General features: G+C 72.5%; 52 protein-coding genes, 4 tRNA genes and 1 pseudogene (1 of these 57 cut by a window edge). 42 read left to right on the top strand and 15 right to left on the bottom strand.

The genetic code is table 11. The annotated features are described in order from the left end of the window. The 13 genes from ACFO4E_RS25665 to ACFO4E_RS25605 form a co-directional block, all read left to right on the top strand. Positions 1–946, top strand: partial view of an NADH-quinone oxidoreductase subunit D gene (locus ACFO4E_RS25665; protein ID WP_378579026.1) — the 3' portion only. It extends 362 nt beyond the left edge of the window; only the last 946 of its 1,308 coding nucleotides appear in the window; its start codon lies beyond the left edge, outside the window; its stop codon occupies positions 944–946. After that, positions 943–1,653 (top strand): NADH-quinone oxidoreductase subunit NuoE, encoded by a 711-nt coding sequence (gene nuoE / locus ACFO4E_RS25660; RefSeq protein ID WP_378579024.1) that lies wholly within the window; start codon positions 943–945, stop codon positions 1,651–1,653. The genes ACFO4E_RS25665 and nuoE overlap by 4 nt, the downstream gene beginning before the upstream one ends. Further along, on the top strand, positions 1,650–2,948 hold the full coding sequence (nuoF, locus tag ACFO4E_RS25655; protein ID WP_378579022.1) for an NADH-quinone oxidoreductase subunit NuoF: 1,299 nt from the start codon (positions 1,650–1,652) through the stop codon (positions 2,946–2,948). Before nuoE ends, nuoF begins: the two co-directional genes overlap by 4 nt. Positions 2,949–2,982: 34 nt before the next feature. Then, positions 2,983–5,448: an NADH-quinone oxidoreductase subunit G gene (locus ACFO4E_RS25650; RefSeq protein ID WP_378579020.1), complete on the top strand. Its 2,466-nt coding sequence runs from the start codon at positions 2,983–2,985 to the stop codon at positions 5,446–5,448. Further along, positions 5,445–6,806, top strand: coding sequence for an NADH-quinone oxidoreductase subunit NuoH (nuoH, locus tag ACFO4E_RS25645; protein WP_378579018.1), 1,362 nt, complete (start codon positions 5,445–5,447; stop codon positions 6,804–6,806). The genes ACFO4E_RS25650 and nuoH overlap by 4 nt, the downstream gene beginning before the upstream one ends. Further along, positions 6,799–7,341: an NADH-quinone oxidoreductase subunit NuoI gene (nuoI, locus tag ACFO4E_RS25640; protein WP_378579015.1), complete on the top strand. Its 543-nt coding sequence runs from the start codon at positions 6,799–6,801 to the stop codon at positions 7,339–7,341. The genes nuoH and nuoI overlap by 8 nt, the downstream gene beginning before the upstream one ends. Beyond that, on the top strand, positions 7,338–8,177 hold the full coding sequence (locus tag ACFO4E_RS25635; protein WP_378579012.1) for an NADH-quinone oxidoreductase subunit J: 840 nt from the start codon (positions 7,338–7,340) through the stop codon (positions 8,175–8,177). Before nuoI ends, ACFO4E_RS25635 begins: the two co-directional genes overlap by 4 nt. Then, entirely contained in the window at positions 8,165–8,464 is a 300-nt protein-coding gene (nuoK, locus tag ACFO4E_RS25630) for an NADH-quinone oxidoreductase subunit NuoK (protein WP_378529456.1), read from the top strand. The genes ACFO4E_RS25635 and nuoK overlap by 13 nt, the downstream gene beginning before the upstream one ends. A 14-nt stretch (positions 8,465–8,478) precedes the next feature. Continuing rightward, positions 8,479–10,428, top strand: coding sequence for an NADH-quinone oxidoreductase subunit L (nuoL, locus tag ACFO4E_RS25625; protein ID WP_378579009.1), 1,950 nt, complete (start codon positions 8,479–8,481; stop codon positions 10,426–10,428). After that, positions 10,428–11,987 carry an NADH-quinone oxidoreductase subunit M gene (locus ACFO4E_RS25620; RefSeq protein ID WP_378579006.1) on the top strand — a complete coding sequence of 520 codons (1,560 nt, stop codon included), beginning with the start codon at positions 10,428–10,430 and terminating at the stop codon, positions 11,985–11,987. Before nuoL ends, ACFO4E_RS25620 begins: the two co-directional genes overlap by 1 nt. 8 nt (positions 11,988–11,995) lie before the next feature. After that, the gene (nuoN, locus tag ACFO4E_RS25615; RefSeq protein WP_378579053.1) at positions 11,996–13,642 is read left to right on the top strand and encodes an NADH-quinone oxidoreductase subunit NuoN; all 1,647 of its coding nucleotides are present in this window, start codon (positions 11,996–11,998) and stop codon (positions 13,640–13,642) included. A 135-nt stretch (positions 13,643–13,777) separates the two neighbouring features. Then, on the top strand, positions 13,778–14,782 hold the full coding sequence (locus tag ACFO4E_RS25610; protein WP_378579003.1) for a polyprenyl synthetase family protein: 1,005 nt from the start codon (positions 13,778–13,780) through the stop codon (positions 14,780–14,782). 161 nt (positions 14,783–14,943) lie between these two features. After that, positions 14,944–15,396: a PRC-barrel domain-containing protein gene (locus tag ACFO4E_RS25605; protein WP_378579001.1), complete on the top strand. Its 453-nt coding sequence runs from the start codon at positions 14,944–14,946 to the stop codon at positions 15,394–15,396. A gap of 6 nt (positions 15,397–15,402) precedes the next feature. On the opposite strand, the gene rarD is transcribed toward ACFO4E_RS25605, so the two are convergent. Beyond that, positions 15,403–16,362: an EamA family transporter RarD gene (rarD, locus tag ACFO4E_RS25600; RefSeq protein WP_378579051.1), complete on the bottom strand. Its 960-nt coding sequence runs from the start codon at positions 16,360–16,362 to the stop codon at positions 15,403–15,405. 421 nt (positions 16,363–16,783) lie between these two features. Between rarD and msrA the strand changes: the two genes are divergently transcribed. The 4 genes from msrA (at position 16,784) to ACFO4E_RS25580 (ending at position 18,830) form a co-directional block, all read left to right on the top strand. Further along, complete coding sequence (gene msrA / locus ACFO4E_RS25595) at positions 16,784–17,449, top strand: peptide-methionine (S)-S-oxide reductase MsrA (protein WP_378578999.1); 666 nt, start codon at positions 16,784–16,786, stop codon at positions 17,447–17,449. Between the two features lie 110 nt (positions 17,450–17,559). Further along, positions 17,560–18,009, top strand: a complete 450-nt coding sequence (locus ACFO4E_RS25590) for a helix-turn-helix domain-containing protein (RefSeq protein WP_378578997.1) — start codon at positions 17,560–17,562, stop codon at positions 18,007–18,009. 1 nt (position 18,010) lies between these two features. After that, positions 18,011–18,562 carry a PIN domain-containing protein gene (locus ACFO4E_RS25585; RefSeq protein ID WP_378578995.1) on the top strand — a complete coding sequence of 184 codons (552 nt, stop codon included), beginning with the start codon at positions 18,011–18,013 and terminating at the stop codon, positions 18,560–18,562. Between the two features lie 79 nt (positions 18,563–18,641). After that, a complete protein-coding gene (locus ACFO4E_RS25580) occupies positions 18,642–18,830 on the top strand; it encodes a hypothetical protein (protein WP_378578993.1) in 189 nt (62 codons plus the stop codon). An 87-nt stretch (positions 18,831–18,917) separates the two neighbouring features. Here ACFO4E_RS25580 and ACFO4E_RS25575 read toward each other — a convergent pair whose 3' ends face one another. Beyond that, on the bottom strand, positions 18,918–19,661 hold the full coding sequence (locus ACFO4E_RS25575) for a MerR family transcriptional regulator (protein ID WP_378578990.1): 744 nt from the start codon (positions 19,659–19,661) through the stop codon (positions 18,918–18,920). A gap of 161 nt (positions 19,662–19,822) precedes the next feature. On the opposite strand from ACFO4E_RS25575, the gene ACFO4E_RS25570 reads away from it, so the two are divergent. Continuing rightward, positions 19,823–20,587, top strand: a complete 765-nt coding sequence (locus ACFO4E_RS25570; protein WP_378578989.1) for a GNAT family N-acetyltransferase — start codon at positions 19,823–19,825, stop codon at positions 20,585–20,587. Between the two features lie 124 nt (positions 20,588–20,711). Here ACFO4E_RS25570 and ACFO4E_RS25565 read toward each other — a convergent pair whose 3' ends face one another. The 7 genes from ACFO4E_RS25565 to ACFO4E_RS25535 form a co-directional block, all read right to left on the bottom strand. Continuing rightward, positions 20,712–20,921 carry a hypothetical protein gene (locus tag ACFO4E_RS25565; RefSeq protein WP_378578988.1) on the bottom strand — a complete coding sequence of 70 codons (210 nt, stop codon included), beginning with the start codon at positions 20,919–20,921 and terminating at the stop codon, positions 20,712–20,714. A gap of 214 nt (positions 20,922–21,135) precedes the next feature. Continuing rightward, complete coding sequence (locus ACFO4E_RS25560) at positions 21,136–21,669, bottom strand: hypothetical protein (protein WP_378578987.1); 534 nt, start codon at positions 21,667–21,669, stop codon at positions 21,136–21,138. A 148-nt stretch (positions 21,670–21,817) separates the two neighbouring features. After that, complete coding sequence (locus tag ACFO4E_RS25555) at positions 21,818–22,486, bottom strand: NAD(P)H-binding protein (protein ID WP_378578986.1); 669 nt, start codon at positions 22,484–22,486, stop codon at positions 21,818–21,820. 78 nt (positions 22,487–22,564) lie between these two features. Continuing rightward, entirely contained in the window at positions 22,565–24,106 is a 1,542-nt protein-coding gene (locus ACFO4E_RS25550; RefSeq protein ID WP_378578985.1) for a fatty acyl-CoA synthetase, read from the bottom strand. 230 nt (positions 24,107–24,336) lie between these two features. Continuing rightward, entirely contained in the window at positions 24,337–25,419 is a 1,083-nt protein-coding gene (locus ACFO4E_RS25545; protein ID WP_378578984.1) for a 2-oxoacid:ferredoxin oxidoreductase subunit beta, read from the bottom strand. After that, entirely contained in the window at positions 25,409–27,262 is a 1,854-nt protein-coding gene (locus tag ACFO4E_RS25540; RefSeq protein ID WP_378578983.1) for a 2-oxoacid:acceptor oxidoreductase subunit alpha, read from the bottom strand. The genes ACFO4E_RS25545 and ACFO4E_RS25540 overlap by 11 nt, the downstream gene beginning before the upstream one ends. A gap of 262 nt (positions 27,263–27,524) precedes the next feature. Then, entirely contained in the window at positions 27,525–27,629 is a 105-nt protein-coding gene (locus ACFO4E_RS25535; protein ID WP_378578982.1) for a putative leader peptide, read from the bottom strand. Between the two features lie 212 nt (positions 27,630–27,841). On the opposite strand from ACFO4E_RS25535, the gene ACFO4E_RS25530 reads away from it, so the two are divergent. Continuing rightward, on the top strand, positions 27,842–28,705 hold the full coding sequence (locus ACFO4E_RS25530; RefSeq protein WP_378578981.1) for a M48 family metalloprotease: 864 nt from the start codon (positions 27,842–27,844) through the stop codon (positions 28,703–28,705). 200 nt (positions 28,706–28,905) lie between these two features. On the opposite strand, the gene ACFO4E_RS25525 is transcribed toward ACFO4E_RS25530, so the two are convergent. Next, the gene (locus tag ACFO4E_RS25525; RefSeq protein WP_378578980.1) at positions 28,906–29,403 is read right to left on the bottom strand and encodes a YajQ family cyclic di-GMP-binding protein; all 498 of its coding nucleotides are present in this window, start codon (positions 29,401–29,403) and stop codon (positions 28,906–28,908) included. 209 nt (positions 29,404–29,612) lie between these two features. Here ACFO4E_RS25525 and ACFO4E_RS25520 point away from each other — a divergent pair. After that, positions 29,613–29,694: transfer RNA gene (locus ACFO4E_RS25520), tRNA-Tyr, on the top strand. Positions 29,695–29,869: 175 nt separating this feature from the next. Here the strand turns inward: ACFO4E_RS25520 and ACFO4E_RS25515 are convergent. Then, entirely contained in the window at positions 29,870–30,106 is a 237-nt protein-coding gene (locus ACFO4E_RS25515) for a hypothetical protein (RefSeq protein WP_378578979.1), read from the bottom strand. Between the two features lie 1,153 nt (positions 30,107–31,259). On the opposite strand from ACFO4E_RS25515, the gene ACFO4E_RS25510 reads away from it, so the two are divergent. From ACFO4E_RS25510 to ACFO4E_RS25500, 3 genes are read left to right on the top strand one after another with little or no spacing between them, the layout of a single operon-like run. Beyond that, the gene (locus tag ACFO4E_RS25510; RefSeq protein ID WP_378578978.1) at positions 31,260–31,502 is read left to right on the top strand and encodes a hypothetical protein; all 243 of its coding nucleotides are present in this window, start codon (positions 31,260–31,262) and stop codon (positions 31,500–31,502) included. Between the two features lie 55 nt (positions 31,503–31,557). Then, positions 31,558–31,809 (top strand): hypothetical protein, encoded by a 252-nt coding sequence (locus ACFO4E_RS25505; protein ID WP_378578977.1) that lies wholly within the window; start codon positions 31,558–31,560, stop codon positions 31,807–31,809. Between the two features lie 11 nt (positions 31,810–31,820). Then, complete coding sequence (locus tag ACFO4E_RS25500; RefSeq protein WP_378578976.1) at positions 31,821–32,072, top strand: hypothetical protein; 252 nt, start codon at positions 31,821–31,823, stop codon at positions 32,070–32,072. Positions 32,073–32,286: 214 nt separating this feature from the next. Here the strand turns inward: ACFO4E_RS25500 and ACFO4E_RS25495 are convergent, their stop codons facing one another. Next, the gene (locus ACFO4E_RS25495) at positions 32,287–33,477 is read right to left on the bottom strand and encodes a lipid-transfer protein (protein ID WP_378578974.1); all 1,191 of its coding nucleotides are present in this window, start codon (positions 33,475–33,477) and stop codon (positions 32,287–32,289) included. Then, a complete protein-coding gene (locus ACFO4E_RS25490) occupies positions 33,474–33,959 on the bottom strand; it encodes a Zn-ribbon domain-containing OB-fold protein (RefSeq protein WP_378578973.1) in 486 nt (161 codons plus the stop codon). Before ACFO4E_RS25490 ends, ACFO4E_RS25495 begins: the two co-directional genes overlap by 4 nt. A gap of 342 nt (positions 33,960–34,301) precedes the next feature. Here ACFO4E_RS25490 and ACFO4E_RS25485 point away from each other — a divergent pair, with 342 nt between their 5' ends. The 11 genes from ACFO4E_RS25485 (at position 34,302) to ACFO4E_RS25435 (ending at position 48,722) form a co-directional block, all read left to right on the top strand. Then, entirely contained in the window at positions 34,302–34,823 is a 522-nt protein-coding gene (locus ACFO4E_RS25485) for a hypothetical protein (RefSeq protein ID WP_378578972.1), read from the top strand. Between the two features lie 808 nt (positions 34,824–35,631). Next, positions 35,632–36,402, top strand: a complete 771-nt coding sequence (locus ACFO4E_RS25480) for a DUF2397 family protein (RefSeq protein WP_378578971.1) — start codon at positions 35,632–35,634, stop codon at positions 36,400–36,402. A 78-nt stretch (positions 36,403–36,480) separates the two neighbouring features. Continuing rightward, complete coding sequence (locus ACFO4E_RS25475; protein ID WP_378578970.1) at positions 36,481–37,761, top strand: TIGR02678 family protein; 1,281 nt, start codon at positions 36,481–36,483, stop codon at positions 37,759–37,761. Positions 37,762–38,530: 769 nt separating this feature from the next. After that, the gene (locus tag ACFO4E_RS25470) at positions 38,531–43,396 is read left to right on the top strand and encodes an SbcC/MukB-like Walker B domain-containing protein (RefSeq protein WP_378578969.1); all 4,866 of its coding nucleotides are present in this window, start codon (positions 38,531–38,533) and stop codon (positions 43,394–43,396) included. A gap of 115 nt (positions 43,397–43,511) precedes the next feature. After that, positions 43,512–45,617 (top strand): AAA family ATPase, encoded by a 2,106-nt coding sequence (locus tag ACFO4E_RS25465; protein WP_378578968.1) that lies wholly within the window; start codon positions 43,512–43,514, stop codon positions 45,615–45,617. A 351-nt stretch (positions 45,618–45,968) separates the two neighbouring features. Next, a tRNA-Thr gene (locus ACFO4E_RS25460) sits at positions 45,969–46,044 on the top strand. 113 nt (positions 46,045–46,157) lie between these two features. Beyond that, positions 46,158–46,230 (top strand) — tRNA-Met (locus ACFO4E_RS25455). Positions 46,231–46,319: 89 nt separating this feature from the next. Continuing rightward, the gene (rpmG, locus tag ACFO4E_RS25450; protein WP_067964523.1) at positions 46,320–46,484 is read left to right on the top strand and encodes a 50S ribosomal protein L33; all 165 of its coding nucleotides are present in this window, start codon (positions 46,320–46,322) and stop codon (positions 46,482–46,484) included. Positions 46,485–46,621: 137 nt separating this feature from the next. Then, on the top strand, positions 46,622–47,128 hold the full coding sequence (locus ACFO4E_RS25445; RefSeq protein ID WP_378578966.1) for a MaoC family dehydratase N-terminal domain-containing protein: 507 nt from the start codon (positions 46,622–46,624) through the stop codon (positions 47,126–47,128). Then, positions 47,125–47,553: a MaoC family dehydratase gene (locus ACFO4E_RS25440; RefSeq protein ID WP_378578965.1), complete on the top strand. Its 429-nt coding sequence runs from the start codon at positions 47,125–47,127 to the stop codon at positions 47,551–47,553. Before ACFO4E_RS25445 ends, ACFO4E_RS25440 begins: the two co-directional genes overlap by 4 nt. A gap of 71 nt (positions 47,554–47,624) precedes the next feature. Continuing rightward, positions 47,625–48,722, top strand: a complete 1,098-nt coding sequence (locus tag ACFO4E_RS25435; RefSeq protein WP_378578964.1) for a UDP-N-acetylmuramate dehydrogenase — start codon at positions 47,625–47,627, stop codon at positions 48,720–48,722. 70 nt (positions 48,723–48,792) lie between these two features. On the opposite strand, the gene ACFO4E_RS25430 is transcribed toward ACFO4E_RS25435, so the two are convergent. After that, positions 48,793–49,830, bottom strand: coding sequence for an adenosine deaminase (locus tag ACFO4E_RS25430; protein WP_378578963.1), 1,038 nt, complete (start codon positions 49,828–49,830; stop codon positions 48,793–48,795). Positions 49,831–49,973: 143 nt separating this feature from the next. Next, entirely contained in the window at positions 49,974–51,182 is a 1,209-nt protein-coding gene (locus tag ACFO4E_RS25425) for a pyridoxal phosphate-dependent aminotransferase (RefSeq protein ID WP_378578962.1), read from the bottom strand. A gap of 268 nt (positions 51,183–51,450) precedes the next feature. Between ACFO4E_RS25425 and ACFO4E_RS25420 the strand changes: the two genes are divergently transcribed. The 8 genes and pseudogenes from ACFO4E_RS25420 to ACFO4E_RS25385 all read left to right on the top strand — a co-directional run. Then, positions 51,451–51,523: transfer RNA gene (locus tag ACFO4E_RS25420), tRNA-Trp, on the top strand. A 116-nt stretch (positions 51,524–51,639) separates the two neighbouring features. After that, positions 51,640–51,906 (top strand): preprotein translocase subunit SecE, encoded by a 267-nt coding sequence (gene secE / locus ACFO4E_RS25415; RefSeq protein ID WP_378578961.1) that lies wholly within the window; start codon positions 51,640–51,642, stop codon positions 51,904–51,906. Between the two features lie 147 nt (positions 51,907–52,053). Continuing rightward, positions 52,054–52,878 (top strand): transcription termination/antitermination protein NusG, encoded by an 825-nt coding sequence (gene nusG, locus ACFO4E_RS25410; RefSeq protein WP_378578960.1) that lies wholly within the window; start codon positions 52,054–52,056, stop codon positions 52,876–52,878. Positions 52,879–53,113: 235 nt separating this feature from the next. Then, complete coding sequence (rplK, locus tag ACFO4E_RS25405) at positions 53,114–53,542, top strand: 50S ribosomal protein L11 (protein ID WP_378578958.1); 429 nt, start codon at positions 53,114–53,116, stop codon at positions 53,540–53,542. Between the two features lie 75 nt (positions 53,543–53,617). After that, positions 53,618–54,313 (top strand): 50S ribosomal protein L1, encoded by a 696-nt coding sequence (gene rplA, locus ACFO4E_RS25400; protein ID WP_378578957.1) that lies wholly within the window; start codon positions 53,618–53,620, stop codon positions 54,311–54,313. Between the two features lie 380 nt (positions 54,314–54,693). Further along, positions 54,694–55,218: a 50S ribosomal protein L10 gene (gene rplJ / locus ACFO4E_RS25395; RefSeq protein ID WP_378578956.1), complete on the top strand. Its 525-nt coding sequence runs from the start codon at positions 54,694–54,696 to the stop codon at positions 55,216–55,218. Positions 55,219–55,314: 96 nt separating this feature from the next. After that, entirely contained in the window at positions 55,315–55,695 is a 381-nt protein-coding gene (gene rplL, locus ACFO4E_RS25390) for a 50S ribosomal protein L7/L12 (protein ID WP_378578955.1), read from the top strand. Between the two features lie 710 nt (positions 55,696–56,405). Then, positions 56,406–56,878, top strand: a pseudogene (locus ACFO4E_RS25385) (DNA-directed RNA polymerase subunit beta); the annotation flags it as partial.

Raw genomic sequence — 56,878 nt, 5'->3', positions numbered from 1 at the left:
GCGGGCCACGGTCATCCGGGTGCTGATGATGGAGCTCAACCGGATCTCCTCGCACTTCGTCGCGATGGCGACGTTCGGCATGGAGCTGGGCGCAACCACCATCATGACCAACGGCTTCCGCGAGCGCGAGATGGTCCTGGACATCTTCGAGCTCATCACCGGCCTGCGGATGAACCACGCCTACATCCGCCCCGGCGGGGTCTCCCAGGACCTCCCCGACGGCGCCGTGGGCAAGATCCGCGAACTCCTCACCGACATGCCCAAGCGCATCGCGGACATGCGCAAGCTCCTCGACGCCAACCCCCTCTTCCTCGCCCGCACCCGCGACGTCGCCTACCTCGACCTCGCCGGGTGCATGGCGCTGGGGGTCACCGGCCCGATGCTGCGCGCCTCGGGCCTGGCCTGGGACCTGCGCAAGGCCAAGCCCTACTGCGGCTACGAGACCTACGACTTCGACATCCCGGTCTCCGACGGCTGCGACGTCTACGCCCGCTACCGGGTGCGCATGGCCGAGCTGGAACAGAGCATGCGGATCATCGAGCAGTGCCTGGACCGGCTGGAGCCGGGCCCGGTCATGATCGACGACGCCAAGATCGGCTGGCCCGCCAAGCTCGCCCTCGGCCCCGACGGCCTCGGCAACTCCCCGGACCACATCGCCCACATCATGGGCGGGTCCATGGAGGCGCTGATCCACCACTTCAAGCTCGTCACCGAGGGCTTCCGGGTCCCCGCCGGGCAGGCGTACGCGGCGGTGGAGAGCGCAAAGGGCGAGCTGGGCTGCTTCTCCGTCAGCGAGGGCGGCACGCGCCCGCACCGGGTGCACTTCCGCGACCCGTCCTTCACCCACCTCCAAGCGGTGGCGGCCCTGTGCGAAGGCGGCACGGTGGCCGACGTCATCGCGGCGGTGGCCAGCATCGACCCTGTGATGGGAGGGGTGGACCGGTGAGTACCCCCGTGTTCTCCGACGAGATCCGCGCGCGGCTGGAGGTCGACGCCAAGGAGATCATCGCGCGCTACCCGCGCGAGCGCTCGGCGCTCCTGCCGCTGCTGCACCTGGTGCAGGCCGAGGAGGGGTTCGTCAGCACCAAGGGCATCCGCTTCTGCGCCGACCAGCTCGGCCTGACCACCGCCGAGGTCACCGCCGTGGTGACCTTCTACACGATGTACAAGCGCCGGCCCACCGGCGAGTACCACGTGGGCGTGTGCACCAACACGCTGTGCGCGGTCATGGGCGGCGACGAGATCTTCTCCGCCCTCAAGGACCACCTCGGCGTGGGCAACGACCAGGCCACCGACGACGGCAAGGTCTCGGTGGAGCACATCGAGTGCAACGCGGCCTGCGACTTCGCGCCGGTCGTGATGGTCAACTGGGAGTTCTTCGACAACCAGACGCCCGAATCCGCCAAGCGCCTGGTCGACGACCTGCGCCTGGGCAAGGACGTCACCCCCACCCGGGGCCCCGACCGCCTCTGCACGTGGAAGGAGGCGTCCCGCGTCCTCGCCGGGTTCCCCGACGGCCGCGCGACCGAAGGCCCCCAGGCGGGCGAGCCCTCGCTCACCGGGCTGCGCCTGGCGCGCGAGCGCGGGTGGACCGCGCCGGACCCGGCGAACCTGCCCGCCAAGGACGCGCAGGAAGGCGGCGCCACCTCATGAGCACGCTGACTCCCATCCTCTCCGCCAACTGGGACCGGAGCGACTCCTTCACCCTGGAGAGCTACCGGTCCACCGGTGGCTACCAGGCGCTGCGCAAGGCGGTGGCGATGGAGCCCGGGGCCCTGGTCGACCTCGTCAAGGCATCGGGCCTGCGCGGGCGCGGCGGGGCCGGGTTCCCGACCGGGATGAAGTGGGGCTTCCTGCCGAAGGACAACCCCAACCCGCGCTACCTGGTGGTCAACGCCGACGAGTCCGAGCCGGGCACCTGCAAGGACATCCCGCTCATGCTCGCCAACCCGCACGCGCTGATCGAGGGCGTGGCGATCTCCGCCTACGCGATCAACTGCTCCCAGGCGTTCATCTACGTGCGCGGCGAGGTGCTGCACGTCATCCGCCGGCTGCGGCACGCGGTCGCCGAAGCCTACGAGGCCGGCCTGCTGGGCAAGGGCATCCTCGGCACCGCGTTCGACCTGGAGGTCGTGGTCCACTCCGGCGCCGGCGCCTACATCTGCGGCGAGGAGACCGCACTGCTGGACTCCCTGGAGGGCTATCGCGGGCAGCCGCGGCTCAAGCCCCCGTTCCCCGCGGTGGCCGGGCTCTACGCGTCGCCCACGGTGGTCAACAACGTGGAGTCCATCGCCAGCGTCCCCAGCATCGTGGACAACGGCGCCGACTGGTTCACCTCCATGGGCACCGAGAAGTCCGCCGGGTTCGGCTTCTTCTCCCTGTCCGGGCACGTCACCCGCCCCGGCCAGTACGAGGCGCCGCTCGGCATCACGCTGCGCGAACTCCTCGACATGGCGGGCGGGATCCGCACCGGCCACGCGCTGAAGTTCTGGACCCCGGGCGGCTCGTCCACCCCGATCTTCACCGACGAGCACCTCGACACGCCGCTGGACTTCGAGTCGGTCGGCGCCGCGGGGTCGATGCTCGGCACCCGCGCGCTCCAGATCTTCGACGAGACCACCTGCGTCGTCCGGGCCGTGGGCCGGTGGATCGCGTTCTACGCCCACGAGTCCTGCGGCAAGTGCACGCCCTGCCGCGAGGGCAACTTCTGGATGGTCCAGGTACTGGACCGGCTGGAGAACGGCGAGGGCACCGAGGCCGACCTCGACAAGCTGCTGGACATCTGCGACAACCTGCTCGGCCGCTCCTTCTGCGCGCTGGGCGACGGCGCCGCGAGCCCCGTCATGTCGTCGATCAAGTACTTCCGGCAGGAGTACATCGACCATGTCGAGCAGGGCGGCTGCCCGTTCGACCACGCGAAATCGACCGTGTGGGGCGGGGGCGCATGAGCACCGTGCTGCGGACAGGAGAGGAGGGCGAGCGATGACCGTCGCGACCAATACGACATCGGGCGGAGTGCCCGCCGTACCGCCGGAGGACCTCGTCACCGTCACCATCGACGGGTTCCAGATCCAGGTCCCCAAGGGGACGCTGGTCATCCGGGCCGCGGAGCTGCTGGGCATCCAGATCCCCCGCTTCTGCGACCACCCGCTGCTCGACCCGGTGGGCGCCTGCCGCCAGTGCCTGGTCGAGATCCCCGACATGGGCAACGGCCGGGGCATGCCCAAGCCGCAGGCGTCCTGCACCATCACGGTCATGGACGGCATGGTCGTGCAGACCCACCTGACCTCGCCCGTGGCCGAGAAGGCCCAGCGCGGGATCATGGAGTTCCTGCTGATCAACCACCCGCTGGACTGCCCGGTCTGCGACAAGGGCGGCGAGTGCCCGCTCCAGAACCAGGCGATGTCCCACGGGGCGGGCGAGACCCGATTCACCGACGTCAAGCGGACCTTCCCCAAGCCGATCCCGCTGTCGACCGAGGTGCTGCTCGACCGCGAGCGCTGCATCCAGTGCGCCCGCTGCACCCGGTTCTCCGCGCAGATCGCCGGCGACCCGTTCATCGAGCTGCTGGAGCGGGGCGCCGATGAACAGGTCGGCATCGCCGAAGGCGAGCCCTTCCAGTCCTACTTCTCCGGCAACACGGTGCAGATCTGCCCGGTGGGCGCGCTCACCGGCGCCGCGTACCGGTTCCGGTCGCGCCCCTTCGACCTGGTGAGCACGCCCAGCGTGTGCGAGCACTGCGCCTCGGGGTGCGCCCAGCGCACCGACCACCGGCGCGGCAAGGTCACCCGCCGGCTCGCCGGCGACGACCCCCGCGTGAACGAGGAGTGGAACTGCGACAAGGGGCGGTGGGCGTTCACCTACGCCAGCCGCCCCGACCGGCTCACCCACCCCCTCGTCCGCGACGAGGACAGCCGCGCCCTGGAGGTCGCCTCCTGGACCGAGGCCGTGACCATGGCCGCCCGCGGCCTGGAGCGCGCCCGCGGCCGGGTCGGCGTCCTCACCGGGGGCCGCCTCACCGTCGAGGACGCCTACGCCTACGCCAAGTTCACCCGGATCGCGCTGCGCGGCAACGACATCGACATGCGGGCCCGCGCCAACAGCGACGAGGAGGCCGACTTCCTGGCGGCGCGCGTCGCCGGGACCGGCATCACGGTCGACTACGACCGCCTGGAGAACGCCCCAGCGGTGCTGCTCGCCGGGTTCGAGCCCGAGGACGAGTCGCCCCTCGTCTTCCTGCGGCTGCGCAAGGCGGTCCGCAAGAACGGCACCCGCGTCCACTCCATCGCCGCCTTCGCCAGCCGCGGCCTCACCAAGACCGGCGGCACGCTGATCCCGGCCGCGCCCGGCGCCGAGGCGCGCACGCTCGACCGGATCGACGAGATCTCGCCCGAGACCCTGGAGGACCTGCGCGCCGACGGCGCCGTCATCCTCGCCGGGGAGCGCCTCGCCGAGACCCCCGGGGCGCTGTCGTCGGTCACCCGGCTGGCCGACCGCACCGGCGCCGCGCTGGCGTGGGTGCCGCGCCGGGCCGGGGAGCGCGGTGCGGTCGAGGCCGGCGCGCTGCCCAACCTGCTGCCCGGCGGGCGGCCCGTCGCCGACGCCACCGCCCGCGCCGAGGTCGCCCGGGCATGGGGCGTGGCCTCGCTGTCCGGACGGGAGGGACGCGGCACCGACGAGATCATCGCCGCGGCGGCCGACGGCCGCATCGACGCCCTGGTCATCGCGGGCGTCGACCTCGACGACCTGCCCGACCCGGCCGCCGCGCGCGCGGCGCTCGCCCGCGTGCCGTTCATCGTCAGCCTGGAGCTGCGCGCGAGCAACGCCACCGACCGGGCCGACGTCGTCCTACCGGTCGCGGCGGTCGCCGAGAAGTCCGGCACCTTCCTGGACTGGGAGGGGCGCGAACGGCCCTTCGGCGACGCGCTGAAGGTCCCCGGCGCACTCTCCGACCTGCGGGTCCTGTCGGCCATCGCCGACGAGATGGACGTGCACCTGGGGCTGCCCGACTCCGCCGCCGCCCGCGCCGAGCTGGCGGCGCTGGGCGCCTGGACCGGGGAGCGGGTCCCCGACCCGCTGACCCGGCCCGCCGAACCGCCCGCCCCCGGCACCGGCCGGGCGGTGCTGGCCACCTGGCGCCAGCTCCTGGGCAACGGCCGGATGGAGGACGGCGAGCCCTACCTCGCCGGGACCGCCCGGGCGCCCATGGCCCGCGTCTCGGCCGCCACCGCGGCCGCGATCGGCCTGCCCGACGGCGGCCTGCTCCGCGTGACCGGAGCGGCCGGCTCGGTCGGCGTTCCCGCCGTGGTCGCCGAGATGCCCGACGGCGTGGTCTGGCTGCCCGCCAACTCCCGCGACTGCGACGTCCGCCGCGACCTCGGTGCGGCCGCGGGGACGATCGTCGGCATCAGTGCCGGCACCGCCGACGCAGAAGGGAGCGGAGCGTGACGACGCACGTCGCCGCGGCCGGCGCCGTGCTGGCCGCCGAACCCGGGCTCGACGCCTTCGGCAACGACCCGTGGTGGATCACGCTGATCAAGGCGCTCGTCGCCTTCGTCTTCCTCATGGTCTGCGTGCTGATGATGATCATGGCCGACCGCAAGGTCATGGGCCGGATGCAGCAGCGGCACGGGCCCAACCGCTTCGGCCCTTGGGGGCTCCTCCAGTCGCTGGCCGACGGCGTGAAGCTGTCCCTCAAGGAGGACCTGATCCCGCGCGGCGTCGACCGCGCGGTCTACATCGCGGCGCCGATGATCGCCGCGGTCCCGGCGTTCATCGCGTTCTCGGTGATCCCGGTCGGCCCCGAGGTGAGCATCTTCGGGGTCGTCACCCCGTTGCAGCTCACCGACCTGCCGATCGCCGCGCTGCTGGTGCTGGCCACGGCCGCCGTCGGCGTCTACGGGATCGTCCTCGGCGGCTGGGCATCGCAGTCGCCGTACGCCCTGCTGGGCGGCCTGCGCGCGTCCGCACAGGTCATCAGCTACGAGATCGCGATGGGCCTGTCATTCGTCGCGGTGTTCATCTACTCGGGCACGCTGACCACATCGGGCATCGTCGAGGCCCAGAACCCGGTCTGGTTCGGCCTCATCCTCTTCCCGTCGTTCCTGATCTACCTGGTCACGATGGTGGGGGAGACCAACCGGCTGCCGTTCGACCTCGCCGAGGGCGAGGGCGAGATCGTCGGCGGGTTCATGACCGAGTACGGGTCGATGAAGTTCACCATGTTCTTCCTCGCCGAGTACGTGAACATGGTGACCGTCGCCGCCATCTCGGTCACCTTCTTCCTCGGCGGGTACCTGGCGCCGCCGCCCATCACCGCGTTCTGGCCCGGCGCCAACGAGGGCTGGTGGCCGGTGCTGTGGTGGCTCGGCAAGTTCCTGGTCGTGATGTTCCTGTTCATCTGGGTGCGCGGCAGCCTGCCCCGGGTCCGCTACGACCAGCTCATGCAGCTCGGCTGGAAGGTCCTCATCCCCGTGCAGCTGGTGTGGATCACCGCCGTGGCCGTGATGCGCATCCTCCAGAACGAGGGCGCCCCGACGGTCGCGGTCGGCGCCGTGGCCGTGGGATTCGTGGCGGTGGTCGGCGCTGCGCTCTACGCCGGCGCCCGGTCGGCGGCGCGCCGCCGCCAGGCCGAGGCCGAGGAGGCCGCCGAGGAGCTGCGGCTCATGCGCGAGGACCCGACGTACGGCGGGTTCCCCGTACCGCCTCCGACCGCGCCGCACTACGGCAGCAGTGTCCCGGCCGAGGCACCCCGACTGAACCGACCGGCCCCGACCGGAAAGCGTGAGGAGGTTACCGGTGCTTGACTGGCTCAACCCCGTGAAGGGGTTCGGCGTCACCTTCCACACGATGTTCAAGAAGGTGCCGACCGTCGAGTACCCCGAGGTGCAGCGCCCCACCGCGCCGCGCTTCCACGGGCGCCACCAGCTCAACCGCTGGTCCGACGGCCTGGAGAAGTGCATCGGCTGCGAGCTGTGCGCCTGGGCCTGTCCGGCCGACGCCATCTATGTGGAGGGCGGCGACAACACCGAGGATCAGCGGTTCTCCCCGGGGGAGCGCTACGGCCGGGTGTACCAGATCAACTATCTGCGGTGCATCCTGTGCGGCCTGTGCGTCGAGGCGTGCCCCACGCGGGCGCTGACCATGACCAACGAGTACGAGTTGGCCGACAGCGAGCGCGAGAGCCTGATCTGGACCAAGGAGCAGCTCCTCGCCCCCCTGCTGGAGGGCATGGAGCAGCCGCCGCACCCCATGCGCCTCGGCGACACCGAGGAGGACTACTACCGGTCCGGGCGCACCGCGCCGGCGCCGAACGGCGCTGAGAGCGGGGGGACCCCATGACCGAGAGCGCAGTGTTCTGGGTGCTCGGCGCCGTCATCGTCCTCTGCGCCATCGGGGTGGTGTTCAGCCGCAAGGCCGTGCACTCCGCCGTGATGATGGCCGGCGTGATGCTCGGGCTGGCGATCTTCTACGGCATGAACGAAGCCCCGTTCCTGATGGTCGTGCAGATCGTCGTCTACACCGGCGCGGTGCTGATGCTCTTCCTGTTCGTGCTGATGCTCGTGGGCGTCAGCTCGGCGGACTCCCTGGTCGAGACCATCCGCGGGCAGCGCATGCTCACCGCCGTCGTCGCCATCTGCTTCCTGGGCGCCCTGGCCCTGGGCCTGACGCGCATCAGCGCGGGCGCGCCCGAGGGGCTGGGCGCCGGGGTGGCCGCGGCGGGCGGCAACGTCCCGTGGATCGCCGGCGAGGTCATCTACCGCTACGTCATCGCGTTCGAGGCCACCGGGGCGCTGCTCATCACCGCGGTGCTGGGCGCGCTGGTGCTGGCCCACTCCACGCGCATCAAGAAGCGCCGCACGCAGCGGGAGATCTCCCGCGAGCGCATCCGCGGCGACCACCCCACCCCGCTGCCGGGGCCGGGCACCTACGCGCGGCACAACGCCATCGACATGCCGGCGCTGCTGCCCGACGGCTCGGTGTCGTCGCTCTCCCTCAACCCGGTGCTCGCCGCGCGCGACCCGGAGCTGCAATCGGACGTCCCCCGCGACGTCCAGCAGGGGCGGATCCCGCTGGCCGGCAGCGCGTCGGACTCCACGCGGTCCAAGGAGGGCGACCCCGAGGGCGTGCAGCCCGAGGCCGAAGAACGGGAGGCGGAGCGCTCGTGGACCCGATGAACTACATCGTGCTGGCCGCGATCGTGTTCACCATCGGCGCCGTCGGCGTGCTGGTGCGGCGCAACGCGATCATCGTCTTCATGTGCGTGGAACTGATGCTCAACGCCTGCAACCTGGCGCTGGTCGCGTTCGCGCGGATGCACGGCGACATCGAAGGCCAGGTCATCGCGTTCTTCGTGATGGTCGTGGCCGCCGCAGAGGTCGTCGTGGGGCTGGCGATCATCATGCAGATCTTCCGGACCCGCAGGTCGGCGTCTGTCGATGACGCCAACCTGCTCAAGCACTAGAAGGCGACGTGGCTGTGTCTGACGTATACCTCGCCGCCGAGCAGCACGCGATCACCACGGAAGCGAGCGGGGCGATCCTGGGCAACGCCTGGCTGCTGATCGCCTTCCCGCTCCTGGGCGCCGCGATCCTGCTGCTGGGCGGCCGACGCACCGACCGCTGGGGCCACCTGCTGGCCACCGCCCTCCCCCTGGCGAGCTTCGCCTGGGCGGTGGTGGCACTGGTCCAGCTCATCGGCATGCCGGCCGAAGAGCGGAGCCTGTCCGTCCCGGTCTACACCTGGTTCTCCGTCGGCGACTTCACCATCGACGTGAGCCTGCTCCTGGACCCGCTGTCGATCAGCTTCGTCCTGCTGATCACCGGCGTCGGCTCGCTCATCCACATCTACTCCATCGGCTACATGGCCCACGACGAGGGGCGGCGGCGGTTCTTCGCCTACCTCAACCTGTTCGTGGCCGCCATGCTGGTGCTGGTGCTGGCCGACAACTTCGCGCTGCTGTTCCTCGGCTGGGAGGGCGTCGGCCTCGCCTCCTACCTGCTCATCGGGTTCTGGCAGTACAAGGACTCCGCGGCGGCCGCCGCCAAGAAGGCGTTCCTGATCAACCGGGTCGGCGACATGGGCCTGCTGATCGCGATCATGCTGATGTTCACCACCTTCGGCACGGTCGCCTACAGCGAGGTGCTGGGCGCCTCGACCGAGGCCACCCAGGGCGTCATGACCGCCATCGGGCTGCTGCTCCTGCTCGGCGCGTGCGGCAAGTCGGCGCAGCTGCCGCTGCAGGCCTGGCTGCTGGACGCCATGGAGGGCCCCACCCCGGTGTCCGCGCTGATCCACGCGGCCACCATGGTCACCGCCGGCGTCTACCTCATCGTCCGCTCCGGCCCGGTGTTCGAGGCGGCCCCGGCCGCGCAGCTCACCGTGGCCATCGTCGGCGCCGCCACCCTGCTCGCCGGTGCGATCATCGGGTGCGCCAAGGACGACATCAAGAAGGGCCTGGCCGGCTCCACGATGAGCCAGATCGGCTACATGACGCTGGCCGCCGGGCTCGGGCCCGCCGGCTACGCGGTGGCGATCGCCCACCTGGTCACGCACGGCTTCTTCAAGGCCGGGCTGTTCCTCGGGGCCGGGTCGGTCATGCACGGCATGAACGACGAGGTCGACATGCGCAAGTACGGCGGGCTGCGCAAGGCCATGCCGATCACCTTCGTGACCTTCGGCCTGGGCTACCTCGCCATCATCGGCTTCCCGTTCATGTCGGGCTGGTGGACCAAGGAGGGCATCATCGAGGCCGCCTTCGCCAGCGGTGGCACCAGCGGGCTGATCCTGGGCGGCGCGGCGCTCCTGGGCGCCGGGCTCACCGCGTTCTACATGACCCGCATGATGATCATGACGTTCTTCGGGGAGAAGCGCTGGGCCGAGGGCACCCACCCGCACGAGTCCCCGGCGTCGATGACGGTGCCGATGATCGTGCTGGCGGCGGGGTCGGTCCTGCTCGGCGCGATCCTGGTGTTCGGCTACCGGTTCGCGGCCTTCCTCGAACCCGCCGTCGGCGCGCCCGACGACCACCACGAGTTCAGCCTCGCCACCATGCTCACGAGCGTCCCCAGCCTCGCGGCCCTGGGCCTGATGGTGGCCGGCGTCGCGGTGGCGTGGTTCATGTACGGGCGCCGCCCGGTTCCGCGGACCGCCCCGGCCGGCAACTTCGTCACGGTGGCGGCGAGCAACGAGCTGTACGGCAACGAGATCAACGAGGGGCTGTTCACGCGCCCCGGCCAGGTGCTGACCAAGGCCCTGGTCGCCTTCGACACCAAGGTGGTCGACGGCCTGGTCAACGGGATCGGGTCGAGCGTGCGCGAGAGCTCCGAGGGGCTGCGCGGCGCCCAGACCGGGTTCGCCCGGACCTACGCACTGACGATGCTGTTCGGGGCCGTCATCGTCGTCGCAACGCTGGCTGTGAGGATCTGATGACCGACATCCCCTGGCTCACCCTCGCCATCGCGCTGCCCGCCCTGGGCGGCCTGGGCGTGGCGCTGCTGCCGCGCGAAAAGGCGGAGCTGGCCAAGCGCGTGACCCTGGGCGTCACGCTGGCCACGCTGGTCCTGGTCGCCGCCATGGCGTCGGCGTTCGTCCCGACGTCGGCCGAGCGCCTCCAGTTCACCGAGGTCTACCCGTGGATCCCGCGGTTCGGCGTGAGCTACGCGGTCGGCGTGGACGGCATCGCCCTGCTGCTGATCCTGATGTCGGCGGTGCTGGTGCCCCTGGTGGTGCTGGCCGCGTGGCGGGAGAACGACGACGCCGACGACCGCGGCAAGGGCTACTTCGCGCTGATCCTGGTGCTCGAAGCGATGATGATCGGGGTCTTCGCGGCCACCGACGTCTTCCTGTTCTACGTGTTCTTCGAGGCCATGCTGATCCCGGTCTACTTCATGATCGGGCGCTACGGCCGCGGCGACGGCCGCCGCCGCGCGGCGGTGAAGTTCCTGCTCTACAGCCTGTTCGGCGGGCTGCTCATGCTGGTCGCCGTCATCGGGGTCTACGTCTACGGCGGCACGTTCCTGTGGAGCGACCTGGTCGGGCCCGAGGGCGGCCTGGCCGGCCTCGACACGTCGGTGGCCCGCTGGCTGTTCCTCGGCTTCTTCATCGCCTTCGCGATCAAGGCGCCGATGTGGCCGCTGCACACCTGGCTGCCCTCGGCGGCCGGCTCGTCGCGGCCCGGCACCGCCGTGCTGCTGGTCGGCGTGCTCGACAAGGTCGGCACCTACGGCATGCTGCGCTACTGCCTGGAGCTGTTCCCCGAGGCGTCGGCGTGGTTCGTCTGGCCGGTCCTGGTGCTGAGCGTGATCAGCATCGTCTACGGGGCGATCCTGGCGATCGGGCAGAGCGACATGCTCCGCCTCATCGCCTACACCTCGGTCTCCCACTTCGGGTTCATCACCCTGGGCATCTTCGCGATGACCTCCCAGGGCCAGTCCGGGGCCTCGCTCTACATGGTCAACCACGGCTTCGCGACCGGGGCGCTGTTCCTGGTCGTGGGCTTCCTCATCGCGCGGCGCGGCTCGGCGCAGATCGCCGACTACCGGGGCGTGCAGAAGGTGGCGCCGGTGCTGGCCGGGTCGTTCCTGGTGGCCGGCCTGGCGGGGCTCGCCCTGCCGGGGCTGTCGCCGTTCGTCAGCGAGTTCCTGGTGTTCATCGGGACGTTCGCCGCCTACCCCGTCCCGGCGGTCATCGCCGCCATCGGCGTGGTGCTGGCCGCGCTCTACATCCTGTGGATGTACCAGCGCACCATGACCGGGCCCACGCCCGAATCGCTGGCGAAGCTGCGCGACCTGTCCAAGCGGGAGGTGTGGGCGGTCGCCCCGCTGCTCGCGCTGATCGTGGTCTTCGGCGTCTACCCGCAGCCGCTGCTGAACGTCATCAACCCCGCGGTCGCGGAGACCATGCGGCAGGTCGGCACCACCGACCCCGCGCCGGAGATCGACGCCGCCGGCCTGAGCGCCGAAGGCCAGGAAGGAGAGACCGAGTGATCCCCGCGATCCACCCGGCGCCCGCCGCGGCCCTCGCCGCGCCGACGATCACCGAGGCGCCCCCGCACATCGACTACTGGCTGCTGTCCCCGATGCTGGTGGTCTTCGCCGCCGCCGTGGCCGGGGTGCTCATCGAGGCGTTCGTGCCCCAGGCCCGCCGACGCACCGTCCAGTTCGTGCTGGCGCTGGCCGCCCTGGCCGCGGCGTTCGTGCTCACGGTGCTCCAGGTCGGCTCGCTGCCGCCCGGCGAGGCCGGCGTCACGCTGGCCATGGGCAGCGTCGCGGTCGACCGGGTCGCGCTGTTCCTCCAGGGGACCGTCCTGGTCCTGGCGGTGATCAGCCTGCTGCTCATCGCCGAGAACCGGCGCGGTGAGAGCGCGTTCGCCGCGCAGGCGGCCACGGTGCCCGGGAGCGAGGAGGAGCGCGGCCACGTCCTCGCGGGGTCGCAGCACACCGAGGTCTACCCGCTGGTGATGTTCGCGGTGCTGGGCATGCAGCTGTTCCCGGCGGCCAACGACTTCCTGACGATGTTCATCGCGCTGGAGGTGCTGAGCCTCCCGCTGTACCTGCTCTGCGGGCTGGCCCGGCGCCGGCGGCTGTTCTCCCAGGAAGCGGCGGTCAAGTACTTCCTGCTGGGGGCGTTCTCCTCGGCGTTCTTCCTGTTCGGCATCGCGCTGGTGTACGGCTACGTCGGCTCGGTCAACTTCGCCGACGTCAACGACGTCGTCACGTCGGGGACCTCCCCGCTGTTCGGCGAGGGCGGCGAGGCGGTGCTGCTCATCGGGATCGGCCTGGTGGGCGTGGGCCTGCTGTTCAAGGTCGGCGCGGTCCCCTTCCACAACTGGAAGCCGGACGTGTACCAGGGCGCCCCGACCCCCATCACGGCGCTGATGGCCTCCTGCACGCTGGTCGCGGCGTTCGGCGCGCTGCTGCGCGTGTTCTACTCGGCGTTCGGCGGCTCGGTGGAGCAGTGGCGGCCCATGCTGTGGGTGGTGGCCATCCTCACCATGGTGCTCGCCGCCGTCGTCGCGGTCACCCAGCGCGACATCAAGCGGCTGCTGGCCTACTCCTCGGTCGTGCACGCCGGGTTCGTGCTGACCGCGGTCGTCGCCGCCAGCCCCGAGGGCGTCGCGGGCGCCATGTTCTACCTGGCCGCCTACGGGTTCACCACGATCGGCGCGTTCGCCGTGGTCACCCTCGTGCGCACGCACGAGACCGGGCCGGAGGCAGGGGAGCTGACCCAGTGGGCCGGTCTGGGGCGCACCTCGCCGATGCTCGCGGGCGCGCTGGCGCTGTTCCTGCTGGCCTTCGCGGGTATTCCGCTCACGAGCGGGTTCATCGGCAAGTTCGCCGTGTTCCAGGCGGCGATGGCCGCGGGGGCCACCCCGCTGGTCGTCGTCGGCGTGCTCAGCAGCGCGGTCACGGCGTTCTTCTACGTGCGCATCATCGTGCTGATGTTCTTCGCCGAACCGGCGGAGGCCGGTCCGAAGGTGGTCAGGGCCGGAGCCCTCACCGGATCGGCCATTGTCGTGGGCGTCGCCGCGACGTTCCTGCTCGGCGTGTTCCCCACGCCGGTCCTGGACAACCTCGTTCCCCAGCCCGGGCAGGAGGGAGCCGAGCCGGCTGCGGCCACGGCGGACGGGTTCACCCGGTAACGTCGGGGGCCCGGGGCGCGGCTTTGGCTGTTGAATCCGGGTCCGCTAACTTGGCAGTCGGATTATGTTCATCCCGAGAGCGCGCGATATGTCCGGTTGGATATATCGCGCGCCGTTGACATGTGGAGCTTTCAGGTGAGCGGTGCTGTCCCGAGCGGTTTCCTCGCTCTGCCGAGTGTCGACGCCGACCTCGCCCGGGAGGTCCAGGACTCCCTCGACCAGGTCGAGAAGGTCCTGCGCGAGGCGGTCGCGGCGAGCGACCCCATCCTGACCGATGCAGCCGGCCACCTGGTCTCCGCCGGCGGCAAGCGGTTCCGCGCCACGCTCGTCCTGCTGGCGTCGTATTTCGGCGACCCCGCGGCGCCCGACCTCGTCCGCGCCGCCGCCGTGGTGGAGCTGACCCACGTCGCCACCCTCTACCACGACGACGTCATGGACGAGGCCGAGCTGCGCCGCGGCGAGCCCAGCGCCAACCAGATCTGGGGCAACACCGTGGCGATCCTCGCGGGCGACTACGTCTTCGCCCGCGCCTCGGAGATGCTCGCCGACCTCGGCACCGAGGCGGTGCGCATGCAGGCGCGCACCTTCGGCCGCCTGGTGCAGGGGCAGATCCTGGAGACCTCCGGCCCGCGCGAGGGCACCGACCCGCTGACCCACTACACCAACGTCATCGCCGACAAGACCGCGTCGCTCATCGCGGCCTCCGCGGAGTTCGGCGCCACCTTCGGCAAGGCCGAGCCCGAGACCATCGAGACCATCACCCGGGCCTGCGACGCGCTGGGCATGGCGTTCCAGCTGTCCGACGACATCCTCGACGTCAGCAGCGACACCGCGGAGTCGGGCAAGGTCCCCGGAACCGACCTGCGCGAGGGCGTCCTCACCCTGCCGATGTTCTACGCGCTGCGCAGCACCGACCCCGCCGACGAACGGCTGCGCGGGCTGCTCGGCCGGCCGCTGGACGACGACGAGACCGCCGAGGCGCTGCGGCTGCTGCGCGCCCACCCGGCCATGGAGCAGGCGCGCGCCTCGATGCGCGGATGGGCCGACAGGGCCCGGACCGAACTCGCCTCCCTGCCCGTGGGCCGGGCGCGCACCGCGTTCGAAGCGCTCTGCGACTACGTGGTCGAACGCACCGGCTGACCGCCACCACGCCCTTCCCGAGGCCCCGGTAACGCCGGGGTCTGATCTTGGTCATGCGCCGACAACCGCCGCATGCCCGCCCCTCCCATGGGCATGCGCGCCCGTTGGCGGCGGAGCCGCCGCCGACAGACGGCAGGGCGGGCAAAGGGGAGCGTGGGGCAGTGGCGGTTGACAACGGGGCGGAGTGGCTCATCGGGCACCGGCTCCTTGACCGGGACGGCAGCAGCGTCGGCAGGATCGGCCAGGTCTTCTACGACGACCAGACCGACGCGCCGAAGTGGATCACGGTCCGCACGGGGCTGTTCGGCAGCCGCGAGTTCCTGGTCCCGCTGATGGGCGCGCGCTCGGTCGACGAAGGGCTCCAGGTGCCCTTCGAACGCGATCTGATCAAGGCCGCCCCCGGATTCCCCATCGGCGAGCACATCTCGGTGGACGAGGAGGACCGGGTCTACCGCCACTACGGGCTGCGCGCCGAGGTCCCCGAGCAGCGGCGGCCCGAGGCCGAAGGCCGCCCGCGGGGCAGGCACGCCCGTCCGGAGCCGGTGGCCGAGGTCGCCAACGCAACGGGGGACGCCGATCCCCACGAGCGGCCCGAGGAGGAGAGCCGCCCGTAGGGCCCCTCAGGCGGAGGGCGTCGGCGAAGCCGCCGGGCTCGGGGCGGCCGGAGAAGTCGGGGTCGGAGGGGCCGGCGGAGCCGTGCCGGCACCGTCGCGCGCGTCCGTGCCCGTGCCCGCGCTCCGCGACGCCGCCCGGTTCAGCCGGGCGGTGCGCAGCATGTCCACGGCGAACACCACCAGGGCCACCCACACGATCGCGAAGCCGATCCACCGGCTGAGGGACAGCGGCTCGTCGAAGATGAGCCACGCGAACAGGAACTGCAGCACCGGGACCATGAACTGGAGCAGCCCCAGCATGCTCAGCGGCACCCGCCGGGCCGCCGCGCCGAAGCAGAGCAGCGGGACGCTGGTGACCAGGCCGGTGGCGACCAGCAGCGCCGTGTGCGTCCCCGACACGCTGAACAGCGTGCCCGCGCCGGTGGCCTCCAGGTAGACGACGTAGGCCGCGGCGGGGGCGAACATCAGCAGCGTCTCGATCGTCAGGCTCTCCAGGCCGTCGAGCCGGGTGAACTTCTTGATCACGCCATAGGTGGCGAAAGACGACGCCATTCCGAGGGCCAGCCACGGGGGCGCCCCGTAGGCGAAGCCCAGCACGATGACGGCGACCCCGCCCAGCCCCACGGCGACCCACTGTGCCGGGCGCAGCCGTTCGGCGAACACCAGCACCCCGAGGACCACGCTGACGAGCGGGTTGATGAAGTAGCCGAGAGATGCCTGCGTCGCCTGGCCGGAGTTCACGGCGACGATGAACAGCCCCCAGTTCACCGAGATCAGCGCGGCGGCGCCGGCCAGCATGAGCAGCTGGCGGGGGCTGCGCAGGACGTCGGTCAGCCAGCGCCAGTGCCGCCGCACGGCGAGGATCAGCAGGACGGCCGCCAGGGACCACACCATGCGCTGCGCGAGGATCTCCAGCGGCGCGGCGGCGGCGACAAGGGGCCAGTACAGGGTCGAGAACGCCCACATCAGATAGGCACTGGCGCCGAGGAGGACACCTCGGTTGGAACGGTTGGGATCGGGCACATTGCGAGATTAAAGGACGAATCATCCTATGAATACTTAGATTTCCTAACCCCTGACCTGAAGCACGCGGAAACCCCGCGCCGCACCGGCGCGTTCACCCCGCGCCGAGGCGCCCGCCGTGAGCAACACCACGGCCGGCGGGGCGGCGAAACGGCCGAACAGGCAGGCCGCGCGGTGGTGCGGCCGTTCCGGGAGCGCACGGACGCGGCCGACCCGACGGGCCACGCAGGACGCGGCCGACCACGGTGGGCCGCCCGCGGGATGCGGCCGGGTGAGCGGCGCTCGGGGCGGGGGGTTCCGGCTGATACCCAGGGGGTGTGGACAGGACATGGGTCGTGCCCGCCCGCGCGGGTAGTCTGAAGACATGTTCGGGCAGAAGGCAACAATGGTCGATCCGGCGCGGGCGCTGCCCGGCCGTGATACTCCGATTCCTGTTCCCGCCGCGCACGAGGTGCTCGGCACCCCGCTGACCCCGCCCTATCCCGAGGGCAGCGAGGTCGCCGACATCGCCATGGGCTGCTTCTGGGGCGCCGAGCGCGCCTTCTGGCGGCTCGGTGCCGAGCGGGGGATCATCACCACCGCCGTGGGCTACGCGGGGGGCTACACCCCCAACCCCACCTACGAGGAGGTCTGCACCGGACGCACCGGCCACACCGAGGCCGTGCGCGTGGTGTTCGACCCCCGGGTGATCACCTACGTCGACCTGCTCCGGGTCTTCTGGGAGGGCCACGACCCCACACAGGGCATGCGCCAGGGCAACGACGTCGGCACGCAGTACCGCTCCGCGATCCTCTACCACGGCGACACCCAGAAGGCCGCCGCCGAGGCCACCCGCGACGCCTTCCAGCCGGTCCTCACCTACGCGGGCTACGGCCCGATCACCACCGAGATCATCCCCGCAGGCCCGTTCTACTTCGCCGAGGGCTACCACCAGCAGTACCTGAGCGACACCAAGAACCCCAACGGCTACTGCGGCATCGGTGGCACAGGAGCCACCTGCCCGGTGGGAGTCGCCGGAACCGGATCCTGAGACGGCTCCGCCCATCGAAGCCGTCGCCTGCGGCGCCGCGCCCGCCGAGCTGTTGCGCTTATTTCGTTTGTTGCGGATAATCGGGTAAGTGCATCGACGGAGGGAGAGTCGTGACCGCACCGTCCGCATACCCCGATGCCGATGAGGCGCGGGCCGCCCAGGCCGCTCTGCCCCGCCTCCGCCGCTACCTGGAGGACCACCCGGAGAACCCGACCAGCGTGCCCGTCGTGACGGAGGACGACCGCGAGGAACTCGTCCTTCCCCGTGCGGCTCTGGAGCTGCTCCTCGGCGTGCTCGCGCACATGGCGGCGGGCCGGGGGGTCTCCATTGTTCCGGCGCACGCGGAGCTGACCACCCAGGAAGCGGCCGACATGCTGAACGTGTCGCGCCCGTACCTCATCGGTCTGCTCAACGCAGGAGAGATCGAGTTCCGCATGGTGGGCACCCACCGCCGTGTGCGAGCAGACTCCCTACTCGATTACCTGCGCCGCGATGACCAGCGGCGACGCGAGGCGGCCGACGAACTGTCCGCCATGAACCGGGAGCTGGGCCTCGACTGACATGGCCTTCGTCGTTCTCTACGATGCGAATGTCCTCTACCCGAGTACTCTGCGTGACCTGCTGATTCGCATCGCGCAATCCGGCCTGGTGCAGGCCAAGTGGACACACCGGATACTCGATGAGGTCTTCGGCAACCTTCAGCGGAACCGTCCCGACCTCTCCGGTACGTCGCTCGCCCGCACCCGGGAGCTCATGGTCTCCGCGGTACGGGACTGCCTCGTCACCGGATATGAACCGCTGATCGACGCGGTCCGGCTCCCCGATCCCGATGACGGGCATGTCCTGGCAGCGGCGATCAGGGCGAACGCTCAGGTCATCGTCACATCGAATCTCCGGGACTTTCCGGCCTCGGCGCTGGCGGGCTGGGACATCGAGGTCAAGAGTCCCGACGATTTCATCGTCGACCAGATCCATCTGGACCGGAAGATCGTCTGGTCGTGCGCGCAGCGGATCGCGGACTCATGGCGCAACCCGCCGGGGACCGTCGGCGATGTCCTGGCCCGGCTCGAACGGAGCGGGATCGTACGCGCGGCAGCGGAGTTGCGGATCTGAGGCCACGCCAGGAGCGCACGATCGCTGGCCGAAGGCGAAGTGAAAGCGGATTGTCACTGGCGTGCGGAAGAGTGGCGTCATGGAGAACCACGAACTTCGACACGAGGCGGGCCTGGGGCGGGTTCGGCGGCGGCGGGTGCGGATCGATGCCGTGCTGGCCGACCTGCGGCGCAATGAGCAGCGGCGGTGCGACACGCACGACGACGCGGCCGGCCGGGGGTCCGAACGCCGGGGCGATTCCGCCCGGGGGCACCACCACGCTCAGTGAACCGGTGCACGGGCCGCCCGGCGAACCAGGTTCGCCGGGCGGCCCGTGCCGCATGACAGGGTGCCCGTCCGCCCCGGGCGGATCGCGTCACCCTGCGGCGGTGGCCCTGCCGATGTAGGCGATCATCTCCTCGCTCGGGCCGCCGCTGGTGCGGACCTCCTCGCTGTTCTCCGCGCGCATCCGGTACAGGGAGTCGCGCAGGGCGGGGTCGCCCCCGTGGAACGCCTCCAGGAGGGCCGTCCACCGCCGGGCCAGATCCCGCACCCGCGGGTCGGCGGGGTCGGTTCCGGCGTCCATCTCCGCCTGGACCAGGCCGATCAGCCGCGGCCATTCCGCGATCTCCGCCGCGACCGCGTCCTCTCCCCGCTGCTCCCGGCGCTCCCGCAGCGCACCGAGCTGCTCTTCGGAGAAGTATCTGCCCATCGTGTCGTTCACGTCGCTCACTCCTTCGATGAGGGAGAGGAGGTCGTCGGGCGCGAAGTCGCCGGTCTCCTCCGCCGTGCGCAGCACCATGCCCAGCCGGGTGCGCAGCACCCGCAGCGCTTCGAGCCGCGCGTCGACGTGGGCGGCGTGGTCGCGCAGGAGCCCGATGAGGTCCAGCCGCCCGTCCAGCAGCAGCCTGATCGTCTCCAGCGGCAGGCCGAAGGCGCGCAGCGCCACCACACGGTAGAGGCGGCGCACGTCGTCCGCGTCGTAGACGCGGTGGCCGGCGGCGGTCCGCGCGGACGGCGGCACCACCCCGATGTGCTCGTAGTGGTGCAGCGTACGCACGGTCAGTCCGGTCGCCCGCGCCAGCTCACCCACCTTCCAGGTGCGTCCGTCGCGGTCCATCGCGCCCCTCCTCCCTCTGTTCCCGCCGCACGGTGCGGCGTTGGAGGCGACGCTAGGTCCTGACGTCGCGTCAGGTGCAAGCAGCCGCTATCGGCGGGACCCGTCCAGGAGACCACAGGGCCGGTGCGGCGGCGCGCGGCGTGTGCGCGAGGGTTGGGGGTATGCGCGATGTCGACGGAGTGCGGCTGTATGTGGAGAACGCGGCGCGGATGTGGCCGTGCCGGGGGCCGGAGTTCCATCGCCCGCTGCCCGTGCCGGTGGGGGCGCTGCTGCACCGGGTGCCGCGGATGGAGACCTGGCGCGGGCTGCTGACCCGGCGCCTGTGCGCCGCACCGCCCGAGCTGGTGGAGCCCGCTGTGGCCCGGCGCGGCCCCTACACCCTGGAGGACCCGTTCGGCGCCCTCGACTGGGAGGGGCCCGTGCCCGACCGGGTGGCGGAGTACCCGGTCATGGTCCTGCGGCCCGGGACCGGCGGGAACGCCGGCGACGGCGTGCCAGCCCCGGGAGGTGGTGGCCGGTCCGGCATCCGCGTGGCTCCCATCGCCGGACCGGCGGACCTGGCCGCAGCGGAGCGGGTCATCGCCGAAGGGTTTCCCGTCCCGGCTGCGCTCCCGCTGCTGCCCGGCGGGTTCCTGCCGCCGCGGATCCTGGACGATCCGGCGGCCGGAGTACTGCTGGCACGCTCGGCGGGCTGCCCGGCCGCCGCGTGCGTCACCTATGACAGCGGTGGCGCGGTCGGCGTTTACTGGCTGGCCACCCTGCCGGAGTACCGTTCTCGGGGCCTGGGCCGCGCGGTCATGGACTCCGTGCGCGCCGCCCACCCCGGGCGTGTCCTGACGCTGGTGGCGACCCCCGACGGTGCCCCGCTGTACGCGTCGATGGGCTTCGCCGAAGTGTCGCGGTCGTGCTGGCGGTTCTGGAGTTGACCGCCGATGCGCTGGAGCATGCCCCGGCATGCCCCAGCGCGCGTCCCGGATCGGCACTGTCCGAATCGGGCCGGTCCGCCACTATGACGTGGGTCGAATGCGTCCACCCGAACCCCCGTGCGGTTTAGCTGTGGCCGGTGTTGCCGATGTCGTGGATGTCGACCACGTTGCACTGGGCCTTGGCGACACCGGTGAACGTCAGAGCGTCGACGCAGATCGGGATGGTGATGTTCTGGATGTCGGCGTTGTTGTCCGCTGCCGCGGGGCCGGCCATGGCGCCGAAGGCGAGCGCGGTCGCCGCGAGCAGACCGGAAACGGTGGCAATACGCTTCATTGTCTTCCCTTCACGAGTTCGGGTGGAGCGAGCGGTTCCGCCCGCCCGTTGTAACTTAGCGTAGTGCCACCAGTGCGTCATGTGATTCAGGGCAGAATTCGGGGATTGTCTTCCCGGCCCGCCGGGGCGGCGCCCGCCCTGCCCCGGAAACGGCGGCGGCCCGTGTGCGCGAACGCGCACACGGGCCGCCGTCATGATGCGGGACGGCCGGGGGTCACCAGCCCTGCTGCTGGCCGTACCCCGGGTACTGCTGCCCGTAGCCCTGCTGCTGGCCGTACCCCTGCTGGTAGCCCTGCTGCTGCCCGTAGCCCGGCTGGCCGTAGCCGGGCTGCTGCTGGTAGCCCTGGCCGTACTGCTGGCCGGTCTGGTACTGGTAGCCCGCGTAGGGGTCCTGCTGCTGGCCGCCCGTGGGGTGCTGCTGGTAGGGCTGCTGCTGCCCGGATTCGTCCTTGGCCCGCTCGGGCTTGGCCTCGTCGGCGGGCGCGGGGTCGCTCTTCGGCTCGGGCCGGAAGATGAACAGCCGCGTGGTGGCCCCTTCGGCACCGGTGCTCGGGGCGGTCTGGTCCAGCCGCCACCCGGCCTCCTCGATGCCTTCGAGGATGCGGGTGAGCCCGGGGCGGACCTTGCTGGACTCCTCGTCATAGCTGTTGACGTCCAGCTGGATGATGAACATCCGGCGGTTCTGCTGCGCAGCGACCTTGGCGTGCTCGACGACGGTGCTGTCCCTCACGACCTGCGTGACGCTCATTGATCAACCGTACCCATCTGCTCTCTGCGGCGCTCGCGAGCCCGTCGAGCGTAATTGCGCATCTTCCACGTCCGTCGAGGAGTCGGCCGATCGGCCGCTTCGCCACCCATGATGCCCGCTATGCGGGCTTCTGGCCACAGGCTTCCGCTCACGGCCGGTTCCGGACCGACGCCATCGCCTCGTCGATCGGTGTCGGTCCGCCCACCAGTTCGAGGACCTGCCCGATGGTCGCCGGCTCGTCGATCACGGCGGCGACCACGGCGGCCACGTCCTGCCGGGTGACCTCACCCCTCTCGACCTTCGGCGCGAGCCGGACCCGTCCGGTTCCCGGATCGTCGGTCAGGCGCCCCGGGCGCAGGATCGTCCAGTCGGTCTCCAGGCTGCGGCCGCGGAGGTCGTCGTCGGCGGCGCGCTTGGCCTCGATGTAGGCGGCGAACACCGGGTCGGAACCGGGCGGCGGGCCCTCGTCGGCGGCGATGGCCGACACCATCACATAGCGGCGCACCCCCGCCAGCGACGCGGCGTCGGCCAGCAGGGCCGCCGCGTCGCGGTCGACCGTGGTCTTGCGCGCCGCCCCGCTGCCGGGCCCGGCGCCCGCCGCGAACACGACGGCGTCGGCGCCCATGACCTTCTCGGTCAGCCGGGTGGCCGTGGTGTCCTCCAGGTCGATGACCACGGGCTCGGCACCGGCCGCGCGCACGTCGTCGGCGTGGTCGGGGTTGCGGATGAGTCCCACGGGGGAGTCCCCGCGCTCGGCCAGCAGCCGTTCCAGCCTCAGGGCGATCTTGCCGTGTCCTCCGGCGATGACAATACGCATACCCCGCAGGCTATGCCCTGGGAGCGGGCCGGGCGCGCACGCCCGGCGGGCGCGCCCGGCCCGCCCGCCGCCCGCGGGTCAGGGCCGCGTGAACCGCTCGCGCAGCAGCCGCTTGAGCAGCTTCCCGCTGCCGTTGCGCGGCAGCTCGTCGACGAGCAGCACCCGCTTGGGCACCTTGAAGCCCGCCAGCCGGCCGCGGGCGAACGCGATCAGCTCCTCCTCGGTGGCCTCGCCCTTGAGCACGGCGACGGCGGTCACCGCCTCGCCCCACTTGTCGTCGGGCACCGAGATGACCGCGACCTCGGCCACCGCCGGGTGCAGGTAGAGGGCGTCCTCGACCTCGCGGGACGCCACGAGTACCCCGCCGGTGTTGATGACGTCCTTCACCCGGTCGACGATGGTCAGGTACCCGGCGGAGTCGCGGCGCGCGACGTCGCCGGAGCGGAACCAGCCGTCGCGGAACGCCGCCACCGTCTCCTCGGGCTTGTCCCAGTACCCGTCGCACAGCTGGGGGGAGCGGTACACGATCTCCCCCGGCTCGCCGTCGGCGGCATCGGCGCCGTCCGCGTCGACCAGCCGCGCCTCGACGAAGAGCACCGGCCGGCCGCAGGAGTCCATCCGGCCCTCGACGTGCTCCTCCGGGCGCAGCACCGCGGCCAGCGGGCCGATCTCGCTCTGCCCGAAGCAGTTGTAGAAGCCCAGGCGCGGGTAGCGCCGCCGGATCCGGCTCAGCACCGGAACCGGCATGATCGCGGCCCCGTAGTAGGCCCGCTGCAACCCCGACAGGTCGCGCTCGGCGAAGTCGGGGTGGTTGGTCAGCGCCACCCATACCGTGGGCGCCGCGAAGAACGAGGTGATGCCGTCGCGCTCGATCCGCCGCAGCAGGTCGCCCGGATCGGGGGCCTCGGCGATGTCGTTGACCGCCCCCGCCGCCAGCGCCGGCATCAGGAAGACGTGCATCTGCGCCGAGTGGTACAGCGGCAGCGCGTGCAGGACGTGGTCGGACTCGGTGATGTCCAGCGCGTGCAGGCAGCTCATGTACTCGTGCACGAGAGCGCGGTGGCTCATCATCGCGCCCTTGGGCCGCGACGTGGTGCCCGACGTGTAGAGCAGCTGGACGAGGTCGGTGTCGGCCACGTCGGTGAGGACGTCCTCGGTGGCGTCGGGGTCGCGGGCGACCTCCAGGACCGATTCCGGGGCTCCGCGCAGTGCCAGCACCTCGCGCGCCGGGATGTCGGCGCGCACGTCCTCGACCCGGCCGGCGAGCTTGGGGTCGGTGAGCACCACGATGCTGCCCGACTGGGCGAGCAGGTAGCTCAGCTCCGCCCCGCTCAGGCCGTCGTTCACCGGGACGTGCACGACCCCCGCGCGGGCGCAGCCCAGGAACGCCAGCAGATAGGCGTCGGAGTTCCGTCCGTAGGCGGCGACCCGGTCGCCGCGGGCGAGCCCGAGGCCCAAGAGCCAGGCCGCCACCCGGCTCACCCCCCGGTCGAGTTCCGCGTAGGTCCACGTGCGGTCGGCGAAGCGCAGCGCCACCCGCTCGGGCGTCCTCGCCGCCGTTCTGCGCACCACGCCGTCGACCGTGCTCGATGCCGTCATCGCCCCGCTTCCGGACCCCATGCCGCCTCCCGCCTGACCGGACCGGCCGGAGGCGCCCGGCCGGTCGGGCCACGCCGCGCGTGTGGCGTGTCCCACTCCCAACCTAGAGGCGCGGCCCGCCGCAGGCCAGGAACAGGCCGGGAACCGGGGGCGGGCGAACGGAGCGCGCCCCGGGCACCGGTGCCGTCCGGTGCCCGGGGCGCGCCGCGGGTCGTCGTGCGGTGGCGATCGGAGCGGGCGGGCTACCCCATCTACCCCACCGTCCAGGTGTCGCCCCCGCCGAGCAGCGCGGCGAGGTCGCCGTCGCCCTGCGCGGCGCGGGCCGCCTCGATCTGCTCCCGCATCAGGTCGTCGTAGGCGGGCCGCCGCACGTCGCGGAACACCCCGATCGGGACGTGCGCGAACGCCGGCCGGTCCAGCCTCGACAGCGCGAAGGCGTAGCCGGGCTCGGCCCGGTGGGCGTCGTGCCGGACGATCCGGTCCTCGCCGACCTCGGCGGTGTCGGCGACGCGCAGCTCGCCGTAGTCGTCCATGACCACCCCCCGGTCGGCGCCGAGGCGCAGCGGCTCGCCGTGCTCCATCCGCAGCAGCCGGGTGTCGCGCTCTCCGGCGTCCTTGAGGGGCGCGAACGCGTCGTCGTTGAAGATCGGGCAGTTCTGGTAGATCTCCACGAACGCGGCGCCCTCGTGGTCGGCCGCCGCGCGCAGCACGCCCGTGAGGTGCTTGCGGTCGGAGTCGACGGTGCGCGCCACGAACCCCGCCTCGGCGCCGAGTGCCAGCGACACCGGGTTGAACGGGGAGTCCAGCGACCCCATCGGCGACGACTTGGTGATCTTCCCTGACTCCGAGGTGGGGGAGTACTGGCCCTTGGTCAGCCCGTAGATCCGGTTGTTGAACAGCAGCACGTTGATGTTCACGTTGCGGCGCAGTGCGTGGATCAGGTGGTTGCCGCCGATGGACAGGCCGTCGCCGTCCCCCGTGATCACCCACACCGACAGGTCGGGGCGGCTGGCCGCCAGGCCGGTGGCGATCGCCGGCGCCCGGCCGTGGATCGAGTGCATCCCGTAGGTGCTCAGGTAGTACGGGAACCGCGACGAGCAGCCGATCCCCGACACGATCACGATGTTCTCGCGGGGCACCCCCAGCTCCGGCAGGAAGCTCTGGAACGCCGCGAGGATCGCGTAGTCCCCGCAGCCGGGGCACCAGCGCACGTCCTGGTCGGACTTGAAGTCCTTCATCTTGTAGGCGGTGTCGCCGCGCGGGACGAGCTTGAGCCCCTTGAACCCCTGGCCGGCGGTCCCGTCGCCCGCTCCTGTGCCGTTTTCACTCCGCACGGTCGATGACCTCCTGAATCACGCCCGCCAGCTCTTCGGCCTTGAACGGCAGCCCGCGGACCTTCGTGTAGCCGATGACGTCGACCAGGAACCGGCCGCGCAGCAGCAGGGACAGCTGGCCGAGGTTGATCTCGGGGACGAGCACCCGGTCGTAGGAGCGCAGGACGGCGCCCAGGTTCTCCGGGAAGGGGTTGAGGTGGCGCAGGTGGGCCTGTGCCGCCTCGCCGCCGGCGCGGCGCACCCGGCGCACCGCGGCGGCGATCGACCCGTAGGTGCCGCCCCAGCCCAGGACCAGCACCTTCGCGGTGCCGGTGGGGTCGTCGACCTCCAGCGGGGCGATGTCGCGCGCGATGCCGTCGATCTTGGCCTGGCGCGAGCGGACCATCAGGTCGTGGTTGGCGGGACTGTAGGAGATGTCCCCGGTGCCGTCGGCCTTCTCGATGCCGCCGATCCGGTGTTCGAGCCCCGCTGTCCCGGGCACCGCCCACGGGCGGGCGAGGGTGCCGGGGTCGCGGCGGTAGGGCAGGAAGGCGCCGTCGTCGCCGTTGGGCGCGGTGGCGAACTCGACCGACAGGTCCGGCAGGTCGGCGGTATCGGGGATGCGCCACGGTTCGGAGCCGTTGGCCAGGTAGCCGTCGGACAGCACGATCACCGGGGTGCGGTAGGCGGTGGCGATCCGGGTGGCCTCGATCGCGATGTCGAAGCAGTCGGCGGGCGACCGCGGCGCCAGCACCGGCACGGGGGACTCCCCGTTGCGCCCGAACATGGCGAGCAGCAGGTCGGCCTGCTCGGTCTTGGTGGGCATCCCCGTGCTGGGCCCGGCCCGCTGGACGTCGATCACCAGCAGGGGCAGCTCCGTCATCACCGCCAGGCCCATGGTCTCGCCCTTGAGGACCATGCCCGGCCCCGATGTGGTGGTCACCCCGAGCGAGCCGCCGAACGCGGCGCCCAGCGCGGCGCCCACGCCGGCGATCTCGTCCTCGGCCTGGAAGGTGCGCACCCCGAACCGCTTGTGCTGGGACAGCTCGTGCAGGATGTCGGAGGCCGGCGTGATCGGGTAGGAGCCGAGGAACAAGGGCAGCCCCGAAAGCCGCGACCCGGCCACCAGGCCGTAGGACAGCGCGAGGTTGCCCGTGATGTTGCGGTAGGTCCCGGCGGGCAGCGGGGCCGGCTCGATCTCGTAGGAGACCGCGAAGTCCTCCGTGGTCTCGCCGAAGTTCCAGCCGGCCTGGAAGGCGGCGACGTTGGCGGCGAGGATGGTCGGACGGCCGGCGAACTTCGCCTTGAGGAAGCCGAGCGTGCCCTCGGTCGGGCGGTTGTACATCCACGACAGCAGGCCGAGCGCGAACATGTTCTTGGCGCGCTCGGCGTCCTTCTTGGACACGTCGATGTCCGACAGCGCCTTGACCGTCAGCGACGTCAGCGGCACCGGGCTGAGCTTGAAATTCGACAGCGAGCCGTCGGCCACCGGGTCGGCGGCGTAGCCGACCTTCGCCAGGCTGCGCTTGGTGAACTCGTCGGTGTTGACGATGACGGTCGCACCGGGCGGCAGGTCCTCGACGTTGGCCTTGAGCGCGGCGGGGTTCATGGCGACGAGCACGTCGGGGGCGTCGCCGGGGGTCAGGATGTCGTGGTCGGCGAAGTGCAGCTGGAAACTGGAGACGCCGGGCAGGGTGCCGGCGGGGGCCCGGATCTCGGCCGGGAAGTTGGGCAGGGTCGACAGGTCGTTGCCGAACGACGCCGTCTCCTGGGTGAACCGGTCGCCGGTCAACTGCATGCCGTCGCCGGAGTCGCCTGCGAATCGGATGATGACGCGATCAAGCCGTTTGATCTGTTTGGTCACTGAGATCGCCGACCTCCTCGGTGGGCCGCGAACGCGCGGTGCGGCCCGGTTGCCACGGCCCGCGCCACCACCGTGAGCCGCCGGCGGGCGCCGGGAGGGGCGGGGTGGCGGGACCCGATCTGTTGGAGCGGGGTCCTGGAGAACCGGCCGGGGGCGTACATCGGGCGTGCCCGGGAAGCCGGAGGGGTAGGGGGGCGCCTCGTCCGCCGGGGGCACCGGAGCGGGCCGCGGGGACCCGTGCGGCGGCGGAGCGTGCGTGTGGTCAGGGCCGGGCCCGACACAGCGCGCTGGCGGTGCGGGCGAGGTCCACATGTCGTCGGATCACGAGCAATGCCCCCGGTGTGGTGATCAACGTGATGACAGCCACTCTCGCACTATAGGTCGTCGCGGTCGGCGGCACCGGCGGCGGGTGGGGGATGTGTCACACCGGCGCCGGCGGGGACGGGCCCCGCTGGTCGGTGCGCCGCGCGGTCCCGCCGACCAGCGGGGCCCGTCGGGAACGCAACACCCCGATCCGCGCGTTCGACTGAGTGACCGGCCTGGAGGGGGCCAGGGATGGGAAGGAGGCCGGGAGTCGCCGTGCACCGCAACGCGTTCCGTGCCGCGGCCCTGCTCGCGGGGCTCTCGGGGGTGGCCGTCCTCGCCGGATGGGCCTTCGCCGGGACCAAGGGCCTCCAGTTCGGGCTGGTCGTCGCAGTGGCGATCAACGGCCTGGTGTACTTCTACGGCTCCACCGCCGCGCTGCGCGCGATGCGGGCCCGGCCGATCAGCGAGATCGAGCAGCCGGTGCTCTACCGGATCGTCCGCGAGCTCGCCACCGAGGCCCGCCAGCCCATGCCCAAGGTGTACCTGTCGCCCACGGCCTCGCCCAACGCCTTCGCCACCGGCCATAGCCCCCGTTCGGCGGTCATCTGCTGCACGACCGGCCTGCTGCGCCTCCTCAGCGAGCGCGAACTGCGCGCCGTCATCGCCCACGAACTCGCCCACGTGCGGCGCCGCGACACCCTGGTGTGCTCGGTCGCCGCGACCGTGGCCGCGATCATCGGCTCCCTGACCGCGCTCGCGCTGCTGCTGCCCTTCGGCGACTCCGACGACGATGACGGCCCCGGCCTGCTGAGCGAGCTGCTGTTCCTGGTGCTCGGCCCGATCGCGGCGGCGGTGATCCACCTCGGGGTGAGCCGGGCGCGCGAACACCGGGCCGACGCCGACGCCGCGCGGCTCACCGGCGACCCGATCGGCCTGGCGAGCGCCCTGCGCCGGATCGAGGTCGGCATCCGCATCCATCCGCTGCCCGCCGAACGGCCGCTGCTGGCATCGGCGCACCTGATGATCGCCCACCCGTTCCCCGACCGCGGCATGGGCCGGCTTTTCTCCGCCCATCCCCCCACCGCGGAGCGCATCCGCCGCCTGCGCGCGCAGGCGGCGGAATGGGAGATTCCCTGACCCGCCGACGGCACGGGCTGGCAGGGGCGGCACGGACGCCCGGGGCCGCATGCCGCCCGGCCGCCCGCCTCCCGTATGCGTGACGCGGGGCGCCGAGCGGCGGGGCATCGCCGACGACGACGAAGCGCAGGAGCCCGTGCGGTCGGCACGGCCCCCGGCGCTTCGCCCGCGTCGTCGCCTCAGCGGCGGTTCACGGAGCCTCAGCGGTAGTTGACGAACTGCAGGGCGAGGTCGAGGTCCTTGTCCTTGAGCAGGGTCATGACGGACTGGAGGTCGTCCTTCTTCTTGGAGCTGACCCGCAGCTCCTCGCCCTGGATCTGGGCCTTGACGCCCTTGGGGCCCTCGTCGCGGATGATCTTGGAGATCTTCTTGGCGTCGTCCGAGGCGATCCCCTCCTTGAGGGAGATCGGCAGCCGGTACTCCTTGCCCGAGGGCTTCGGCTCGTCGTCGGTGTCGAGGACCTTGAGCGACACCTTCCGCGCGACCAGCTTCTGCTTGAACACGTCGAGGGCCGCTTTGACGCGCTCCTCGGAGTTGGCGCGGATCTCCACGCCCTGGTCGCCCGACCACGAGATGCCGGCGCCGGTCCCCTTGAAGTCGAAGCGCTGGGACAGCTCCTTTGCCGCCTGGTTCAGCGCGTTGTCGACCTCTTGCCGGTCGAGCTTGGATACGACGTCGAAACTGGATTCAGCGGCCACGTGCGCTCTCAATCTCACAGGACGGGGTGGTCAGGGCAGCCGGCCCGCCGCGGGGCGCGCCGTCTGCGGCAGCACACGAGCTTAGCCGGGCGGTGTCCGGCCCCGCGGACACGGCGCCGTCGAGCGGCCCGCCGTTATCGATTTCGTGTCCGCGCCGGATATCCGCTATCCTCATGCATGCGCCGCGGCCGAGAGGCCGCCGCACTCCAGGCAGGTTGCCCGAGTGGCCAAAGGGAGCGGACTGTAAATCCGCCGGCTCAGCCTACGTAGGTTCGAACCCTACACCTGCCACACGAAGAACGCCCTCTGGTCGGTATGCACACCGCCAGGGGGCGTTCGTGTTCCCCGGGTCGGGGCGGCGAAGCCCGCGGCACCTCCGGGGGCCGGGAAGCGGGCAATCCCCTGTCCCGGTGTCGCACCGGGGCAGGGGATTCACACGAGTGGCGGCACCGCCGGATGTGCGTGGCTAGCGCACCAGCATTCGCCACGAACCGCCGTCCGCCTCGCACTTGAACTCGGTGTAGTCGTGGTAGTCGTGCGTGATGTAGTCGCGCCCGTCCGCGTCGCACTCGGCCTTCGAGTCGTAGCCGCCCCCGGCCACCACCCCGTCGGCGGCGTATGCGGCGCCGGCGGACAGCGGAACGCTGATGGCCGCGGCACCGATGGCGAGACCGACGGAAATGCGCGTACGCCAAGACGTCATGAATCCTCCACTGTTTCTGGGGATTTCGAATTTTCATGGCCGACGGCCGGGCGCGATCCGGGAAGGCGCGACAACGCCCTCAACGCGTGGCCCGCCGGGTGGCCGAGCGGGGTCGCCACCGGACCGGCGCTCATGCGTATGCGCTGCCTCAGCGCCGCCTGTCGACCGCCGCGTCCGCACTGATCCGCGCCCCGTGGCGCCCGGATCGCATTCGCATGTGCGGTTGCCCGCCATTAAAACGGACTCTCCCAGGGTCCCCCCAAATCAAAATGCTGTGAGCCATCACACATCATCGCTGAACTGGATGGCGCTGGGCGAAGAAAAGTTTCACCTATACCCGTGAACCGAATCGTTCGTGTATCGCGTTCGGGGGTGAGGAGAAACGCGAGGAGGTCCGGGCCGGTGCTCGCGATACCGATTCGGGTTCCGCCCGGATCCGGCGCCGTCCGGAGGCGCCGGGGCGGGTCTCGGGGAGGTCTCATCCGCGGGGGATTCCGGCGGAAGATCGACACTGCCGGTGATCGCTGCGTTACGCTCGGAATCTCCCTTCCGGGTCGGACGGGTGCGGCCGGTGCGGCCGTCCCGGAGCCGGTCCCGCCGTGCTCGCGGCGCGCCGTCGCGCCCCGCCGCCACGGCCGCGTCCGTGCTCCGTCTCCGTGTCCGTGTGCCCTTGTGCCGTGCGCGGCGCCTCGGTGTCGTCGTCGCGACCGGGTGACCGCGGGGGCCGCCCGGGTGATTTGAGCCTGCCCGTAACCGGGTGATCCCCGTCCCGAGGGTGTCCGGGGTGGACCGGCCGCGTCGCCGCCCCTTTCCTCCGTCCTGCCGTGCGCATTCCCGCGCGCCCCCGTTGCGTCGTCATTGCGACTCCGAGTGCGGCCTTTTGTGCGGACCTGTCAGGGAAAAAGAGCGGACCCCCGGCAAAAAGGACATCAAAGTACACGCCCAGCAATTCCGAAGGGCGGGTAAATTTACATGCGGCCATTTAGGTGGATCAACGATCAATGATCTCCTAGTAGGTCGAACTGGACATTTGGATTTCTTGCTTTTTGGCGTTGACAAAAATCGCCCCGGCGGTCGATGATTGCCACGTCCACCGCGACCAGGACGCCTGCGGGCGTTTTTTCAGCCTCGTTTAATTGTTCGGGGGAATCACATGAAGAAGCTGACCGCTGCGGGCCTGATCGCCGCTGCCGCGATGGGCGCCGTGCTCATGGCCTCTCCGGCCCAGGCAAGCGGCCACCACGGGGGCGACCAGCAGTTCAACCAGAACCTGCAGCTCGTTCCGATCCAGGTGTGCAACGCCAACATTGGTGTGGCGGCCATCACCATTCCGATCCTGTCCCCGCAGACCACGGGCGACTGCGTGAATGGTCCGATCCACACCAACGTCGACTAGCCGTCGGTCTCGCACGCGAGTCCGTTTTCGGCTTTTCGCCTAGAAAGGAATCCAGATGCTGCGCAAGCTGGGTATCGCAGGTCTCGTTGCCGGCGCCGCCATTGGTGTCGTCATGTCCGGTACGCCCGTCATGGCGAGTGACCACGGTCACCATGGGGGCGACCAGCAGTTCAACCAGAACCTCCAGCTGATCCCGATTCAGCTGTGCAACCCGAACGTTTCGGTGCTGGCGATCACCGTTCCGGTCCTGTCGCCGCAGACCACCGGCGACTGCGTCAACGGCCCGATCAGCACCAACGTCGACTAGGAGAAATGAAGATGCTGCGCAAGCTCGGAGCCGCCGGCCTCATCGCCGGTGCGGCACTCAGCGCCGTCGTTCTCGCCGCCCCTGCTCACGCGAGCGGCGGCCACCACGACGGTGACCAGCAGTACAACCAGAACCTGCAGGCCATCCCGGTCTCGGTGTGCAACGCGAACGTCGGCGTGCTGGCGATCACCGTTCCGGTCCTGTCGCCGCAGACCACCGGCGACTGCGTGAACGGCCCGATTTCCACCAACCTCGACGACTAGTCGGTGAACCCCGGCGGAGGCACCGCCTCCCGGTGACGACCGGACGGCGACGTCCCGCTGGGGTGCGGAAGGTGTAGAACCGGTCGGGTGTGACCGGTGGTCGCCCCGGAGGCGTCAGGCCACCCCGACCGACCCAGGGGTTCGGATCCCCCGGTTCCGTGCAGCGCACGGGGCCGGGGGATTCCCTTTGTGAGCGGAGTGCCCGGGGGCGGCGTCAGCCGCGCACGACCACCGCCGAACCGTGGCCGAAGAGCCCCTGGTTGACCGCGATCCCGACCCTGGCCCCCTCGATCTGCCGCGGCCCGGCCCGACCGCCCACCTGCCGTGCCAATTCGCAGACCTGGGCGATGGCCTGGGCGGGCACCGCCTCGCCGAAGCTCGCCAGCCCTCCGCTCGGGTTCACGGGGATCCGGCCGCCGATGGCGGTCGCCCCGTCGTGCAGCAGCGCCTCGGCTCCGCCCGGCGGGCACAGCCCGATGTCCTCGTACCAGTCCAGTTCCATCGCCGTGGACAGGTCGTAGACCTCCGCGAGGTCGAGGTCCCCCGGCCCCACCCCGGCCTCCTCGTAGGCGGCCCGGGCCACGGCGGCGCGGAACGGCACGTCAGGGGGTTCGGCCGCGATGCGGGAGTCGGTGGCGAAGTCCGGCATCGCGAGGTCGGGCTCGGGGAAGCGCGGGGAGACCGTCGCGACGGCGGCCAGGCCCACCCCCTCGCGGCCGAGGCGGCGGGCGCGGTCGCGCCCGGTGAGGACGACGGCCGCCGCGCCGTCGCTCGTGGCGCAGATGTCGAGCAGGCGCAAGGGGTCGGCCACAACGGGCGACGCCAGCACCTGCTCCGCGGTGACCTCGGCCCGATAGCGGGCGTGCGGGTTGGCCGCGCCGTGCCGGCTGTTCTTCACCTTCACCGCGGCGAAGTCCGCCGCTTTGGCGCCGCGCACCGCCATGCGCCGGCGGGCGGCCAGCGCGAAGTAGACGGGGTTGGTCGCGCCCAGGACCCGGAACCGCAGCCAGTCGGGGTCGCCGGGGCGCTCGCCCCCGACGGGCGCGAAGAACCCCTTCGGCGCGGAGTCGGCGCCCACGACGAGCGCGATGTCGCACAGGCCGGCCAGGATCTGCGCCCGGGCCGCCCCGATCGCGTGTGCCCCGCTCGCGCAGGCGGCGTAGGAGGTGGTGACCCGCTCGCCGGACCAGCCCAGGGCCCGGGCTATGGCGGCGCCCGCGACGAACCCGGGGTAGCCGTTGCGGATGGTCCCGGCGCCGGCCAGGAAGCCGATGTCGGTGCGGTCGACCCCGGCGTCGGCGAGGGCGGCCCGCGCGGCCGCCACGCCGTATTCGGTGAAGTCGCGCCCCCATTTGCCCCAGGGGTGCATCCCGGTGCCGATGATGACGACCCCGTCTTCGCTCATTCCGCGCTCCCGGTGGGACCGGGGACGGGGCGCCAGTTCCAGACGGTGTGGACCGCGGGAGCGGGCGGGCCGGCGGGATCCGCTGAAGGCGCGGGGGCCGCGGGAAGGGTGCCCTCCACGAGTTCCATCTCGCATCCCACGCTGAGGTCCGCGGTGGTCGTCCCGGGGGCGACCCGGCCCAGCACGACGATGCGCTCGGCGGCCAGTTCCACGGCGGCGAGGGTGAAGGGGACGAAGGGGCCGGGGGAGACGAACGGCGGGGGCGGCGGATAGCGGCAGTCGGTGTAGGACCAGACCCGGCCCCGGCGCGACAGCGGGATCTCGGGGAGTTCGCCGCCCGCGCACCGCGGATTTCGGCAGAAGCGGGGCTCGGGCGGGAAGTGCACGGTCGCGCAGGCGGTGCAGCGGGTGCCGATGAGATGGGGTCCGCCGGGCCCGGAGGCGAACCAGCCGTCCACGGCCGGCAGGCGAGTGGCGCTCATCCCCCATATATAACAGCCAAGCGCTTGTTTGGTCGATGGCGGCTCGCCCCACACCTCGCCCCGCCGCATCGGCCGCGCGGCCGTGCGCTTCCCGCCCGAGCCCCGCCCGGCGGCAGGGCGCCGGGCGGGGCTCCCTGTCAGGCCCCCGGGCGACCGTCCAGGGGCGGCGAAGGTGCGTCCGAGGCCCCGGATGCGCCGCGCCCTGTCCCGATTGGCTTGGTGGGCTCCCCGCTCCAGGGCCGGGCGCGGCGCGTTCGGCGCCGGTCGCGCACCGTGCGTAGGCTGGCGCACACAGTGACACCGGGCGCCGCCGGCCGGGCCGGTGGGGATCTTGGAGGACGCATGAGAACGACGTCCGCTGCCGTGATAGCACTCCTGAGCCCCCTCGTACTCGTGGCAGGGTGCGCGGGCGCCGAGGGCGGACCGCCCGCCGGCGGCACGTCGCGCCCGTCACCCCCCGAACAGGAGGACGGGGAGACCGCGTCGGCCCCACCCGAGGAGTCCCCGTCGTCGGGCAGCGAGGTCTTCGTCTACAACACCTACGGCGACGAGGCCGGCGGCCCCACCCGGGAACCGGCGGGCCTCACCGCGTCGGAGTTCACCAGCTTCACCGGACTGACGTGGCGGTCGTGGAGCGCCGACTCCGCCGAGGCCCGGGGCCGGCTCACGGGCTCCTGGTGCCTGCCCGACTGCCAGGACCGGCCCTACGAGGTCGTCGTGGAGCTGAAGGACCCGCAGGACGTCGAGGGCACGGAGTACTTCACCACCTACGAGGTCACCGACAGCGGGGACCTCCCGGACGACATGCGGGAGCGTATGACGGAGGCCGACCAGGGCCGCCTGATGCTGCCCACCTCCCAGTGACCCGGGACCGCGGGCCACCACGGCCGCGCCGCCGAGGGCGGGCAGCCGGAGCACGCCGATCACGTCGTGGGCCGTGCCGGTCACTCCGCCGGGACAAGGGACCACGCGCCCCCTCGGCGCGCGCTTGCGGCGGCGCGTGCTCGCGCGCGGAGCCTCGTGTTCGGGGCCACCGGACTTCCCCGTAGGGCCGCACGCGCCGCCACCGCGTGCCGGTCGGGCCGGTGGGGACGCGTACCGCGTCGGACGGCGCTTCGCGGCCGGTCGTGCGCCGGAGGCCGACGACGGCGGCGCGGGTGCCGTGCGCGCGGCCGTCCGGTCCCGGGAACCGGGCCGACGTCCCCGGCGGCGTGGGTGTGCCGGTCCGCGATTGATTCCACTGCCTCCGCCGGATCCCGCGGGCGCCCGGACGCGTCCGTTCCGGTCGGTTCCCGCGGCCAGGGCGCCCGCGTCGTCCCCACGCTCGATCCCGTGCCGCCGGGGGAGCTCCGGCGTGCCGCTGGGCGGCGGGATCTCGCGTCCTAACCGGTGCGTCCCCGCAGGGCGCCGTGCCCGGCGGAGTGAACTGCGCGGGTGGCTGTCGCGGTGCGCGGCCGCCAATGGGCCGTTGGGGCCGGTGCCCGGGGGGGTGCCGGGCGCGGGCTCTGAACGCGGTCCGGGAGCGGAGTCGGCCATCTCACCGATACGGGCCGCCAAGAAATACGGTCGATCGTCCAATCGCAGGTCAAGCGTTACTTCTACGGCGCGGTGCGGCCTCGGAGAACCGGGTTTTGGGCGCGGCAGCGGCCCGGGGTCTTTAGTCTGCTGAGTTGTGGGTGACTCAGCGAACCAGGTGCCGCCGCCCCTCGCCGACGCGACAGCGCGAGGGCGGTCGGCCGTGCACGGCCAGCGGCCCGCCCCCGCCGCGGGGACCGGCCGCGAACCGCAGTCCGACACCGAGGGCCCGGTGCCCCGGCACGGCCGCGCCGCGCTGCTGCGCCTGGCCGGATGGTTCGAGGCGGCGGACGACGCCACCGCCCACGCGATCTTCACCGCCGCGTTCGGCATGCACGCCGCCACCCACCTCGGGGGCGCCGGCGAGGAGGAGTCCGTCGCGGCCACCACGAGCTGGTGGGACGCGCCCTTGGCGCACACCGCCGCCGCCCGGCTGAGCAGCGCGCTGCCCGCCGCCCCGGTGCGCTTCCACGGCGACCAGCGGGCGCGGCTGCGCGACGCCGCCGAGTCCTCCGCCCACTGGCGCCGCTCGGCCGCCCAGGAGGCCCGCCGCGTCCTCGCCGAGCCAACGGGGGCCGATTCCCGGCTGCACCTGTCCAGCGCCGCGCTGGACGTCCTCATGGAGCTGCTGACCGCCGCGCTGGGCTCCGGCGACGCCACGCGCTCACCGGTGTCGGCGGGCGACCTCGAACTCGGCATCCGGCTGCACGTGCGGCACGTCCCCGAGGCCACCATCAGCATGCGCGCGAGCGGCGGCGACCTCACCCTGGAAGGGCTGTGCCTGTGGGTCACCGCGTTCGCGCCGGTCGGCGAGGGCACCGCCGGGCGCGAGCCCGGGTCCGGCGCCCGCCTGGTGCGCCACGCGTGAGCCCCCGGCGGACGGAACGGCGGACCGGGACCGGCGTGCGGCCGGCGACAGCCCACCGAGCAGGAGACGAGGTCACCATTGACGTCGAATGAGGACATCGCGCTCATCGGCGAGCGCCAGGCGGCGGCCCGGCGGCTGCTCGCCGACCCCCTGATCACCGCCCGCACCCACCCCGACGACTTCGCGGTCGTCCGGTCCCACTCCGACTGGCTGATCCAGCGCTTCCGCCGGGTCCTCGGCTACGACCTGACCGTCGCCGCCGACCACGCCCGCCTGGCGAAGACGGGGCTGGTCGGGCCGGTCGCGCGGCCGCTCACCCGGCACAGCGGCGCCCAGTTCTCCCCGCGCACCTACGGCCACCTCGCACTGTGCCTGGCCGCGCTGGTCGAGGCGCCGCGGTCGGTCACCGTGTCGCGCCTGGCGGCCGACGTCCACGCCGCCGCGGTGGAGGCCGGGCTCGACTTCGACCCCCGTGACCGCATGGGGGAGCGGCGTGCCTTCATCGCCGCGCTGGGCCACCTGGCCTCCTGGGGGGCCGTGACACCGTCGGAGGGCGCGCTGCGCGACCACGCCGCCGACTCCGGCGCCGATGTCCGCCTGACGGTCCACTCCGAGGTCGTGCGGCGCGTGGTCGCCCACCCGCCCCACTCCACCGCCGACGCCGCCGATTTCGTGCGCGGCATGGAGGCCGACGACCCCGCGGGCGACCTCGCCGGGGAGGTCGCCCTGCGCCGCATGCTCGCCGAGACGGCCGTCGTCTACCGCGACGACCTCACCCCGCGCCAGCGCGACCGGCTGGCCCACCACCAGTGGCGCGCGGTCGCCGAGCTCGCCGAGCTGCTGGGCTGCGACGCCGAGATCCGCGCGGAGGGCATCGCCCTGATCATGCCGGACGAGGCCGACGCCGAGCGCGCCGTGGCCTTCCCCAGCGGGGACCCCGCGGGACAGGCGGCGCTGCTCTTGGTGGAGCGGCTGATCGCGCTGCTGCGGCCCGGCACCGTCCCCGCCGCGGGGGTCCCCGTTCCGGCCGGGGTGCTGGCCGGGGAACTGCGCGCGGTCATCGACGACGGGGCGCAGCGCCGCTGGGGCCGCGCGGCCGTGAGCCATGTGCCCGACCCCGACGACATCGCCGCCCGCGCCCTGCGGCTGCTGCGCGACACCGGGCTGATGCGCGGGCCCGGTACCCAGGGCGGCGACCACGAGGGGTGGACGCTGCTCGCCGCCGCCGCCAGGTACGGCGGCCGCCCCTTCCACGGCGCCGCGAACGGTGCCGACGCGCCGACCGCCGATGCCGGCGCCGCCGGCTCGGCCGGCGGGTCCGGAGCGGCGGTCGATGCCGCGTCCGGGGGCCGGGAGTGACCGTACACCCCCCGTCCGCGCCCGGCTGTCGGGCCCGACGCCCCGAGCCGTTCCCCCAGCGCCACGGGCACACCGCGGCGACCCGCATGGGAATGGGAAGAGGAGCGGGTCGCACCGGATGGCCCGGGCGGACGCGTGTCCAGCGGGGCCGTCCGCTCGGGCGGTCCGTCGTTCCGGGGGCCGGCCGTGCCGGGTCGCGCGGGAGTGGCGCCGAGCCCCTGCCGGCCGGTCAGGGGGCTCGTCCGGTCCGCTGTTCCGCGTCTCCGCGGCGGAGCATGCGCGCGGCGGCGCCCCGTGCCGGGAACGGGACGGGGCGAACCGGACACCCGAGGTGTGCGCGTGTTCACAGGGCGCTCTCGCCGCCGTGGTCCGTTGTTCTCGGCGCCGGACGTGCGGGACGCCGCCGCAACGGTGCCGCGACCCCGCCGGCCGGGCCGGGATCCCATCCGTTCCGTTGTTCCGGGTTTCTCCGGGGGTGGGCGAGTACTGCGGCGGCCCGCATCGGGTACGGAACGGGTCGAACCGGATGGCCCGGGTGGGCGTGTGTTCAGCGGGCCTTCCCTCCCCCGTGGTCCGTTGTCGCAGGGCGCGGCGGTGCGGGATGCCGCCGCGGCGGCACCGGCGCCGCGCCGGCCGGCCCGCATGTCCGTGTCCCCCGGCCGCCGGCGCGACCCCGGGCACTCTCGCCATCCGGGACAATGACAGAACCGCCGCGGCAGGTGACCACCCGGAGCGGCGGCAGAGCACGGCACGGAGCGGAGGGCGGTCGATGACCGACGCGAGCGCGAGCGAGCGAACGGCGGACTCGACGCCCCCCGGCGCGAACGACCCCGGGGCGGCGAGCGCCGCACAGGCCGGCGCGGCGAACAGCGCGCAGGCCGGTACCGGAGGCTGGGTGGCGACCCCGCCCTCGGGCGCACGGGGGGCCGACCTGTTGGACGATTCCGGATCCGCGTCCGTCGACGGCGCGCGGTCCGCGGCACGGCGTCCGGCCCGGGCCGCCGACCTGCTCGACGGCCCGCGGCTCGGCGGATCACCCGCCCCCGCCACGGCTCCCTCCGGCACACCCCCCGCTCCCGCTGAGGAGGCCGGCGCGGGCGCGCCCGCCGCGGCGGAGCACGTCGGCACACCCGGCGGCAGTGCCACAGGCGCCGAACCCGGCGGCGAGGACGCCGGCGCCGCCGCGCCGGAGGGCGGCGACACCGCCGTCGGCCTGCGCACCCGCTACCGGCTCACCCGGGCCGGGATCCAGAACGTCTGGCAGTACGACGACCACGTCTTCCACTTCGCCGACGGCCGCCTGCTGCTGCGCGGGCGCAACGGCGCCGGCAAGTCCAAGGCGCTGGAGATGCTGCTGCCGTTCCTCCTCGACGGCGACGCCCGCCGGCTCGACACCACCGGCACCAGCCGCACCAGCCTGCGCTGGCTCCTGCTCGACGGCCGCACCCCCGCCCCCGGCGACGACACCGGTGAGGACACCGACCCCGGCGACGCCGCCGGGCGGAGCGGCGACGGCGCGGACGACGCCGAACCCGCCACCGCGATCCTCGGCTACCTGTGGGTGGAGTTCACCCGCGGCGGCGCCGACGACGACACCCCCGCCGGCGCCGCCTCCGACGACGGCGCACGGCCCGCCCGGATCACCCTCGGCGCCGCGATCACCGCCTCGCCGGGCACCGACGCCCGCAGCGTGTTCTTCGTCACCGGCCGGGCGATCGGCACCGACCTGCACCTCGTCGCCGACGACCGCCCCATGCCCATCGACCGGCTGCGCACCGAGGTCGGCCCGGAGAACTGCTACGACGCCGCGGTCTCCTACCGCGCCCGCGTCATGCGCGAGCTGTTCGGCATCGACGACCCCGTGCGCTACCGCAACCTCATCCACCTCCTCTACCGGCTGCGCCGCCCCACCATCGGCGAGCGCCTGGAGGCGGGCGAGCTGGTGTCGGTCCTCGCCGAGGCGCTGCCGCCCATGGACGACGCCGTCCTCGACGAAATGGCCCGCAACATCTCCGACCTGGAGGAGGCGCGCGCCCGGCTCGGCTCGCTGACCTCCGCCAAGGAGCAGGTCGCGTCGTTCCTCACCGACTACCGCGGCTACCTGCACGGCAGGCTGCGCACCCAGGCGCGCGTCGTCCGCGACCAGATCGACGCCCACCGGGACCGCGACACCGAGGTCGCCCGGCTGCGCGAGGAGCTCGACCGGCTCGTGGGCGTCGAGAGCGGCGTGCAGGAGGAGCGCGACCGCCTGCGCCGCACCCGCGACACCGCCGCCTCCGACGCCGACACGCTCACCGCCGGCGAGTCCGCCCCCGCCCCCACCGAGTACGAGCACCAGGCCCGCCACGCCGCCGTCGCCGCCTACATCCGCGCCGCCGAGGCCACCTGGGCCGCCGCCGACTACGCCATCGCGGCCGAGGAGCAGGCGAAGGACGGGCTCACGGGCGACATCGCCGCCATCGAACGCTCCCTGACCGAGCTGCGCCGTCTCAACGGCCGGCTGGCCGAGTCCGCCCGTGCGGGCGGCGTCGCGACCGCGGCGCAGGCCCAGGTCCCGCACCCCGTTCCCACCACCCTCGCCCCCCGCGAGAGCGTCACCCACGTCGACCTCCAGGGACTGGAGCAGGCCGTCGAGCGCGACCCCGTCGCAGGGGTCGACGTGGTGGAGCTGCGCGCCCGCCTCGCCGAACTGCACGACCTGCTCGGCCGCTCCGACGCCGAGGCCGCCGAACGCGCCGCGGTGGCCGCGGAGCTGCGCGAGCGCGCGGTGGCGCGCGCGGCGGCCGAGCGCCGCGAGGCGTCCCTCGACAGCGAGGCCGAGGCCGCCGACGCCGCGCTCGAACGCGCGAAGGAGCGCGAGCGCGCCGCGATCGACACCGTCCGCACCGCCAGCGCCGACTACGCCGCCGCGGTCCGCGACTGGAGCGCCCGGCTGCGCACCGCGGCCGCCGACCACGACATCACCGACTCCCTCGCCGCGCTCGACGACGGCGTCGAACTCCCGCTGACCGACGAACTCCGCGTCCTCGACCTGGACGTGCCCGCCGGCATCGCCGAACGGGCCCACGGCGTCGTGGACCCCCTTCTGCACGAACTGCGGACCCGGCGCGACACCGCGGTGGGGGAGGAGCGCGAACTCGCCGCCGAACTCGGCGAGCTCGCCGAGCGCAAGGCCGCCGGCCCCGCGGGCGCCCCCGCGCCGCCCGCATGGGCCGCCACCGAGCGCGACGACTCCGCCGGCACCCCCTTCTACCGGGCCGTGGACTTCGCCGACGGCCTCGGCGCGGTCGAGCGCGCCGGGCTCGAAGCCGCGCTGGAGGCCGCCGGGCTGCTGTCCGGCTGGATCACCTCCGACGGCGCGCTCGCCGACGCCGCGACACGCGACCTCCTGCTCACCCCGGGCCGCCCCGCGAGGGGCCGCAGCCTGCTCGAGGTGCTCACCCCCGTCGACCGCTCCGAGTCCGGCATCTCCACCAGCACCGTCACCGCTCTGCTCGGCTCCATCGCCCTGCTGCCCGCCCCCGGCGAGGAGGAGCCCGAGCCGCGCCACCGGCGCGACAGCGTCCCGCCCCCCTCCAGCGGGGCGTCCCTGGACGGGCGCTGGCGCATGGGCGCCGCGTCCGGAGCCCACCGCAAGGCCGCCGCCGAATACATCGGCGCCGACGCGCGCACCGCGGCCGCCGACCGCACCCTCGCCAACCTCGACCGCCGCATCGCCATCGCCGAGGCTCTGCTCGCCGAGGCCGAGGAGCGCCGCGCCGACACCGAGCGCCGGCTCGACGAACTCGTCGCCGTCGTCCGCGCCATCCCCGACCCCACCGCCCTGACCCGCGCCTGGGCCGCACTCGACAACGCCCGCTCGTGGCTGACCGAGTCCGTGCGCGAGCACGCCGCCGCCCGCGACGCCGCCGCCTCGGCCCGCGCCACGGTCCTCGAGCTGCGCGCCGGGCTGGCCGAACCCGCCGTCCGCCACGACCTGCCCACCGGCCCCGACGACCTCGCCGCCGTCCTCGGCGCGCTGGAGCGGCTGCGTGTGGAGTTCGCCGCCGCCTACCGCGACCTGGAGGCCCTGGCGGTGCTCCTGGAGCGCTACCAGCGGCGCGTGGCGGTGTGGGAGCAGGCCCGGGCCGGACGGGTCCTGGCCGAGGACGTGCGCGGCGCCGCCATCGACGACATGATCACGGTGCGCCGCGAGATCGAACTGACCGACCGCGCCCGTGCCGCCGCCCCCGACCAGATCGCGACCGCCGTGAGCGAGGTCCGCGGCCGCATGGAGCAGGCGGCCGGGCGGCTGCCCGAGGTCGAGCGGGCCGCCCAGCAGGCCCGCGACGACCGCGTCGCCGCCGAGACCCGGCTCGACACCGCCGTCTTCGAACGCGCCGAGCAGGCCGGCCGCGCCCTGGCCGCCGGCGACGCGCTGCGCGCCATGCTGGCCGCGGACGGCGGCGGCCGCCCCGACCCCGCCCTGCTCGCCGCCGCCGGCCTCACCGGCATCGGCGACCCCGGCGCGGCCCCGGAAGCGCCCGCCGACGCCGCCGACGCCGCTGACCAGGGCGACCCCGGTGATCCGGGCGACGACCGCTCGCTCGCCGAGCGGGTCGACGAACTCGACGCCCTGCTCCGCGCCGTCGAGGACGGCCTCGACCCCGACCCCGGGCCCGGTACCGAACTCGACGACAGCGGCATCCTGCGCCGCCGCGAGGAGCTGCACCGGATGCTCTCGGCGGGCGACGCCGCCGGGGCCTGGACCGAGCTCACCGAGCCCGCGGGGGTCAAACGCCTGACCGTCCACGACGACGACGGCGCCCACGACATCACCGCCTACGCCGAGCGCCTGGACCAGGCCATCGCCGGTGCCGAGGAGGCCGCGCTCCAGCGCGAGGAGGAGGCGTTCGAGCGCCACCTCCTGGGCGAGCTCGCCGGGCACCTCTCGCACCAGATCGACGAGGCCAAGGCGCTCATCTCCACGATGAACGACGTGCTCGGCGACGTCACCACCTCCCAGGGCCTGGGGGTCCGGCTCGACTGGCGGCTGGCCCCCGACGCCGACGAGGACATCCGCGCCGTCGTCCCCCTCCTCGCCCGGCCGGCCGCCAAGCGGACCCGGGTCGAGACCACCCGCCTGCGCGACGCGCTGCGGCGCTGCATCGAGGCCATCCGCCGGCTCGACCCCGAGGCCACCGGCGGCGCCCAGCTCCGCGCCGCCCTGGACTACCGCTCCTGGTTCGCGTTCACCGTCTATGTGACCGACGCCGCCCACCCCGGTCGCGAGCGCCGGCTCGGCCACCGCACCGCCCTCAGCCAGGGCGAGCAGCGCGTGGTCGCCTACCTGGTGCTGTTCGCCGCGGCGGCGGCCCAGTTCGGGTCCCTGGCCGCCCACGCGCCCGACGCACCGCGGCTCATCCTGCTCGACGACGCGTTCGCCAAGGTCGACGAGCCCACCCACGGCCGGCTCCTGGGCCTGCTCGTCGAACTCGACCTGGACTTCGTGCTGACCTCCGAACGCGTCTGGGGCTGCTTCACCAGCGTCCCGAGCCTGCACATCTACGAGTGCCTGCGCGACCCCGCCGTTCCGGGCATCGCCACCCTGCACTTCACCTGGGACGGCAACAGACGGCGGCTCGTCGGGGTATGAGCACCGCCGGGGGCGCGCACCCCGGCGGGGCCTGAGGGCGGCGGTCCGGGACACGGGCCTACTGCTTTCCACCGGCCTGTCCTAATCTGAAGCGCAAGGTCGACAATGGAGCGGTGTGGTGACGACTGTGACGACGGTCCCTGCGGCGTTCGCCGGCGAGCCCCCGCGGCCGGACGACGACGGCGCCGTCGGACGCGCCGTCCTCGCGCGGCTCGCCCATTCCCCCCTCGACGCGTCCGCGCGGCGGTGGGTGGCGGCCGCCCTCCTCGGCGACGACGCGCTGGCCGCGTGCGCCCGCGGTGAGGACGTCCCCCTGCGGCCGCCCGGCGAGGCGCCGCAGGACACCGGGCACCCGTCCGATGTCCCGGCGCGGCGGGGCTACATCGGCCGCATCGAAGTGCAGGGGTTCCGCGGGATCGGCCGCCCCACGGCGCTGGAGTTCCCGCCGGGACCGGGGCTGACCGTGATCGTCGGCCGCAACGGGTCGGGGAAGTCGAGTTTCGCCGAGGCCGCCGAGGCGGCGCTGACAGGCCGCAACCTGCGGTGGGACGGGATGCCCGCCGCGTGGCGCGACGGCTGGCGCAACCTGCACTTCGACGAGCACACGCGGGTGAGCGTGCAGCTCCACCTGGCGGGTGAGGCCGCCCCGCTGCAGGTGACCCGCACCTGGACGGGCGACAGTGTGCGCTCGGCCCGCGGCGAGGTGGTCCACCCCAGCGGGCGGACGGGTCCGCTGCGCACCCTGGGGTGGGAGGCCGACCTCGCGCGCTACCGCCCGTTCCTGTCCTACGACGAGCTGGGCCGGGCCGTCACCGGCCGCGCGGCCGAGCTGTACGACACGCTCACGGCGCTGTTGGGGCTGACCGGTCTCGCCGAGGCCGAGCGCCGCCTGGCCAAGGCGTGCGACCGGCTGGCCAAGCAGCAGGACCGGCCGGCCCGCGAACTCGGCTACCTGCTGGACCGGCTGCGCGAGAGCGCGGACCCCCGCGCCCGGCGGGCCGCCGAGCTGCTGGTGGCGTCACCCATCGACCTCGATCGGCTGGCCTCGATCGCCGCCGACGACGGCCCCGCCGACCCCGGCCGCCAGCTCGTCCTGCGCCGGCTGCGCCGGCTCGCCGTGCCCGAGCGCGCCCTCCTCGGCGACATCGTCAATGAGCTGCGGGGCGCCGCCATGGAGCTCGCCATGGCGGCCGGCACCAAGGGCGACCGCGCGCACGGCGTCGTGGAGCTGCTGCGCCAGGCGCTGGAGCACCACCGGCGCCACCCCAAGGAGACCGACTGCCCCACCTGCGGCGCCGGCGGGGCGCTGGGCCCGCAGTGGCAGGCGCGGGCGCAGGCCGAGATCGCCACGCTCGACCGCGTCGCAGCCGGGGCCTCCGCCGCCTACGAGCGCGCCGACAACGCCCGCGACCAGGCGCGCTTCCTCATGGCGCCCATGCCCTCCTGGCTGCCCGCCGACAGCGAGCTGGGCCAGGTCTGGGCGCAGTGGTCGGCGGGCGCCGAGATCACCGACCTGGGCGAGCTGGCCGGGCACATCGAGACCGTGGGCCGCCGGCTGCGCTCCACGGCCATCGCCGCGCGCAAGGAGGCCGGCGCCCGCCTGGACGACCCCTCGGACGGCTGGGGCGAGCTCGCCGAGGCCCTGGGCGCGTGGGTGGCCGATGCCCGTGCGGCGATGCACGCCCGCGATGTCCTGCACCCGGCCGGGCAGGCGCTGAACTGGTTCACCGGGCAGGCGCGCGAAGTCCGCGCGGAGCGGCTGCGCCCGCTCGCGGTCCAGGCCGAGCACGTGTGGCAGCGGCTGCGCCAGGAGCGGCACATCGACCTGGAGGCGCTGCGGCTGGTGGGCCGGGGCGCGCAGCGGAGGGTGGCGGTGGACGTGGCCGTCGACGGCGCCGACACCGATGGCAACGCGCCGGGCCTGCTCAGCCAGGGGGAGTTCCAGGCGCTGGCCCTGTCGATCTGCCTGCCGCGCACGCTTGTGCCCGGCAACCCGTTCGGGTTCCTGCTGCTGGACGACCCCGTGCAGGCCATGGACACCGAGACGGTGGAGGGGCTGTCATCGGTCCTGGCGGAGGTGGGCCGGCACCGGCAGCTCGTGGTGTTCACGCACGACACCCGGCTGCCCGACGCCCTGCGGCGGCTGGGGCTGCCCGCGGCCATCCGGCTCATCCACCGCGACGCGATGTCGAACGTCTGGGTGGCCGACCCGGGCGACTGACCAGGGCCGGATCGAGGCCCGATGTCGACCGGCTCGTAGGCCGAGCTCAGTATCACCTGGTCACGCGCGCCTTCTCGCTCGGCTTCAGCGGCCCCGCGGGGAGGGGGCCTTCGGCCCGGTGGCGGGGACGCTTCCGCTCGCTCGTCGGCTTGCCGTGACGTGTCTCCTGGTCACGCGCGCCTTCTCGCTCGGCTTCAGCGGCCCCGCGGGGAGGGGGCCTTCGGCCCGGTGGCGGGGACGCTTCCGCTCGCTCGTCGGCTTGCCGTGACGATTTGGCACTGCCCCCCCGGATCCCTGTATAGTCGTCATCAACGCGAAGGGCGGAACCCCGCAAGGGGAGCGCCACAGCGGGCCCCTTTAGCTCAGTCGGCAGAGCGTCTCCATGGTAAGGAGAAGGTCTACGGTTCGATTCCGTAAAGGGGCTCCACCACTTGAATGAGCTTCCGGTCCACTCAGGTGGGTGTCCGGCGGAAATCTGATTCGCCGGTCGGGCCGGGTTCCGGTAGCCTCTTCGAGGCCGTTCCGGTCATCCCCGGTCATGGCGGAGTAGCTCAGTCGGTAGAGCAAGCGGCTCATAATCGCTGTGTCGTCGGTTCAAGTCCGGCCTCCGCTACTACCTGCGCGCGGCCCCTGTTCTGAGATCAGGGGTCTCCGCGGGTCCTTTTCGATGTTCATAGCTTCCAGCGAGAAAGGCACTCCGACGTGGCTGCCACCGACGTGAGGCCGAAGATCACCCTGGCCTGCCAGGAGTGCAAGCACCGTAACTACATCACGCGCAAGAACCGTCGGAACAACCCCGACCGTCTCTCGCTGAAGAAGTTCTGCCCCAACTGCCGGCAGCACTCCGAGCACCGCGAGACCCGCTAACCCGCCCTGCGGAGCGGGTACGCGGCCTCGGACCGCGGTACTCCGGCGCGCCGTGTGCGCCCGCGCCCGGTGAGCATCCCTGCTCACCGGGCCATTAGTGTGTGATGGGCCCGAGACCACCAGCCGAGAGGGAGCCGATGGCGATCAACCGTGACTATCTGGGGCGGGTCTACCAGACCCCGCGGCCCTACGAGGTGACACGCGGCAAGATCCGGGAGTTCGCCGACGCCATCCAGGACCCCAACCCCGTCTACACCGACACCGCGGCGGCCAAGGCGGCCGGCCACCCCGACGTCGTCGCCCCCCCGACCTTCCCCATCATCATGGCCATGGACGGCGCCGGGCAGGCGATCATCGACCCCGACCTGCGCCTGGACTTCTCGATGGTCGTCCACGGCGACCAGGCGTTCCGCTACAGCCGGCCGCTGCGCGCCGGCGACGTCGTCACCACCGTCACCACCATCGCCGACATCAAGGCGCTCGGCGGCAACGAGATGATGACGCTCGAAAGCGAGATCAGCACCGTCGAGGGCGAGCACGTCGTCACGTCGGTGATGATGTTCGTCGTGCGCGGCGGCGCCGCCGCGGGCGGCACCGGTGACGACACCGCCGCCGCAGGGGAGAAGCAGGGGAGCAGCGCATGACCGCCACCGTCCGCTACGCCGACGTCGAGGTCGGGGCGCAGCTCCCCGAGCAGGTCTACCCGGTGCGCCGGCTCGACCTCGTCCGCTACGCCGGTGCCTCCGGCGACTTCAACCCGATCCACTGGAACGAGCGGTTCGCGAAGTCGGTGGGCCTGCCCGACGTCATCGCCCACGGCATGTTCAGCATGGCCGAGGCCGGCCGGCTGGTCACCGACTGGACCGGCGACCCCGGCGCCGTCGTGGAGTACTCGGTGCGGTTCTCCGCGCCCGTCGTGGTCCCCGACGACGACACCGGAGCCGAGATCACCGTGAGCGGCGTCGTCAAGGAGAAGCTCGACGGCGACCTGGTCAAGGTCGCCATCACCGCGCGATCCGGCGGTGCCAAGGTACTGGCCCGCGCCACCGCCGTCGTCCGGCTCGCCTGACCCGGGTGCCCGGGGCGCGGCGCCGCCGCCGTACCCGGGCACCGGCCCGTCCGTCCCATCCGAGGTGGCCCGTGTCCGCTGATCCGTCCCGTTCCACCGTCCTCGCCGGCGCCCGCAGCGGCGTCAGCCTGGCCGGCTACACCACCCTGGGCCTAGGCGGCCCCGCGGCGCGCTTCGCCACCGCGCGCGACACCGCCGAACTCGTCGCGGCCGTCACCGCAGCCGACGCCGCGGGAGAGCGGCTGCTCGTCCTGGGCGGCGGCAGCAACCTGGTGGTGGCCGACTCCGGCTTCGATGGAACGGTGGTGCACGTCGACTCCCAGGGCACCGCGGTGGAGTCCGACGACGGGCACACGGTCCGGCTCCGGGTGAGCGCGGGCGTGGAGTGGGACCCCTTCGTGGCGCACACGGTCGACGAGGGCCTGAGCGGGATCGAGTGCCTGTCCGGCATCCCCGGGCGCGTGGGCTCCACCCCCATCCAGAACGTCGGCGCCTACGGCCAGGAGGTCGCGCAGACCATCGCCGAGGTCGTCGTGCACGACCGCGCCGCCGGGCGGCTGCGCGCGATGTCCACCGCCGAATGCGGGTTCGCCTACCGCGACAGCGTCTTCAAGGGCGACGACCGCTATGTGGTGTGCGAGGTCGTGTTCGAGCTGACACGCGCGCGCACCAGCCGCCCGCTCCGCTACGCCGAGGTCGCCCGCGCGCTCGGGGTCGAACCCGGCGGCGCGGTGCCGCTGGCCGATGCCCGGGCCGCCGTCCTGGAGCTGCGGCGCGGCAAGGGCATGGTCCTCGACCCGGCCGACCCCGACACCCGCAGCGCCGGATCCTTCTTCACCAACCCGCTGCTGTCCGCCGAGGAGTTCGAGCGGTTCCGCGTGCGGGCCGCCGAACGGCTGGGCTCCGATGCGGCCCCGCCCGCCCACCCCGACACCGAGGGCCGGGTGAAGCTCTCCGCCGCCTGGCTCATCGACCGGGCCGGATTCACCAAGGGCTACGGCGCGGGGGCGGCCCGGATCTCGACCAAGCACACGCTCGCCCTGACCAACCCCGGCGGCGCCCGGACCGAGGACCTGCTGGAGTTGGCGCGCGAGGTCCGCGCGGGGGTGGCCGACGCGTTCGGCGTCACCCTGGTCAACGAGCCCGTCATGGTGGGCGTCGCCCTGTAGCCGGGCGGCCGGCGGGCCACCGCCGGGCGGGCGCAGGCGGTGCCGCCGCCTCCCCGGCCGGCGGGGGCGCTCAGGCGGCGGGAGCCTGCGGCGGCGGGGCCGCGAGCCAGGCGTCGACCCCGGCCAGCAGGCCCTTCTTCAGGGAATCGGGCGCGGCCGAGCCGCGGATGGACATCCGGGCCAGCTCGGCCAGCTCCGGGTCGGTGAACCCGAAGACCGCGCGGGCGGTCTCGTACTGCTCGGCGAGCCGCGGCCCGAACAGCAGGGGGTCGTCGGTGCCCAGCGCGACCGGTGCCCCCGCGTCGAACAGCCGCCGCAGCGGCACGTGCTCGACGCGCTCCACCACCCCCAGCCCCACGTTGGAGCTGGGGCAGACCTCCAGCGTGGTCTCCTGGGTGGCGATCCGCTCGACCAGGTAGGGGTCCTCGATCGCGCGCACCCCGTGGCCGACGCGGTCGGCGGACAGCTCGTCCAGGCACTCCCGGACGCTGCGCGGGCCCTGGAGTTCGCCGCCGTGGGGCGCGGAGACCAGTCCCGCGCGCCGGGCGATCCGGAAGGCGCCTTCGAACTCGAGCGCGCGGCCCCGCCGCTCGTCGTTGTTCAGGCCGAAGGCCACCACCCCGCGCCCGGCGTATTGGGCGGCCAGCCGGGCCAGGGCCTTGGCGTCGAGGGGGTGCTTGGTGCGGTTGGCGGCGACCATGATCCCGATCCCCACCCCGGTGTCGCGCTCGGCGACCCGCGCGGCGTCGAGGACCAGCTCCAGGGTGGCGGTCAGGCCGTCGAACCGGGCCGCGTAGCCGCTGGGGTCGACCTGGATCTCCAGCCACCCCGAGCCCGCGGCGCGGTCGTCCTCGGCGGCCTCGCGCAGTAACCGGTACATGTCCTCGGACCGGCGCAGGACGGATCGGGCGATGTCGTAGAGGCGCTGGAACCGGAACCAGCCGCGCTCGTCCGTCGCGCGCAGCTTGGGGGGCCATTCGGAGACCAGGGACTGGGGGAGCTGCACTCCGCGCTCCCGCGCCAGCCCGACCAGGGTCGGATGCCGCATCGACCCGGTGAAGTGCAGGTGCAGGTGGGCTTTTGGCAACTGGGCGATCGGGCGTTCCATCCCACAAGGGTGCCCTAAAGCGCAACCGCGCGATGCCGCGTCCGGGGAAGACGGAGAAGAGGGGGTGCCCGGGATCGGGCACCCCCTCAGGCGCACGCGCGGCGCGGCGCGGGGCCGGAAGGCCGAGGCGGCCGCGGACGCGGTTACCGGGCCTCGCCGAGCAGCTTGCCCATGCGGCCCACGCCCTCGGTGAGGTCGGCGTCGCCCAGCGCGTAGGACAGGCGCAGGTAGCCCGGCGTGCCGAACGCCTCGCCGGGGACGACCGCGACCTCGGCCTGGTCCAGGATCACCTCGGCCAGCTCGGCCGAGGTCTGCGGCCGCCGGCCGCCGATCTCCTTGCCGAGCAGCTCCTTGACGGAGGGGTAGGCGTAGAACGCGCCCTGCGGTTCGGGGCACAGGACGCCGGGGATGTCGTTGAGCAGCCCGACGATCGTGCGGCGCCGCCGGTCGAAGGCGGTGCGCATCTCGTCGACCGCCGACAGGTCGCCGGAGACGGCGGCCAGCGCCGCGGCCTGCGACACGTTGGCGACGTTGGAGGTGGCGTGCGACTGCAGGTTGCCCGCCGCCTTCACGACGTCCTTGGGGCCGACGATCCACCCCACGCGCCAGCCGGTCATGGCGTAGGTCTTGGCGACGCCGTTCACCACGACGGTGCGGTCGGCCAGCTCGGGGACCTCGACCGGGATGGAGCTGAAGCGCGCGTCGCCGTAGACCAGGTGCTCGTAGATCTCGTCGGTGAGCACCCACAGCCCGTGCCCGGCCGCCCACTGGCCGATCTCGCGGACCTGCTCGGGGGTGTACACGGCGCCCGTGGGGTTGGACGGCGAGACGAACAGCAGCACCTTGGTGCGCTCGGTGCGCGCCGCCTCCAGCTGGTCCACCGACGCGAGGTAGCCGGTGGACTCGTCGGTGACCACGTAGGAGGGCACGCCCCCCGCCAAGGCGATGGACTCCGGGTAGGTGGTCCAGTAAGGGGCGATGACGATGACCTCGTCGCCCGGGTCGAGCAGGGTCGCGAACGCCTCGTAGATGGCCTGCTTGCCGCCGTTGGTCACCAGGATCTGCGAGGGCTCCACCTGGTAGCCGGAGTCGCGCAGCGTCTTGGCCGCCAGCGCCTCCTTCAGCTCGGGCAGCCCGCCGGCCGGCGTGTAGCGGTGGAAGCGGGGCTCGCGGGCGGCCTTGACCGCGGCCTCGACGATGTAATCGGGGGTCGGGAAGTCGGGCTCCCCGGCGCCGAAGCCGATGACGGGGCGCCCGGCCGCCTTCATGGCCTTGGCCTTCGCGTCGACGGCCAGTGTCGCCGACTCGGAGATGCCGCCGATACGTGCGGAGATACGGGGTCGGTCAGTCATGCGTCCATGGTTTCATGCGCGGGAGCGCGATGGTGCGGAAGGGGAGGCAGGGGCCGCCGTACCCTGCCGCGGCGCCGCTGCGGGCGGCCCGCCCGGACCGCCGCGCGCGGCGATCCGGCGACGCCGCGGGGCCGTCCGGGTTGGTCCTCGGCCGGGAACTGGCATAGACTCTGGCAACCGATGGGCCGGAGCCCGGATCGTGCCGCGGGAGAACCGCGCGCCCGAACCCCGGAATCCGGCTATGGTGGGACCACGCGGTTTCCGCCGAAGGGCAGTGGCTCAATTGGTAGAGCACCGGTCTCCAAAACCGGCGGTTGGGGGTTCGAGTCCCTCCTGCCCTGCAAGGCTCTTGGGCGAGTATCGGGCATCGCGGGACACCGCGGTGGCACCCCCGCCTCATCCGAGACAGTTCCGCCGGAGTAGTGCCAGCCGAACCGTCGACTCCTAAGGACCTCAGGTGACACAGACTGACGCCGACGCGAAGCCGGAGAAGGAGCGCAAGCGTCGTACCGGTCCGGTGACCTTCACCAAGCAGGTCGTCGGCGAACTCCGCAAGGTCCGCTGGCCCACGCGGCGCGAACTCGTCACCTACACGATCGTCGTCATCGTCTTCGTGGTGATCATGGTCGGTTACGTCTCGCTGCTCGACTTCGGCTTCGGCGAGGCCGTCACGTGGCTCTACGGCCAGTTCGGCACCCCCGGCGGCGGCGCCCCGGCGGCTTAGCCCCGCCCTCCGCCGCATTCCGGCCCGGCTTCGTGCCCTGCCTGGTCTCATGACGCCTATCGAGACCGTAAGCTGGCATGAACTGGTATCGGCGCCATCAGGTCCCGCGCCGTCCAGGGTGCGTAACCGACGAGAGAAAGAGCAGCCGTGTCCGAGTCCCCTTTGACCTCTGGCGATCTCCCCGCTGAGGAGCAGGATCAGTCGTCAGAGGACGAGACCGGTCGGCTCGCCGAGCACGCGCAGGAGCCCGGCGAGGACGCCGACGAGACCGCGGCCCCCACGGGCGGCGAAGCCGCAGCCGACGCCGATGAGGGCGAGGGCGACACCGAGGCGGAGCCCGGCGAGGCGGAGGAGCCCGGGGAGCCCGAGGCCCCCAAGCTCGACCCCGTCGAGGAGTTCAAGATCGAACTCCGCATGCTGCCGGGCGACTGGTACGTCGTGCACACCTACGCCGGCTACGAGAACCGGGTGAAGGCCAACGTCGAGAGCCGCACCCAGTCGCTCAACATGGAGGAGTACATCTTCCAGGTCGAGGTGCCCACGCAGGAGGTCACCGAGGTCAAGAGCGGCAAGCGGCAGCAGGTCACCGAGAAGGTGCTGCCCGGCTACGTCCTGGTCCGCATGGAGCTGATCGACGAGTCCTGGGCGGCCATCCGCAACACCCCGGGTGTCACCGGCTTCGTCGGCCTGTCCAACCGGCCGGCCCCGCTGAGCATCCAGGAGGTCGCCGACCTCCTCGCCCCCGAGCCCGAGGTCGCGCCGGAGCAGGCGAAGAAGGAGAAGGCCGAGGCCCGCTCCGACGTCGCCTACGACATCGGCGAGTCCGTCACGGTGATGGAGGGGCCGTTCGCCACGCTGCCCGCGACGGTGAGCGAGATCAACCCCGACACCCAGAAGCTCAAGGTGCTGGTCTCGATCTTCGGCCGCGAGACCCCGGTCGAGCTCGCGTTCAACCAGGTCTCCAAGATCTGACCGGTACGGCCGCCGGCCGGTGGCGCGTAGACTTGCGGGGTCCGCTTCGTCGAGGCGGACCCCTGCCCCGCTCGTGCGGGGCTTCTTCGCGCCCCGTCCGGGCCCCGGCGCGGGCGCCCCTCCGCCATCCGTGGCGGCGACCGTCGCCCCCGTCCATCCGGCGGTGCCCGCGCACGCCCGCGTGCGCGGATCCCGGGGCCCAAGTAAATATCGCGAAACAGGCAAAGGACCCGAAATGCCTCCGAAGAAGAAGATCGCGGCACTCGTCAAAGTGCAGCTGCCCGCTGGCCAGGCCACCCCGGCGCCGCCGGTCGGTACCGCCCTCGGCCCGCACGGCGTCAACATCATGGACTTCTGCAAGCAGTACAACGCTGCGACGGAAGCCCAGCGCGGGAGCGTCATCCCGGTCGAGATCACCATCTACGAGGACCGCTCGTTCAGCTTCATCACCAAGACGCCCCCGGCGCCGAAGCTGATCCTCAAGGCCGCCGGCCTGGAGAAGGGCGCGACCGACCCGAGCCGCACCGTGGCCGGTTCGATCACCGCAGACCAGGTCCGGGAGATCGCGCAGACCAAGCTGCCCGACCTCAACACCGACGACATCGACGCCGCGGCCAAGATCGTCGCCGGCACCGCCCGTTCCATGGGCATCGAGGTCAAGTAGCCGGTTCCCGGCCCCGAACCACCGTGGCAGGGCCTGCGCCGGCCCGCACCACACGTCTCAGTAGGAGATCTTTCCGTGAAGCGCAGCAAGAACCACCGCAAAGCCAGCGACCTGGTGGACCGCAGCAAGCTGTACTCGCCCACCGAGGCCGTGAAGCTCGCCAAGGACACCAGCGGCGTCAAGTTCGACGCGACCGTCGAGGTCGCCCTGCGCCTGGGCGTCGACCCGCGCAAGGCCGACCAGATGGTGCGCGGCACCGTCAACCTGCCGCACGGCACCGGCAAGACCGCACGGGTCCTGGTCTTCGCCACCGGTGACCGTGCCGAGCAGGCGCGCGCCGCGGGCGCCGACTACGTGGGCGACGACGACCTGGTCGAGGAGATCCAGAAGGGCTTCCTCGACTTCGACGCGGTCGTCGCCACCCCCGACCTCATGGGCAAGGTCGGGCGCCTGGGCCGGGTGCTCGGCCCCCGCGGCCTGATGCCGAACCCGAAGACCGGCACCGTCACCCCCGATGTCGCCAAGGCCGTGACCGAGATCAAGGGCGGCAAGATCGAGTTCCGCGTGGACCGTCACGGGAACCTGCACTTCATCATCGGCAAGACCTCCTTCGGTGAAGAGCAGCTCCTCGACAACTACTCCGCCGCGCTCGACGAGGTGCTCCGCCTCAAGCCGTCCGCGGCCAAGGGCCGGTACATCAAGAAGGCCACGGTGACCACGACGATGGGCCCGGGCATCCCGGTCGACCCCAACGTCACCCGCGCCGCCTGACACAGGCGCACGACGCGGCACCGCGCGTGCCCCGGCCCGTTCCACGGGCCGGGGCACGCGGCGTTGGGGGTGCTCCCGGAGGCGACACCCGGCCGGCCGCTCGGAACGGGCGGGTGGCCTCCCGCGGATGTACGCAGCACTCCCGGGATCGCCTAAGATGGGTGATTGCCGAAGACCGCCGGTCGCCACCCATCGGGTGGCCCAAGGTCCCATGCGAATGGGCGGCCTGCGCAGGTGCGATGTGAGCTGTGGTGGAGTGTCCCCTTTCCGGGTGTCCTCCCGCCGCGCCCCGTGCCCCTGCGCCGGGGCTTTTTTTCTGCCCGCACCCCCATTCGCCTGGCTCCGTGGATTCACCGGTGTTCACTGTTGGAAGGAGTCCCATGGCGAGGCCGGATAAGGCAGCCGCGGTCGCCGAGCTGAAGGACGAGTTCTCCAGCTCCCAGGGCGCCGTGCTGACCGAATACCGGGGGCTCAGTGTGGCGCAGCTGACCGAGCTGCGCCGTAGCCTCGGCCAGAACGCGCGTTTCCGCATCGTCAAGAACACGCTGAGCAAGATCGCCGCCAATGAGGCCGGTCTTGACGAGCAGGTCCTCGACCTGTTCGAGGGCCCCTCTGCCATCGCCTTCGTCCGCGGTGACGTGGTCGAGGCCGCCAAGGGCCTGCGTGACTTCTCGAAGGCGAACGCGCCGCTGGTGATCAAGGGCGGCGTCATCGACGGCAAGCCGATGACCCCCGATGAGATCAACCAGCTGGCCGATCTCGAGTCCCGCGAGGTGATCCTCGCGAAGCTGGCGGGCGCGTTCAAGGCCAAGCAGGGCCAGGCCGCCGCGCTGTTCCAGGCGCTCCCGAACAAGACCGTGCGGCTCGCCCAGGCGCTGCACGACAAGCGTTCGGAAGAAGCCTAACCACCCACTGTGCCTGCCGGTGCTCCCGCGCCGGACGTCTGGCCCGGCACGGCGTCGCACGACGCACGTGCCGTGAGAGAAAGAGAGATCGCAATCATGGCGAAGCTCAGCACCGAAGAGCTGCTCAGCGCGTTCGAGGAAATGACCCTGCTCGAGCTGGCCGGGTTCGTCAAGGAGTTCGAGGAGAAGTTCGACGTCACGGCCGCCGCCCCGGCCGCCGTTGTCGCCGCCGCTCCGGGCGCGCCTGCCGCCGTCGAGGAGGAGCAGAGCGAGTTCGACGTCGTCCTCGAGTCCGCCGGCGACAAGAAGATCCAGGTCATCAAGGAGGTCCGCAGCCTCACGAGCCTGGGTCTGAAGGAAGCCAAGGACCTGGTCGACAACGCCCCGAAGCCGCTGCTGGAGGGTGTCGCCAAGGACGCCGCGGAGAAGGCCAAGGCCGCTCTGGAAGGCGCCGGCGCCACCGTCACCCTGAAGTAGTCCGAGCCGCCTCCACAGGCGCTCACCGGGCGGCCGCCCCGTATCGGGGCGGCCGCCCTTTCTCGTGTTCGGAGATCTCCGGACACCGGCGGGCGCGCGGTGGTATCACTCCGATGTCACCTGTTCTCGACGCGGAGGAGCGGAGCCGTGGCAGCGCGGCAGATGGATCACGGGCCTTCCGGTGCCGCCGCGGCGGCGGAGGCCGGTGCCGACGGCGCAGGGGGCGTGCGGACGCCGGCGGGGCGCGCTGAGGCGGTCCGGGGGGCGAACGGCGGCCGCGGCGGCGGAGATCGCCCGCGCGCGGGAGCGGTCCGGGGCAGGGGATCCATCGGGCCCTGGACCCAAGGATCTTTCCCCTATGTCGGGTCGCTCACACCCCGAGTGGTCTGTGGGACCTCTCACGACGGCGGAATGCCCCGATACGGGCGGCCTGGGCTTGACGGATCCGGCTGTTGGGGCGATGCTGCGTGGTGTCGTGACTGACTCCGGGGGGCGTTGTTGGACAGCGGTGTAGTATTCGGCTACACTGCCCTTTTGCGCTGCCCTTTGACGTTCCCTGTGCCGGTGTCCGTGCGTGGAGCCCGATTCCTCGTTGTCTCGGCCCACTCCGCACCCTAGAGTCTCCGACCTGCCTCGGCTTCTCTTCGCGCATCAAGGGACGTCTGGCGTGCGCGCGCATCAACCGCCACAAGCCTTCGGAAGGACCCCTGTTGGCAGCCTCGCGCAACGCCTCCGCTAACGCCCTTGGTCCGAACCGCGTTTCCTTTGCTCGTATTCAGGAACCACTTGAGGTCCCCAACCTTCTCGCCTTGCAGACCGAGTCGTTCGACTGGCTGCTCGGCAACGAGAAGTGGAGTACCCGAGTAGAGGCGGCTCGTAACGCCGGCCGCAAGGACGTTCCGGAGCAGTCCGGCCTCGAGGAGATCTTCGAGGAGATCAGTCCCATCGAGGACTTCTCGGGCACGATGTCCCTGTCGTTCCGCGACCACCGGTTCGAGCCGCCCAAGTACTCCGAAGAGGAGTGCAAGGACAAGGACATGACCTACTCCGCCCCGATGTTCGTGACGGCGGAGTTCATCAACAACGACACCGGTGAGATCAAGAGCCAGACCGTGTTCATGGGCGACTTCCCGCTCATGACGGTCAAGGGCACGTTCATCATCAACGGCACCGAGCGTGTCGT

This window comes from Nocardiopsis mangrovi, from assembly GCF_042653925.1.
GTDB lineage: Bacteria > Actinomycetota > Actinomycetes > Streptosporangiales > Streptosporangiaceae > Nocardiopsis_B > Nocardiopsis_B mangrovi.
The sequence above is the reverse complement of the archived record's forward strand: the minus strand, read 5'-3'. Positions and strand labels throughout refer to the sequence as shown.

What these genes read in the sequence shown, in the direction of transcription:
- ACFO4E_RS25490 (WP_378578973.1), bottom strand. Translation starts at nt 33,959, where the DNA reads ATGAGCGCCACTCGCCTGCCGGCCGTGGACGGCTGGTTCGCCTCCGGG.
- ACFO4E_RS25585 (WP_378578995.1), top strand. Translation starts at nt 18,011, where the DNA reads ATGGCCTTCGTCGTTCTCTACGATGCGAATGTCCTCTACCCGAGTACT.
- ACFO4E_RS25515 (WP_378578979.1), bottom strand. Translation starts at nt 30,106, where the DNA reads ATGACGTCTTGGCGTACGCGCATTTCCGTCGGTCTCGCCATCGGTGCC.
- ACFO4E_RS25575 (WP_378578990.1), bottom strand. Translation starts at nt 19,661, where the DNA reads ATGGACCGCGACGGACGCACCTGGAAGGTGGGTGAGCTGGCGCGGGCG.
- ACFO4E_RS25425 (WP_378578962.1), bottom strand. Translation starts at nt 51,182, where the DNA reads ATGACTGACCGACCCCGTATCTCCGCACGTATCGGCGGCATCTCCGAG.
- ACFO4E_RS25430 (WP_378578963.1), bottom strand. Translation starts at nt 49,830, where the DNA reads ATGGAACGCCCGATCGCCCAGTTGCCAAAAGCCCACCTGCACCTGCAC.
- msrA (WP_378578999.1), top strand. Translation starts at nt 16,784, where the DNA reads ATGTTCGGGCAGAAGGCAACAATGGTCGATCCGGCGCGGGCGCTGCCC.
- ACFO4E_RS25485 (WP_378578972.1), top strand. Translation starts at nt 34,302, where the DNA reads ATGAGAACGACGTCCGCTGCCGTGATAGCACTCCTGAGCCCCCTCGTA.
- rplK (WP_378578958.1), top strand. Translation starts at nt 53,114, where the DNA reads ATGCCTCCGAAGAAGAAGATCGCGGCACTCGTCAAAGTGCAGCTGCCC.
- rarD (WP_378579051.1), bottom strand. Translation starts at nt 16,362, where the DNA reads ATGTGGGCGTTCTCGACCCTGTACTGGCCCCTTGTCGCCGCCGCCGCG.
- ACFO4E_RS25445 (WP_378578966.1), top strand. Translation starts at nt 46,622, where the DNA reads ATGGCGATCAACCGTGACTATCTGGGGCGGGTCTACCAGACCCCGCGG.
- ACFO4E_RS25580 (WP_378578993.1), top strand. Translation starts at nt 18,642, where the DNA reads ATGGAGAACCACGAACTTCGACACGAGGCGGGCCTGGGGCGGGTTCGG.
- rplJ (WP_378578956.1), top strand. Translation starts at nt 54,694, where the DNA reads ATGGCGAGGCCGGATAAGGCAGCCGCGGTCGCCGAGCTGAAGGACGAG.
- ACFO4E_RS25470 (WP_378578969.1), top strand. Translation starts at nt 38,531, where the DNA reads ATGACCGACGCGAGCGCGAGCGAGCGAACGGCGGACTCGACGCCCCCC.
- ACFO4E_RS25495 (WP_378578974.1), bottom strand. Translation starts at nt 33,477, where the DNA reads ATGAGCGAAGACGGGGTCGTCATCATCGGCACCGGGATGCACCCCTGG.
- ACFO4E_RS25560 (WP_378578987.1), bottom strand. Translation starts at nt 21,669, where the DNA reads ATGAGCGTCACGCAGGTCGTGAGGGACAGCACCGTCGTCGAGCACGCC.
- ACFO4E_RS25650 (WP_378579020.1), top strand. Translation starts at nt 2,983, where the DNA reads ATGACCGTCGCGACCAATACGACATCGGGCGGAGTGCCCGCCGTACCG.
- ACFO4E_RS25505 (WP_378578977.1), top strand. Translation starts at nt 31,558, where the DNA reads ATGCTGCGCAAGCTGGGTATCGCAGGTCTCGTTGCCGGCGCCGCCATT.
- nuoF (WP_378579022.1), top strand. Translation starts at nt 1,650, where the DNA reads ATGAGCACGCTGACTCCCATCCTCTCCGCCAACTGGGACCGGAGCGAC.
- ACFO4E_RS25440 (WP_378578965.1), top strand. Translation starts at nt 47,125, where the DNA reads ATGACCGCCACCGTCCGCTACGCCGACGTCGAGGTCGGGGCGCAGCTC.
- ACFO4E_RS25565 (WP_378578988.1), bottom strand. Translation starts at nt 20,921, where the DNA reads ATGAAGCGTATTGCCACCGTTTCCGGTCTGCTCGCGGCGACCGCGCTC.
- ACFO4E_RS25555 (WP_378578986.1), bottom strand. Translation starts at nt 22,486, where the DNA reads ATGCGTATTGTCATCGCCGGAGGACACGGCAAGATCGCCCTGAGGCTG.
- ACFO4E_RS25635 (WP_378579012.1), top strand. Translation starts at nt 7,338, where the DNA reads ATGACCGAGAGCGCAGTGTTCTGGGTGCTCGGCGCCGTCATCGTCCTC.
- ACFO4E_RS25620 (WP_378579006.1), top strand. Translation starts at nt 10,428, where the DNA reads ATGACCGACATCCCCTGGCTCACCCTCGCCATCGCGCTGCCCGCCCTG.
- ACFO4E_RS25550 (WP_378578985.1), bottom strand. Translation starts at nt 24,106, where the DNA reads ATGGGGTCCGGAAGCGGGGCGATGACGGCATCGAGCACGGTCGACGGC.
- ACFO4E_RS25570 (WP_378578989.1), top strand. Translation starts at nt 19,823, where the DNA reads ATGCGCGATGTCGACGGAGTGCGGCTGTATGTGGAGAACGCGGCGCGG.
- ACFO4E_RS25500 (WP_378578976.1), top strand. Translation starts at nt 31,821, where the DNA reads ATGCTGCGCAAGCTCGGAGCCGCCGGCCTCATCGCCGGTGCGGCACTC.
- ACFO4E_RS25510 (WP_378578978.1), top strand. Translation starts at nt 31,260, where the DNA reads ATGAAGAAGCTGACCGCTGCGGGCCTGATCGCCGCTGCCGCGATGGGC.
- rplL (WP_378578955.1), top strand. Translation starts at nt 55,315, where the DNA reads ATGGCGAAGCTCAGCACCGAAGAGCTGCTCAGCGCGTTCGAGGAAATG.